We start from the raw sequence: 56,064 nt of genomic DNA on the forward strand, positions 1-56,064 counted from the left end.
CGCATGACGGGACTGTGGCAGCGGGCCCGGGCAGCGGCAACACGCCTCCTCAACCTGCCTTGCCGCCGTCACAGAGCGTGCGTATAAGCGCGCCCAACCAACCCCTCCGGACAAATCATTATGGAAATTCGTAACGTCGCGATCATCGCGCACGTCGACCATGGCAAGACCACACTGGTCGATTGCCTGCTGAAGCAGAGCGGCACCTTCCGCGAAAACCAGCAGGTGGCCGAGCGCGCCATGGATTCGAACGACCTCGAACGCGAACGAGGGATCACCATCCTTGCCAAGGCGACCTCGGTCGAGTGGCACGGCACCCGTATCAACATCGTCGATACGCCCGGCCACGCCGACTTCGGCGGTGAGGTCGAGCGCATCCTGTCGATGGTCGATGGCGTGGTCCTGCTGGTCGACGCCGCCGAAGGGCCGCTGCCGCAGACCAAGTTCGTTCTGGGCAAGGCGCTGCGCCTTGGCCTGAAGCCGATCGTGCTGATCAACAAGGTCGACCGTTCCGACGCCCGCGCCCATGAGGTGCACGACGAGGTGTTCGACCTGTTCTCGGCGCTCGAGGCCAACGACGAGCAGCTCGACTTCCCGACGCTCTTTGCCTCGGCCCGCCAGGGCTGGGCCGCGACTTCGCTCGAGGCCGAGCACACCGACATGACGCCGCTGTTCGAGCTTCTGGTGAAGCACGTGCCGGCGCCGAAGGTCGATCCCGATCCGGCGTTCCGCATGCTGGTGACGACGCTCGAGGCCGACAACTTCCTGGGCCGCATCCTGACGGGGCGCATCCTGTCGGGTTCGATCAAGCCCAACTCGATGGTCAAGGCGCTGGCCCGCGACGGCAAGGAACTCGAGCAGACGCGCATCACGCGCATCCTGGCCTTCCGCGGCCTCGAGCGCGTGGCGCTCGAGTCGGCCGAGGCCGGCGACATCGTGGCCATTGCCGGCATGAAGGTCGCCACCGTGGCCGACACGATCGGTGATCTGACGATCTCCGAGCCGATACACTCGCAGCCGATCGATCCGCCGACTCTCGCCATGACCTTCATGGTGAACGACTCGCCGCTCGCCGGCACCGAAGGCGACAAGGTGACGACCCGCATGATCCGCGCGCGCCTGATGCGCGAGGCCGAGGGCAACGTCGCGATCCGCGTCACCGACACGGAAAACGCCGACTCCTACGAGGTCGCCGGTCGCGGCGAACTGCAGCTCGGCGTGCTGATCGAGACGATGCGCCGCGAGGGCTTCGAACTCGCCGTCGGCCGTCCGCGCGTGCTGTTCCAGACGGATCCGGTCACCGGCCAGCGGCAGGAGCCGATCGAGGAAGTCGTGATCGACGTCGACGACGCCTATACCGGCGCGGTCGTCGAGCAGATCTCGCTGCGCAAGGGCGAACTGCAGGACATGCGGCCGTCGGGCGCCGGCAAGACGCGCCTGGTGTTCTACGCCCCGTCGCGCGGCCTGATCGGCTATCATGGCGAGTTCCTGACCGACACGCGCGGCACCGGCGTGATGAATCGCCTGTTCCACGAGTACGGCGCCTATCGTGGCCCGATCGCCGGCCGCCGCAACGGTGCGCTGATCGCCAACGCCGCAGGCAACGCGGTGATGTACGCGATGTGGAACCTCGAGGATCGCGGCCCGATGTTCATCGAGCCCGGCGTGCCCGTTTACATGGGCATGGTGATCGGCGAGCACAGCCGCGGCAACGACCTCGAAGTGAACGTCCTCAAGGGCAAGCAGCTCACCAACATCCGTGCCGCCGGCAAGGACGAGGCCGTCCGCCTCACGCCGCCGCGCAAGATGTCGCTCGAGCAGGCAATCGCCTATATTGAGGAGGACGAACTGGTCGAGATCACCCCGAAATCGATCCGGCTGCGCAAGCGCTTCCTCAATGCCGAGGACCGCAAGCGCGCCAAGAAGCAGGCCGCTGCGGCGGCGGAGTAAAGACTAGGACATGAGCGGCAGGAACGTGGATTTCGGCGATCGCCTTGCGACCGCCGCGGCGGCCAAGCAGGCCTTGCTCGAGAAGGCCAAGGCCAAGGCCAACGATCCGGAACTGATCAAGAAGCAGGCCGAGCGCGCCGCCATCGCGGCCGCCCGCGACGCTCGCGAGGCCGAGCGCCGGGAAGCCAAGCGGCTGGAAGACGAGCGCATCGCCGCCGAACTGGCGGCGGCGAAGGAAGCGGCGGACGCGGCAGCTGCAATAGTGGCCGCAGAGGCTGCAGCCGCGGCCGCAGAAGCCGCTGCGGCGGCCGAAGCTGCGGAGGCCGAGCGTGCCGCCCGGCGGGCTGCTGCTAAGCCGGTGCTGACGGAGGCCGAGCAGAAGGCCGCCCGCGACGCCCGCTACGCCGCCCGCAAGGCGCGCAAGGGCAAGCGATAAAGTGTCGGCCGGCGGAGTGCCTCAGAGCGCTCCGCCCGTCAACGATGCGCGCTGGCTGATCTCGATGTGGTTGCCGTCGGGATCGCAGACGAACGCATAGCGCACCGTGTCGCCCAGCACGCGCGGCTCGCCGCCCGAGGCGCCGCCGCGCTCCAGGATGCCGGCATATTCGGCCAGGCAATCCCACACCTGCACCGTCATGTAGCGATAGCCCGGCCCGCGCCACTGGCCGACCGCGCTCTCGACCTTGCCCTGCTCCGCCACCACGACCAGCGAGTCGCCGCAACGGTAGCGGCCCTCGCCGGCGCGCTCGAACTGCATGGCGTGCGTCCAGAACCGGTCGTGCGCCGCGGGATCGTTGACCCGGAGCAGGATCGCGACGCCTTCGACGCCGTTGCGGCCCTTCGGCACCAGGGTCACCCGGTTGCCGTCCGGATCGGTGAGCGGTTGCGGTGCCGCGAGCCCTTCGCGCGCGATTTCCAGGCCGACGATGCCGGAGGGCGGCACGTCGGGCAGGGGCCCGCGCGCATGGTTCATCTTCAGAATCGAGCCGTTCATGTGATGGCGGTGCTGCTGCATGCCGCCCCCCAGCTTGCCCATATGGTCGTAGGGCAGGCCGACCGTCTGCTGCCAGAAGGCGAGCTGTTCGTCGCGCGTGGTGGAGAAGAGGCCGACGTCGAGATGCTGCTTGGCGAGGTTCATGGGCGCCAGTGTAGCGCGGGACGGGAAACAAATCTTACAAAGCCCGCCACGACGACGCTGCACAGCGGTCCTAGAACCGATCGGGGGAAGGGACCGGCTGCTGGGGAGCCGCCGGCAAGAACATGGGAAGGGCTTCGGTGGTTCGCGTCATCATCGGCACGGTCGCCGTGCTTGCCGGCTTCGCCGTCGTCGAACGCTCGGTCGATGCCAGTACCGGTCCGGCCGGATCGTGCGTGCCGACCGAAGTTCATGCGCTGCCGCCCCCGGGAGACACCGTGGCGGTCAGGTCAGGGCCGACGATGAATTCGCCCATGATCGGGGTGCTTCGAAGCCGCGCGGCCGTCCACCTGTCCGGCGGCCAGGGCGGGTGGGCGCACATCGCACTCACCGACGCGCCGCACCTCGATGGCTGGGTGCCGGCGGACCAGCTCTGGGTCGACGTCGAGGCGGGCCGCGCGCTCCATAGCCTGCCGGGGCCGCTCGGCCGGAAACTCGGGATGTCCGATGGCGACACGGGCAGCTTCCGCGTGCTCGGTTGCCACGGCCCCTGGCTGCACGTCATCAACGCCCGCGCGGGCGCCGTGTGGATCGACAGCCGCCAGTCGTCCTAAGCCCGTCGTCTCGACCGGAGCACCGAAGGTGCGGAGTGGAGAGACCTGCTCTCCACGCAAAGCCGGCAAATCGTGGAAAGAAGGTCTCTCCACTACGCCGAGCTGCGCTCGGCTCCGGTCGAGACGACGGAGGCTTTCTTCTTTCAGTGACCGTCAGATCTTCAGGTCGCTGAAGAAGTCGTTGCCCTTGTCGTCGGTGATGATGAAGGCCGGGAAGTTCTCGACCTGGATGCGCCAGATCGCTTCCATGCCGAGCTCGGGATACTCCAGCACCTCGACCTTCTTGATGACGTCCTGCGCCAGGATGGCGGCCGGGCCGCCGATCGAGCCGAGATAGAAGCCCTTGTGCTTGCGGCAAGCGTCGACGACCTGCTTGCTGCGGTTGCCCTTGGCCAGCATGACCATCGAGCCGCCATTGGCCTGGAAGAGGTCGACATAGGAATCCATGCGGCCGGCCGTGGTCGGGCCAAACGAGCCCGAGGCCATGCCGGTCGGCGTCTTGGCGGGGCCGGCGTAGTAGACCGGGAACTGCTTGAAATAGTCCGGCAGGCCCTCGCCGCGATCGAGCCGCTCCTTGAGCTTGGCATGCGCGGAGTCGCGCGCCACGATCAGCGTGCCGCTGAGGTTCACGCGGGTCTTCACCGGATGCCTGGTCAGCACCGAGAGCGTGTGCGCCATGCCCTTGTTCAGGTCGACCGAGACCACGTCGCCCGAGAGCTGCGCCGGCTCGACCTCGGGCAGGAACTGCGCCGGGTTGTGCTCGAGCTGCTCGAGGAAGACGCCGTCCTTCGTGATCTTGCCGACGGCCTGGCGGTCGGCCGAGCAGGAGACGCCGATGCCGATCGGCACCGAGGCGCCGTGCCGGGCGATGCGGATCACGCGCACGTCGTGGCAGAAATACTTGCCGCCGAACTGCGCGCCGATTCCCATCTGGCGCGTGAGCTCCAGCACCTTCTGTTCCATCTCGCGATCGCGGATGGCGACGCCCTTGTTGTTGCCCTCGCCGGGCAGGTCGTCGAGGTAGCGCGTCGAGGCGAGCTTCACCGTCTTGAGATTCATCTCCGCCGAGGTGCCGCCGACCACGATGGCCAGGTGATAGGGCGGGCAGGCGGCGGTGCCCAGCGTGCGGATCTGGGTGTCGAGGAACTTGAGCAGCGAGGCCTCGTTCAGCACGGCCGGGGTCTGCTGGTGCAGGTAGGTCTTGTTGGCCGAGCCGCCGCCCTTGGCGACGAACAGGAACTTGTAGGCGTCGCCGTCGGTCGCATAGATGTCGATCTGCGCCGGCAGGTTGGTGCCGGTCTGCACTTCCTTGAACATCGACAGCGGCGAGACCTGCGAATAACGCAGGTTGGTCTCGGTGTAGGTCTTGTAGACGCCCCGTGCGATCGCTTCCTCGTCGCCGCCGCCGGTCCACACCGCCTGGCCCTTCTTGGCCATGACGATGGCCGTGCCGGTGTCCTGGCACATCGGCAGCACGCCGCCGGCCGAGATGTTGGCGTTCTTCAGCAGCTCGAGCGCCACATAGCGGTCGTTGGCCGAGGCCTCGCCGTCGTCGAGGATGTTGCGCAGCTGCTGGAGATGGCCCGGGCGCAGCAGGTGGGAAATGTCGTGGAAGGCCGCGGCCGTCAGGGTGGTCAGCGCCTCAGGTTCGACGGTGAGCACGTCGCGGCCGTTGAATTTGGTGGTGCCGACGAAGTCCGAGGTGAGCTTGCGGTAGGGCGTCGTGTCCTCGTGGCTCGGGAACATTTCCTGAAACTGGAACTCGGGCATGCGTCTTCTCCTGGCGACCCTGTCGGGGCGCCGGTTTCCTGCCGCAGCCGGGCCGCGGCGTCTACCTACTTCTTTCGGAAGCTGTCGAGCTTGACGACCTTGGAGGCCGCGTCCTCGGGCTTGGCCGCTTCGGCGGTCGCCGCCTCGCCCTCGGTCCCGGCGGTCTCGCCTTCCGGCGGGGCGGGACGCTTCTCCGGCACGGGCAGCGGGGTCGGCTCGACCGCGCCTTCCGGCTTCTCGGCGGAGACCTTCTCTCCCGTGGCCTTGTCGCGGCGGTCGAACTGGAGACCGAAGCGGACAGACGGATCGACGAAGGCCGAGAGCGCGGCGAACGGAACCTTTATGCGCTCCTGCTGCTTGTTGAAGCTGACCGTCACCTCGAAATCGTCCTCGCGGATGATCAGGCCCCAGTACTGGTGCTGGAGCACGATGGTCATCTCGTCGGGATACTTGGCGCGCAGATACTCCGGCAGTTCCACGCCGGGATCGTTGCTGCGGAAGCTGATGTAGAAATGGTGCGAGCCCGGCAGTCCCGTTTCCGCGACCTGAGTCAGCACGCGTCGAACGACGCTGCGCAGCGCATCGTCGACGAGAGCGTCGTAGTGAAAGCGATCGTTCATGGCCTGTCGGAAATTTGAGAAAGCATCGACCCGCCCTGCCGGAGAGTCAACGATGGCAATAGCCGTCAATTGGCCGGAAGGAAAGTGGGGGGCTTCTGTTGCCCGGTGCCCCCCGGACCGCGCTTACGTCCGCTGTTTAGGCGGCAGCAGCGAGTGTAACGGTGTTATCGTTAGCACTTGTGAATGGCCCGTCACGGCGGAACCATACCGAGCAAAAACCGCGTCTTTACCACGCCCGTCGATCCTGGTTCGCCCCCATCGGTTCCACCCAAGGGTGGAGAAATAGTGGTGGAGGCGCCGGGTACTGCCCCCGGGTCCGAAACGCTTATGTCACGCGGCGTTTATCGCCATAGTCGGTTTCCCGACACCCTCCATATAGGCCCTTCCATCGGCTTTTTGAAGGCGTTTGGCGCCTTCGATCCTTCCTTGCCCGCCGGAGCCGATTCCCCGCATAACGTCCGGCGAAACCAAGGACAGCGAACCGATGCCCCTCTCCAGCGACCAGCAGGCAGAAATCGACCAGGCCCGGGCCGGGGCCCAGCCGACCTTGCGCCCGGTCGCTCCGGCGCTGGAGGAAATCCTCTACCAGGCGCTGCCGGTGCTCGATCACGGCTTCGTCCGCGTCGTCGACTACATGGGCGACGATGCCGCGGTGGTGCAGGCGGCGCGGGTGAGCTACGGCCGCGGCACCAAGAAGGTCAGCGAGGATCGCGGCCTCATCAACTATTTGATGCGGCACCGCCATACGACGCCGTTCGAGATGTGCGAGATCAAGTACCACGTGAAGCTGCCGATCTTCGTGGCGCGGCAGTGGATCCGCCATCGCACCGCCAACGTGAACGAATATTCCGCGCGCTACTCGATCCTCGACAACGAGTTCTACGTCCCCAAGCCCGAGCACCTCGCCGCCCAGAGCGCGATGAACCGGCAGGGCCGCGACGCGGTGCTGGCGGGCAAGGAAGCCGAGCGCGTCTTCGACCTGCTGAGGAAGGACGCCGAGCTTGTCTACGAGCACTATCTGGAAATGCTGAACGAGGGAGAAGGCGGCGTGCCGCTCGATCCCGAGCGCTCCGGCCTCGCGCGCGAGCTGGCGCGCATGAACCTGTCGCTCGGCTTCTATACCCAGTGGTACTGGAAGACGAATCTCCACAATCTCATGCACTTCCTCTCGCTGCGCGCCGACGCACATGCGCAGTACGAGATCCGCGTCTATGCCGAGACGATGCTCGATACGCTGAAGCGCTGGTGCCCGATCAGCCACGATGCCTTCGTCGAATACCGCCTGGGCGGCACGCATCTTTCCAAGACCGGCCTCGCCATCGTGAAGCGCATGCTGGCCGGCGAAAAGGTCGAGCAGAAGTCGAGCGGGCTCAGCGCCCGCGAATGGCGTGAGCTGATGGCGGCGCTCGGGCAGGCGACGTGATCCGCGATCCCGGACGGCTCAGGCTGCTGCGCGAGCGGCCGCGCGACAATACGGCGGTCGAGGAGATGAACGAGGCGGCGTTCGGGCCGGACCGCCAGCAGAAGACGGTCTACCGGCTGCGCGAGGGCGTGAAGCCGATCCGCGAGCTGTGCTTCGTGGCGATCGACCAGAAGGACCGGATGGTGGCCTCGATCCGCAACTGGCCGATCCTGATCAACGACAAGTGGCCCGCGGTCATGCTCGGCCCGCTCGCGGTCTCGCCCGAGCTGCGGGGGCTCGGCTATGGCAAGGCGCTGATGTGGCACTCGATGGCCCAGTCGCGCATGCTGGGCCACAGCCGCATCATCCTGGTCGGCGACCCCGAGTACTACAGCCAGTTCGGCTTCCGCCGCGATCTTGCGCTGAACATCCAGCTCCCCGGCTGGGTCGAGGACCGCCGCTTCCTCGCCCTCGAACTGGTCGCCGGCTCGATGATCGGCGTCCACGGCCTGATCGGCAATTGGCGCCCCGGCTGGCGGCCGAGCAAGCGCAAGACGGCGAATCGCAAATGAGGCAAAGGTCCCTCACTCCGTTCGGGATGACATCATTTGTTTGGTGAGCGCACTGCGCCAAACCCAGCAAAATTGTCATCCCGAACGGAGTGAGGGACCCTTCCTCTTCTTTCGCCACGTTAACTTTTCTAGCCTACTGCACCACGATGTTCGGTGCCTTGCGGGCGCCGCGCTGGTTGGCGGAGAGCTGCTTCCAGACGCGGCCGGCGATGTTCTTGTAGACCTGCGCGTGGGCGCTGTCGGGCTTCGAGACGACGATGGGATGGCCGCTGTCGGACGTCGTGCGGATGTCGAGATGCAGCGGGACCTCGCCGAGGAACGGCACGCCCAGCTTGTCGGCTTCCTCGCGCGCGCCGCCATGGCCGAAGATTTCCGAACGCTCGCCGCAATGGGGGCAGAGGAAGTAGCTCATGTTCTCGACGATGCCGAGCACCGGCACCGCGACCTTGCGGAACATGTTGAGGCCCTTGCGGGCGTCGACCAGGGCGATGTCCTGCGGCGTCGAGACGATGACGGCGCCGGCGAGCGCCACGCGCTGGGCCAGCGTGAGCTGGGCGTCACCGGTGCCCGGCGGCATGTCGACCACCAGCACGTCGAGGTCGCCCCACTGCACGTCGCGCAGCATCTGCTCCAGCGCGCTCGACACCATGGGACCGCGCCAGATCATCGGCGTGTCCTCGTTCACGATGTAGCCGATCGACATGGTCTTGAGCCCGTACTTCTCGATCGGCTTCAGCATCTTGCCGTCGGCCGACTCGGGCTTCTCGGTCACGCCCAGCATGCGCGGCATCGAGGGGCCATAGATGTCGGCATCGAGCAGCCCGGTCGCGAGCCCGTTGGCGGCGAGGCCGAGCGCCAGGTTGACGGCGGTGGTCGACTTGCCGACGCCGCCCTTGCCCGAGGCCACGGCGATGATGTGCTTCACGCCCGGCACGTCGATTCGGCCGCCGCCGCCGGTCGTCTTGGCCGCGGGCGCGCCGTGGCTGTGGCCGTGGCGACCGCCCTGTGCCGGCGGCGGGGGCGGCGCGGCGCGCTCCGCCGTCATCACCGCGGTTGCCGAGAGAACACCGGGCATGGCCCGGATCGCCTGTTCGCAGGCCTGGCGCAGCGGCTCCAGCGCCGTGCCGCGCGCGGGGTCGACTTCGAGGGTGACGGCGACGTGGCCGGCCCGCGTCGCGACGCCGCTCACCATGCCGAGCGCGGCGACGCTGCGGCCCGCCACCGGATCGATCACGGTATCGAGAACCTTGCGGATGGCCGCTTCGCTGATTTCCGCCATGTTCTGCTGCTTCCGCTGCGGCGCAATTTCGCGTCCGCCGCTTGATTGAAGGTGTGCCTGTGGTCACATATATGCAGCGCGTATGGAAATCAAAAGAGACAACGCGCCTTGGCGCGGTAAGAAGCGGCAGCAGGGGCCCTTGAGGTGAAAATGGCGTGGAATAACAACGGCGGCGGCGGCCCCTGGGGCGGCGGCGGTGGTGGCGGTGGCGGCGGCGGTTCCGGCGGTGGCGGTGGTCCCTGGGGCGGTGGCGGCGGCGGAAACGGCAACCGGGGCGGCGGCGGCGGCGGTGGCGGTCCGTTCGGCTCGCGGCGCCCGCCCGACATGGAAGACGTCATTCGCAAGGGCCAGGAGCGGCTCAAGAACCTCATTCCCGGCGGTTTCGGCTCCTACAAGGGCATCGCCCTGGTGGTGCTCGGCGCGCTCGTGATCTGGCTCGCGACCGGCTTCTTCCGCGTGCAGCCCAACCAGCAGGCCATCCAGCTCGTGTTCGGCAAGCCCTACGGCAAGCCCGTCGAGCCCGGCCTGCACTACAATTTGCCGGTCCCGATCGGCAATGTCGTGGTCGTGAACGTGCAGGACCAGCGCCGCACGGTGATCGGTTCGCGCGGCGCCCAGGCGTCGACGCCTTACACCCGCGGTCCGCGCCCGACATCGACGGAAAACCTGATGCTGACCGGCGACGAGAATATCGTCGACATCGAGTTCGCGGTGCTCTGGCAGATCAAGGACGTCTTCCAGTACGCATTCGACGTGCGCAATCCCGAGGAAAACGTGCGGGCCGGCGCCGAGGCCGCGATGCGCGAGGTGATCGGCAAGTCGAACCTGCAATATGCCCAGACCGAGGGACGCAGCCGTATCGAGCAGGACACCAAGGACCTGCTGCAGGGCATTCTCGACGAGTATGGGCTCGGCGTCCGCATTTCGCAGATTCAGCTCCTACGCGTCGACCCGCCGCAGGAGGTCATCGCGGCGTTCCGCGACGTCCAGGCTGCGCGCGCCGACAAGGAGAAGCTGATCAACGAGGGTAACACCTACCGCAATCAGCAGCTCCCCCGGGCAAAGGGTGAAGCGGAAGCGATCATCCAGCGCTCCGAAGCCTACAAGGCCGAGACCGTGGCGCGGGCGAGCGGTGATGCCCAGCGCTTCGACCAGGTCTACGAGCAGTGGGCCAAGGCCAAGGACATCACGACCGAGCGTCTGTACCTCGACATGATGGAAGAGGTGTTGCGCAACGTGAACAAGGTCCTGGTCGACAAGGGCACGACCAACAATGGCGGCGTGCTGCCCTATCTGCCACTGCCCGAGCTGCGTTCGGGTCAAACTCCGGGTGTCGGGCCGCAGCCGCCGCGCGCACCCCAGCCCCTGCCGGGAGCCACGCGATGAGCAACCGTTCGATCATTGCGCTGATCGCCCTCGCGATCGTGGGCTTCCTCGTGAGCCAGACCTTCTACACGGTCGACCCGACCAAGCAGGTCCTGGTCCGTCAGTTCGGCGCCATCGTGGGCGAGCCGAAGACTCAGCCGGGCCTCTACGCCAAGCTGCCGCTGATCCAGGACATCCAGCGGATCGACCGCCGACTGCTCGACTACGAAGCCGAGGAGTTCGAGATCATCGCCGGCGACCAGAAGCGCCTCGTGGTCGACGCCTATGCCCGATACAAGATCGTCGCGGCAAAGCTTTACGCACAGACCGTGCCGGGAGGCGAGACCACCCTGCGCGGGCTGCTCGACTCGCTGATCAACTCCGAGATCCGCGGCGTCCTCTCGTCGGTGCCTCTGCATGCGGTGCTGACCGACCAGCGCGCCAACCTCATGGAGGAGATCACCAAGCGTGTGAACGGCAAGACCATGGAGCTGGGGGTCGAGACGGTCGATGTGCGCCTCAAGCGCGCCGACCTGCCCCAGGCCAACTCCCAGTCGGTCTACAACCGCATGAAGACCGACCGCGAGCGCGAGGCCGGCCAGCTTCGCGCCGAGGGCGACGAGGAGAATGCCCGGATCAAGGCGACGGCCGACCGCGAGGTCGCCGTCCTCAAGGCCGATGCCGGGCTGAAGGGCCAGGTCCTGCGAGGCGAGGGCGACGCGACGGCGACCGAGATCTACGCCAAGGCGTTCACCAAGGATAAGGAGTTCTACGCCTTCTACCGGCGTATGGAGGCCTACAAGCAGGCGTTCGGCTCGGGTGGCTCGACCATGCTGCTGAGCCCGGACAACGACTTCTTCCGCTTCTTCAACGACCCGTCGGGGCTCCCGGCCCCGAAGCAGTAGGAACCGGCAAGGATCGTACCGAACCGGCGGCTGTGGCACTCCTGCCACGCCGCCGGTTTCTTTTTGGCCACGCGCCAAAAAACGCAGCAAATCCGGGCTCGATAACGACCTCTTTATTTGCGCCACAATCGGCCCGCAGTTAGAGAGAAGCTCTAACGCGCGGCGCCGGCCGTATCGACCGTTTGGCCTTGAGCGCCGTTGGAGGTCGGTCGTGATTCTAGCTGATTTTCAAGGCTATTTCAGAGGGGCCGCTCTCGCGGCCATTGCAGCTGTCGGGCTCGTCGCGACGGAGCCCGCCTGGGCGCGCCAGCCGACGGAGAGCTTCTCCGAACTGGTCGACAAGCTGATGCCGACCGTCGTCAACATCACGACCACGCAGAACGTGCCCCAGCAGGGACCGCGTCTGCGGGACATGCCGCAACTGCCGCCCGGCTCGCCCTTCGAGGAACTCTTCAAGGACTTCTTCGACAAGCGCGGCGGTGAGGAGCAGCAGAAGCGCCGCGGCACCTCGCTGGGCTCCGGCTTCGTGATCGATGGCGAAGGCTACATCGTCACCAACAACCACGTGATCCAGGGCGCCGAGGACATCACGGTCATCTTCCGTGACGACACCCAGCTCAAGGCCAAGCTGATCGGCTCCGACAGCCGCATCGACCTCGCGTTGCTCAAGGTCGAGCCGCCCAACAAGAAGCCGCTGCCCGCGGTCAAGTGGGGCGATTCCGACAAGGCGCGGGTCGGCGATTGGGTGATCGCCATCGGCAATCCGTTCGGCATGGGCCATTCGGTGACCGCCGGCATCATCTCGGCGCGCGGCCGTTCGCTGAACGATTCGCTCGACGACTATCTGCAGACGGACGCCGCCATCAACAAGGGCAACTCGGGCGGGCCGCTGTTCAACACCGAGGGCGAGGTCATCGGCGTCAACACCGCGATCTATTCGCCTTCGGGCACGAATGCGGGTCTTGCCTTCTCGATCCCGTCGAACCTCGTGAAGCAGGTCGCCGACCAGTTGCGCGAGTTCGGCAAGGTCAAGCGCGGCTGGATCGGCGTCAGCTACCAGAGCGTCACCGACGACATCGCCGATTCCTTCGGCCTCGATCGCGCCCGCGGCGTGCTGGTGGCCAATGTCACGGCCGACGGGCCGGCCGCCAAGGCGGGCCTGAAGCGCAACGACATCATCATTTCGTTCGCCGGACAGGACGTGCTCGACCTGCGCCGCTTCCCGAAGATCGTCGCCAATGCCCGCGTCGGCAACACCGTCGACGTCGTCGTCTGGCGCGGGGCCAAGGAAGTGCCCCTGAAACTCCGGGTCGGGGAGCAGGAGGAAGCCGAGAAGCAGAACACCTCGGCGCAGGGGGCGAAGAAGCCGAGCCCGCCCGACCAGCCTGTGACCTCCACGATCGAGCAGCTCGGCCTGACCCTGCAAAAGGTCACCGACCAGCTGCGCGAGCGCTATGGCCTGTCCGATCAGGTGAAGGGCGTGATCGTCACCAAGGTGGCGCCCAACAGCCCGGCGGCCGAGAAGCAGCTGCAGCCGGGCGACGTCATCCTCGAGGTCGACCAGAAGCCGGTGACGACGCCGCAGGAAGTCATCGATCTCGTGACCAAGCTGCAGCAGCAGAAGAAGCGTTCCGTGCTTCTCTTCGTCGAACGCCAGGGCGACCCCCGCTTCGCGGCGCTCCGGCTGCAGAAGTAGCTTCCGACAGCCAAAGAAAAGGCCGCGCACCGCGCGGCCTTTTTTTGTTTCTGGGCGGGGTGAGGGTCAGCCGACCTTCACGACAAGCTTGCCGAAGTTCTCGCCCTTGAGCAGGCCCATGAAGGCCGCCGGTGCCTTCGCAAGGCCGTCGATCACCGTCTCGCGGCTCTTCAGCTTGCCGGAGGCCACGAGCCCGCCGACCTCGTTCACGAAGTCACCCATCAGGGCCACGTGGTCGGAGACGATGAAGCCCTGCAGGGTGAGGCGGCGCTGGACGATGGTGAACATCTTCTCGGGGCCGGCGATCGGCTTGGCGTCCTGGTATTCGGAAATGGCGCCGCAGAAGGCGACGCGGCCGAAATTGTTCAGGCGCGCGAAGACGGCGTGGAAGATCTTGCCGCCGACATTCTCGAAATCGGCATCGATGCCCTGCGGGCAGAGCTTGTCGAGCACCGCCCCGACATCGCGCTCGGTCTTGTGGTTGAAGCAGGCGTCGTAGCCCGCCTCGCGCACCGCCCACTGGCATTTCTGCTCGTCGCCGGCGCAACCCACGACGCGGGCGCCGGCGAGTTTGGCGAGCTGGCCCGCCACCTGCCCCACGGCGCCGGTCGCGGCGGAGACGAACACCGTCTCGCCGGCCTTGGGCTTGCAGATGTGCTTGATGCCGTACCAGGCGGTGAAGCTCGGCATGCCCAGCACGCCGAGATAGGCCGAGAGCGGCAGGCCGGCCGGGTCGATCTTGCGCAGGCCCTTGCCGTCATGGACCGTGTGCGTCGCCCAGTTCAGCATGCCCATCACGATGTCGCCTTTGGCGAAGCGCGGGTTCTTCGACTCGACCACCTCGCCGACCGAGCCGCCGGTCAGCGGCTTGTCGAGCTCGAAGGGCGGCGTGTAGGAGCGCAGCTCGGTCATGCGCGGCCGCATGTAGGGATCGAGCGACAGGAAGCGCTGGGCGATCAGGATCTGTCCGTCGATGAGGGCGGGCAGGGAAGCGGTCTCGGCGCGGAAACAGTCTGCGGTGACGTCGCCTTCGGGGCGTCTGGCGAGGACGATCTGCTGGATGTCGGTCATGGGTCTTTCCTCTCTTCGAAGTCGCTGCGGCGATAGCCCTGCAGGTAGAGCAGCGCGGTGAGATCGCCATGGTCGATGCGGGCCGGCACCTGGGCCGCCACCGCCGGCTTGGCATGGAAGGCGACGCCGAGGCCGGCGGCCTTCAGCATCGGCAGGTCGTTGGCGCCGTCGCCCACGCTTATCGCGTCCGCGTCGCCAAGGCCACGCTCTCCGGCCAGTCGCCGGAGGGTCGTGAGCTTCGCCTCCTTGCCGAGGATGGGGTGCGCCACCGTACCGGCCAGGGAGGCGCCGTCATGCTCCAGCACGTTGGCGGCATCGAAGTCGAAGCCCAGCGCCCGGCGCACCATCGCCGTGAAGTAGGTGAAGCCGCCCGACACCAGCGCGCAGTGGGCGCCGTGCTTCTGCAGGGTCGCGACCAGGGTGGCGCCGCCCGGCATGTAGCGGATGCGCGTGGCGGCCTCGTCGAGCCGGCCGACGGCCAGGCCCTTCAGCAGCCCGACCCGCTCCTCCAGCGCGCCCGCGAAATCGATCTCGCCGTTCATGGCGCGGGCCGTGATGCCCGCGATCTTCTCCCGCAGGCCCAGGAACTCGGCCAGCTCGTCCAGCATCTCGTTGTGGATCATGGTCGATTCCATGTCCGCGACGAGCAGCTTCTTGCGGCGTCCGTCCGTCGGCAGAACGACCGCGTCGATGCCTGGCAGGCTCACGGAGGCGGCAGTTCCCTCGAACGGCAGGTCGCAGGCGATGCCGGGGGCCAACCAGTCGGGAGCACCCACGGCGGCACCGGCTCCCTTCAGGGCTTCGGCGGCGGAGGCCACGGCCGCGTCGGTCACGGCGGGGCGGGCGGGATCGGAGATCAGGACCAGGACGTTTTTCACGCTCCCGGCTCTAGCGGCGGGGTCGCGGATTTGCAAACAGTGCGCCGCTCATGACATCGCAGGCCCAGACTCCCGTCATCGTCGTCACCGGACCGACCGCCAGCGGCAAGTCGGCGCTGGCGCTCGAACTCGCCGAACGTCGCGGCGGCACGGTGATCAATGCCGATGCGATGCAGACCTACGACGCCTTCCCGATCCTGACGGCGCAGCCGACGGAGGAGGAGCGGGGGCGGGCGCCGCACGCACTCTATGGCGTGCTGCCGTTCAGCGAGATCGTATCGGCCGCAAGCTGGCGCACGCTCGCGTCGGCCGAGATCGATCGGGCCCTGGCCGAGGGGCGGATTCCCATCCTGTGCGGCGGCTCGGGGCTCTATCTGCGCACCCTGATGCAGGGGATCGCCCCCATCCCGGACGCACCGCCCGAACTGCGCGAGCAGGCGAATGCCGACTGGGCCGCCCTGGGGGCGGAGGCCTTCCGTGCACGACTGGCGCAGCACGATCCCGCCATCGTCGGGCGGCTGAAGCCGGGGGACCGCCAGCGCCATGTGCGGGCCTGGGAGGTGTTCCGGGCGACCGGTCGGCCGCTGAGCCTGTGGCAGGCGGGGGAGGCCTCGGCGGCGCCCTGGCGGTTCGTCACGGTGCTGCTGTCGCCCGACCGCGGCTGGCTGCGGGAGCGGATCGAACGGCGGTTCGACGTGATGCTGGGGCAGGGCGTCGAAGCCGAGGTCCGGGCCGTCTTCGAGCGACATCCCGATCCGGCGTGGCCGGGTCTCAAGGCTCATGGCGCCCCGGAGTTCTTCCGCCATTTCCGGGGGGAATTGGCGCCCGGCGAGGTCCGACGGATCGCCATCGACCATACGCGGCAATACGCCAAACGCCAGATGACGTGGTTTCGGCACCAGATGACACCAGATCTGGTGCTGGATCCGAGGGCTGACCAGATTTTGGGCCAGATTGAGAAATATTTGGACAATCTGGACGTCTGAAACTTTGCGTTTCGATCTTTTTCCATTGACCGGCTCAAACCTCGCCACTATCTTCCGCCGCGCCGCAAAACCCCCGTTTTGCGGCACATTTGTCAGAAGGAGATCGCTGTGACGAAGTCCGAGGAGTCCGCCACGACTGGCGCCGATCTGTTGGTGAAAGCCCTGATCGACGAGGAAGTCGAGGTCGTCTTCGGCTATCCCGGCGGTGCCGTCCTCCCGATCTATGATTCGCTCTTCAAGCAGAACCGGCTGCGCCACATCCTGGTGCGCCACGAGCAGGCCGCCGTGCACGCTGCCGAGGGCTATGCCCGCTCGACCGGCAAGGTCGGCGTGGTGCTGGTGACCTCCGGTCCCGGCGCGACCAATGCCGTGACCGGCCTGACCGACGCGCTGATGGATTCGATCCCGATCGTCTGCCTGACGGGCCAGGTGCCGACCCACCTGATCGGCAACGACGCCTTCCAGGAAGCCGATACGACCGGCATCACGCGCCCCTGCACCAAGCACAATTATCTTGTGAAGGCGGTGAGCGACCTCGCGCGCACGGTCCACGAGGCCTTCTATGTGGCGCGCTCCGGCCGTCCGGGCCCGGTCGTCATCGACCTGCCCAAGGACGTGCTGATGAACAAGCACGAGTATACGGCGCCGCCCAAGGTCGCGATGACGCACAAGAGCTACCGGCCGCAGACCCAGCCCGATCCGAAGAAGATCGAGCAGGCGATCGAGATGATCGCCAAGGCGAAACGCCCGGTCTTCTACGCCGGCGGCGGCATCATCAATGCCGGGCCGAAGGCATCCAAGCTGCTGACGCAGTTCGTGCATCTCACGGGCTACCCGATCACCAACACGCTGATGGGCCTCGGCGCGTTTCCCGCGTCGGACAAGCAGTTCCTCGGCATGCTGGGCATGCACGGTACCTACGAAGCCAACCTGGCGATGCACGGCTGCGACGTGATGATCAACATCGGCGCACGCTTCGATGATCGCATCACCGGCAACCTGACGAAGTTCTCGCCGGGCTCGAAGAAGATCCACGTCGACATCGACCCGTCGTCGATCAACAAGAACGTCCGTGTCGACCTCGCCATCGTGGGCGATGCCGGCATCGTGCTGGAAGAGCTTCTGAAGGCCTGGAAGGCCAAGCAGCCCAAGGTCGACCAGAAGGCGCTGAAGGCGTGGTGGGCCGAGATCGACGGATGGCGCGGGCGCAACTGTCTCGCCTACACGCCGAGCAAGCAGGTGATCAAGCCGCAATACGCGCTGGAGCGGCTCTATCACCACATCAAGGACAAGGATCACTACATCACCACCGAGGTGGGCCAGCACCAGATGTGGGCGGCGCAGTTCCTGAAGTTCGAGCAGCCCAACCGCTGGATGACCTCGGGCGGCCTCGGCACCATGGGCTACGGCTTCCCGGCGGCGCTGGGCGTGCAGATCGCCCATCCCGAGGCGCTGGTCATCGACGTGGCCGGCGAGGCCTCGATCCTGATGAACATCCAGGAGCTCTCGACCGCCGCGCAGTACCGCCTGCCGGTGAAGATCTTCGTGCTCAACAACCACTACATGGGCATGGTCCGGCAGTGGCAGGAACTACTGCATGGCGGCCGCTACTCGGAGAGTTATTCGGAGTCGCTGCCCGACTTCGTGAAGGTCGCCGATGCGTTCGGCGCCAAGGGCCTGCGCTGCGACGATCCGGCCAAGCTCGACGACACGATCAAGGAGATGATCGAGCTGAAGCACCCGGTCATCGTCGACGTCATCGTCGACGAGAAGGAGAACTGCTTCCCGATGATCCCCTCGGGTGCAGCCCACAACGAGATGCTGCTGGGTCCCGACGACAAGCAGTCCGCTAAGGTGTCGGAAGAAGGCATGGTGCTGGTGTGAGCAAGGATTCCGCTATCGTCGCCCATACCATCTCCGTGCTGGTGGCCAACGAGCCGGGCATTCTCGCGCGCGTGGTCGGCCTGTTTTCCGGCCGCGGCTACAACATCGAGAGCCTGACCGTCGCGGAGACAAACGCGAAGGAAAGCCAGTCGCGCATCACCATCGTGACCAAGGGCACGCCGATGATCATCGAGCAGATCAAGGCGCAGCTCGATCGCCTGGTGCCGGTCTATCGCGTGCGCGATCTCACGGTCGAGGGCCCGCACATCGAGCGCGAGCTGGCGCTGGTGAAGGTGAAGGGCGTCGGCGAAAAGCGCGTCGAGGCGCTGCGCCTGGCCGACGTGTTCCGCGCCAAGGTGATCGACGCCAAGTCCGATTCCTTCGTCTTCGAGGTCACCGGCAACACCGACAAGGTGCAGACCTTCATCGGCCTGATGGAGTCGCTGGGCCTGGTCGACGTCGTCCGCACCGGCATCGTCGCCATGTCGCGCGGCGGCGAGGCGCTCTGATCGAGCTCTTCCCCATTCACATGCAGGAGTGTCCGGGGAAAGATTGAAGAGGTCCGGCAAATCGCCAGCAGCGGCAACGACACGTTACAATCCAGGGAGTGTCCGACTCAGGACCCCGAGTCTGGTCCAGCCGGCCCTTTTTGTACGCACTTTGTCATCCCGAGCGCAGCGAGGGACCTTTGTCGGTGGCTCTAAAGGTCCCTCGCTGCGCTCGGGATGACAATTTTCCCCTATCCGAAGTCGCGCGTCATTTTCCCCGGACAGCCCTGCTCGATGACGGGGATGTCCATGGGTCTGTCCTACTCGGTGGGGGTGGTCTTGAGACCGTGCCGACGCACGATGTCCCGGAGCGACTTCTCCAGGGCCGCGCGCTCGGAGGGTTTCAGGTGGCCGAAGAACTCCGCGTCGTTGCGGTCGGCCAGCGCCGAGAGTTTCGGCACCAGCGCTCGCCCCGCCGTCGTCAGCGACAGGGTCTGCTGGCGCCGGTCTTCGGTGGAAGCGGTGCGCTCGATGAGTTCCTTCGCGGCCAGCCGGTCGGAAAGCTTCGAAATGGCGCCCCGGGTCATGCCCAGCCGATCGGCCAGCGCGCTGGGCTGGATATCGTCGAGGTCAAAGAGTTCGCGCAGCACGACCCATTCGGCAACGGTCACGTCGCGCGCCTGCAGTTTGAGGCTGAAGGCATGCGAGACGTGGTTGGACACGAAGCGCAGCCAGTAGCCGAGATGGGTTTCGAGGTCGGAGGTCATTTGTTGACTAGGCAACTAAAGGTTGTTTGTTTCCTAGTCAACTATATTTCGCCGGGGGCGCCCCTCCAGTGGTCACTCCCGGCAATGATCAGAGTTCGACCTGGCGGATGCCGCCGCGGGGGCGGCCGGCTTCGATCTCCTGCCACAGGATCTCGTGGCCCTGGGGCAGGGGCCGGTTGTTCGGCATGGTGAGCCAGAGGCGCAGCAGCAGCCGGTCGTGGCCGGTCGCGGCGTCGTCCTCGAACGGCGTGCGGCCATGGTAGGTGACGTGGCTGTTGATGAGCTGCAGGTCGCCGGGCTCGAGGGTCATCTCGAAGCAGAGTTCCTCGGCGGTCTTCATCAGCACGTCGATCGCTTCGCGCTGAGCGTCGGTGAGCTTCGGCACGCCGGGCGCCATCTGCGCCGCTTCGATGAAGGTCAGCGAATAGTGCGAGGTGAACTTGCCGTCGCGCAGACCGAAGATCGGCAGCGGATAGGCGGTCTCGCGCGTCGTCGCCTCGCCGTCTTTCCTCGTGCCTTCCTCGCCGAAGCGGCTGCGCCAGTAATCCTGGAACAGCAGCTCGAGCAGATCAGGGCGGCGCTCCAGCATCGCGTTGTGGATGGCGGGTGTCGACGCCAGCTTGCTGACGCCGCCGGCGCGCGCCTGGCGCACGCACAGCAGGGTGACCACGTCGGTGCGGTCGGTGTGGAACCGCAGCGCGCCGTTGGTCAGCGTGCGGGCATAGGAAGAGAGGAAGGTCGAGCCCTTCTCGTCCCTGGTCTCGCCGTAGGTGCGGCCGACATGGGCGCCCTCGTCACGGATGGCACGCATCAGCTCGCCGCTGCGGTTCTGGAAGACCGGCGTGCCGACATGCGTGCCGATCGCGAAGTAGAGGCGCTTGAGGTCCTCCTCGCTGTAACGGTCGACCGGAATGCCGCGCAGCTTCACGATGCCGCTGCCATTCTCCAGCTCGTCGGCGATGTCGTCGAACAGCTCGTCGAGGGTCGGCAGGTGGAAATCTCCGCGGGCGATCTCCGACCATTCCATGCCCCGCAGGCCCTTGAGGGCGGCGTCGAGCTCTTCCACACCATCTTGCGTCAGCGTACGAATCCAGCGCGTGGAATTCCTGATGTCCTGGCCATGCCAGACGGAAGGACCGGTGAGGGGAGTGCGGCTGCTCATGGGCGTCACATTAGCAGACCGCGCCCCTGGTCGCTCAACTGTCAATCGGCCGCGTCGTTGGCGCGCGGGCTGGTAAAATTCCCGATCGCCGATCAGGGCAGCGGCTTGCGCATGTTGATCGAGGTCGGATGGTCGAAGCCCGGATGGGCCTCCCGCGACGTCTCGCGGTAGCCGAGCGCCTGGAACAGGCGCTGGTTGTCCGTGAGGACGACGCGCACGCCCAGTCGGATGCCGGCGAGGCCGCGACGGCGTGCCTCGGCTTCGACTGCGTCGATCAATCTCCGCGCCAGGCCCAGGCCGCGCGCCGGCGGCAGAACCGAGAGGCGTCCGAAATAGAGGTCGCCCTCCTTCTCCTCGACGAGCACGCAGCCCAGCATCTCGCCGTTCCGCTCCGCGACGATCGCCCCGGCGCCCCGGCTCAGTTCTTCGGCAATACCGTCGGCGGTCTCCCGGAAGGCACCGGATTCCGGGATGAGCTTGCCGCGATACTGTTCAAAGGAGGCTGCGATGACGGCGGCGATCGCGGCGGCATCACCGGTCGTGGCCTTGCGCAGGATTGGACTGTCGCTCATCCGCTTTTTCTCGCGTAGGCTCCGCGCAAAATCGAGAGGAATTCGCGGATGGCCCTGATCACCTACCTGACCCGTATCCAGTTCGACTTCGGCGCGCTCAAGTTGCTGGAGGCGGAGCTGCAGCTCATGGGCATGCGCCGTCCGCTGATCGTCACCGACAAGGGCGTCATCGCGGCAGGCCTGTGGGCCAAGGTCAAGGAACAGCTGCCCGGCAACATGCCGATCACGATCTACGACGAGACGCCGGAGAACCCGACGGAAGCGGCGATGCGCGACGCGCTCAAGATCTACAAGGAAGAGGGCTGCGACGGCATCATCGCCATCGGCGGCGGCTCGCCCATGGATCTCGCCAAGGCCGTCGCGCTGATGGCGACGCATCCCGGCCCGTCGCTGCAGGCCTATTCGTTCGTCGAGGGCGGAGCGGGCAAGATCACGGCGGCGGTGGCGCCCATGGTCGCGATCCCGACGACCTCCGGCACCGGCAGCGAAGTGAGCCGCGGCGGCGTCATCATCATGGATTCGGGCCGCAAGCTCGCCATCGGCAGTCCGTATTTGATTCCCCGGCTGGCGCTGATCGATCCAGAGCTGACGATGAGCCTGCCGCCGCATCTCACGGCCGGCACCGGCATGGACGCGCTCACGCACAATATCGAATGCTACCTCGCCAACGTCTTCAACCCGCCGGCCGACGCGATTGCGCTCGACGGGCTCGAGAAGGCGTGGAAGTACGTCGAGCGCGCGACGAAGGACGGGCAGGATCGCGAGGCGCGTTACAACATGGCGGTCGCCGCCATGGAGGGCGCCATGGTGTTCCAGAAGGGGCTGGGCGCCGTTCATGCGCTCTCGCATCCGACCGGCGGCCTCAAGGGCTACCGCCTGCATCACGGCACGCTGAACGCGATCTATCTTCCCGCCGTACTGCGCTTCAACGAGCCGGCGGTCGGCGACAAGTTCAAGCGCGTGGCGCAGGTGATGGGCCTGTCGGAAAGCGAAGCCAATGCCGAAGGCGTGGCCAACGCTGTGGCGGCGCTCAACGAACGGCTGGGCATTCCGAAGGGCCTGGGCGCGGCAGGCCTGGCGCAGGATACGATCGAGAAGATCGCCGAGGGCGCAATGGGCGACCATTGCCACCTCTCGACGCCGCGCCAGCCGACCAAGGCGCAGTACATCGACCTGATCGAACAATCGTGGGGCTGACATGAAGGTGAAGGGCAAGGTCTGCGTCGTCACCGGCGCGGCGGGCGGCATCGGCGAGGCGATCGCGCGGCGCTTTGCGAAGGAAGGCGCCAGGGGGCTCGTCGTGGCCGACAGGGATGCTGAACGGCTTGAGAAGGTCGCGAAGGACATCGGTGCCCTCGCGGTGGCGGGCGACATCGGCCAGGAGGCCGAGGTGAAGCGCCTGGTCGCCGAGACGGAGAAGAAGTACGGCGAGATCGACATCTTCTTCTCCAATGCCGGCATCGGTCGCGGCGGCCATGAGGATGCGACCGACAAGGACTGGGCCGATTCCTGGGCGATCCACGTCATGGCGCATGTCTATGCCGCGCGGGCGCTGGTGCCGCAGATGCTGAAGCGCGGCGAGGGCTATCTGCTCAACACCGCGAGCGCCGCCGGCCTGCTGGCCTCGATGGGCTCGGCGCCCTACGGCGTCACCAAGCACGCGGGCGTGGCGCTGGCCGAGCATCTTTCCATCCAGTACGGCGACCGCGGCATCAGGGTTTCGGTGCTCTGCCCGCAGGCCGTCGACACCAACATGCTGCGCATGGCCGGCGCGACGGCGGCTTCCGTCGACGGCGTGATCAACACCGACGCGGTGGCGCAGACGGTGATCGAAGCGATGGACGAGGAGCGCTTCCTGATCCTGCCGCATCCGGAGGTGAAGGAATACATGGTGCGCAAGCTCGACCGCGACCGCTGGCTGCGCGGCATGCGCCGCCTGCGCGACAAGACCGGCGAGGGACAGGCGAAGCGCTGACGGTCGTCAGGCCGTTTGGCGGTCGGTCCGCCGCATGATTCCTTACGTCCAGTCCCTGTTCGCCGAAACCGGCCTGTGGACCGCGCTTGGCGTCACGCTGGTCGCCGGCCTGATGCGCGGGTTCGCGGGCTTCGGCTCGGCCATGCTGATGGCGCCGATCTTCGCCATCCTGTTCGGCTCGGCCGAGATGGTGGTGACCGTGGTCGCCATCGAGCTGGTCGTTTCCCTGCAGCTCTTCCCGCAGGTCCGCCGGCACGCCGACTGGAAGGTGCTCACGCCGATGAGCATCGCGGCATGCCTCGCCATGCCGGCGGGTGTCTGGCTGCTGGCGAGCGTCGACAAGAACACGATCGTGACGGCGGTGTCGGCCGTGATCGTGGCCTTCGTTCTCCTGATGTGGACGGGCTGGAAATACACCGGCCGGCGCTCGACCGTCGCGACGGTGATCGTGGGCGGCGTCTCGGGCGCGATGATGGCGACGACCAGCGTCGGCGGACCGCCGGTGCTGCTCTATCTCCTGTCGGGCAACGATCCGCCGCAGGTCAACCGCGCCAACATCGTCACCTATTACTTCCTGACGCAGTTCCTGCTGATCGTGATCGTGCTGGCCACCGGGGTCGCCGGAGCCGACGCGCTGGTCCGTGCCGTCGTGCTGTTCCCGGTCATGGTGCTGGGGGCCTGGGCCGGCGGGCGGCTGTTTCACGGCCTGGCCAGCGAGCGGCTCTACCGCAATGTCGCCCTCGCGATCCTCTTCCTGACCGGCCTGTTCGGCCTGCTGAGGAACTGGCTGGTGAGCTGAGAGACGGTGTAGGATGCGCCATCCATGGAGATTTGCATGCGTATCTTGGCCGCTGGATTTGCCGTTCTCGTCCTGACCCTGGGCTTTTCGTCCGCCTCGCGCGCCGACGAACTCATGACTGAATGCATGGTGACGGCCTCCGAGAAGATGTGCCAGTGCATCATCGCACGCATCCCGGCCGACCAGCGCGCAAACGCGGTCCTCGGCCTGCGTAAGTCGAACCAGTCGGTGAGTGTGAGCGGGAACCTCCTCAACCCGTCGAACCTGTCGCCGCAGGAAATGCAGGGCCTGAACGCGGTCGTCGCGGCCCAAGCCTACTGCATGTAGCCTGCAGGTCTTCTGGCGTTCCGCAATCCTCTAGGCTTGCGGCGAACGCCGCGTTATCTTGCCACCCATAGAGGCGATGCCGGTCAACGGCGCGATCCATGGGAGGGCCTGAATGGCACTGTTTTCACGCAGATTTGGTCTGGTGGCGGCGCTCGCCGTCGGTTTCTCGGCTCCAGCCCTTGCACAGGCACCGGTGCGCGGTGGTGCCCTGACGATCGGGGTCGAGAGCGACTTCGAAGGCTTCGATCCCATCCGGGCCGGCGTCTATTCCAATTCGACGGTCACCGCGGCCTCGCTGTTCTACGAGACGCTGATGCGGCTCGACGACAAGGGCAACCTGCTGCCCGCGCTGGCCCTGTCGATGACGCCCAACGAGGATGGCAGTGTCTGGACGGCCAAGATCCGGCCGAACGTGAAATGGCACGACGGCACGCCGTTCACCGCCCAGGCCGTGGCCGACCATTTCAACCGGCTGCTCGATCCGGCGAACCGCTTTGCCGGCCGCGCCTATCTCGCCATCGAGAAGGTCGAGGCGCCCGACGATCTGACCGCGGTCTTCAAGATGCGCGGGCCGAACGCGGCCCTGCCGCGGACGCTGGCGCAGCCCACCGTCACCACGCTGATCATCCCGGTGAAGATCGCCCAGGAGAAGGGCGCCGACTACAACCGCAATCCCGTCGGCACCGGCCCGTTCGTCTTCAAGGAATGGCGTGCCGCCGACCGGCTGGTCGCGGAGCGCAACCCCAACTACTGGGACAAGGACAAGCCCTACCTCGACCGCGTGACCGTGCGGCCGCTTCCCGATTCCGACGCCCGCTACGCCAGCCTGGTGAAGGGCGACGTCCAGGTGATCTGGGAGGATCGCGCCGAGAACATCGTCAAGGCGAAGAAGGACAAGAACCTGCGCGTGCTACAATGGGTGGGCAGCGGCGCGCTCGTCATTCCGCTCAACACCCAGCGCGAGCCGCTGAACGACAAGCGCGTGCGCCAGGCCGTTTCGATGGCGCTCAACCGCAAGGCCAACGCCGCCGTGCTGACCCAGGGCCTTCGCCCCGTCCATGACGATCCGTACGGGCCGAGCTCGGGCATCGAGTGCAAGGATACCGGCGCGCTGAAGTACGATCCCGAGGCCGCCCGCAAGCTGATCGCGGACTACGGCAAGCCCGTGAAGCTCACCATGACGGTCACTGCCACGCCGCGCGGCCGCGAGGGCGCACAGGTCTTCCAGGCCGACATGAAGAAGGCCGGCATCGACGTCGAGATCAAGCCGGTCGACCAGACGCAGCTGGTGAAGGAGGCGCTCACGCGCGACTTCCAGGTCACCGGCTGGCGCATCATCGACCTGGCCGACGTCGATCCGCAGATGTTCGCCAACTTCCACTCCAAGAGCCCGATCAACTTCTCCGGCTACAACAACGCCGAAGTCGATCGCCTGCTGCTGGTCGGCCGCACCAGCCTCGACGAGAACAAGCGCAAGGCCGCCTACTGCGACCTGATCAAGATCCTGAACGACGACGCGGTGTGGCTGTGGTCGGGCAGCAACATCGACTTCGCCATCACCCGCGCCAACGTGCGCGGCATTCCGGCGCTGCGCGGCGGTGCCGTGCAGGTCGAGAGCGCGTGGTTCGCGAAGTAGATAGAGGCGGAGCCTAGGGTAGCTTAGGGGCGTCGCCGATGCCGTGGCTTGCGCGCCAGTTGGTGCGGCTGGTGGTCGTGCTGTTCTGCGTCACCCTGCTCACCTACATGATCGTGAACATCCTGCCGGGCGACGTGGCGATCGTGATCCTGGGGAACCTTGCGACACCCGAGGACATTGCTGGCCTCCGCGCCGACCTCGGCCTCGACCGGCCGATGCTGGTGCGGTACTTCGACTGGCTCGGCTCGGCGCTCTCGGGCGACCTCGGCCGATCCTACCGCAACGGGGAGCCCGTGGTGCAGGCGATCATCGACCGCCTGCCCGTATCGCTGCAGCTCATGGTGATGGCCCAGGTTGTGGCGCTGGGCATCGCCATCCCGGTGGCGCTGCTCTCGGTGCGGCGGCCCGGCGGCCTCTTCGACCGCATCTCGGCCTCGGCCGCCTTCGGCTTTCTCGCGATGCCCAACTTCATGCTGGGCATCGTGCTGATCTACCTGTTCTCGGTATCCTTCGACCTGCTGCCCGCAACCGGCTTCACGCCGATGTCCGAAGGGCTGTGGGACAATCTCGAATCGATGATCCTGCCGTCGCTGACCCTGGGGCTCATCGAGTGGACGGTTCTGATGCGCGTGCTGCGCTCCGACCTGTTGACCACACTGAAGGAGGATTTCATCCTGCTGGCGCGGGCCAAGGGCCTGCCGCCGTGGCGGGTCCTGTTGCAGCATGCGCTGCGTCCCTCGTCGTTCACCCTGATCACCATTCTCGGCCTCAACATCGGCGGCCTGATCGGCGGCGCGGTGATCGTGGAGCAGATCTTCGCCCTGCCCGGAGTCGGCCGGCTGCTGCTGGGCGGCATCTTCAACCGCGACCTGATCCTCGTGCAGGGCACCGTGGCCTTCATCGCGGTGGGTTTCGTGGTCATCAACTTCCTGGTCGACATGCTCTACGCCGTGCTCGACCCGAGGGTTCGTCATGTCCGCTTCCGCAGCTAAGGGCGCGGTCGTCGCCGCGCCGCGCCCGCGGCGCCGCTGGCACTGGGCGCTCGCCCTGCCGCTGGGCTGGTTGCTGCTGGTGGTGTTCCTCGCGATTACCGCCGACTGGATCGGGCTGCCCGATCCGTCGGCGCAGGAACTGATCCTGCGCCGCAAGCCGCCCTCCGCCGAATTCCTGCTGGGCACCGACAATCTCGGGCGCGACATGCTCTCGCGCGTGATCTACGGCGCCCGCACTTCGCTGATCGTCGGCATCTGCGCGCCGATCCTCGGCTTCCTCGTCGGCGGCGCGATCGGCATGAGTGCCGGGTATTTCCGCGGCAAGGTCGACATGCTGGCGGTCGGCTTCATCGACATCCTGCTGGCCTTCCCGTCGCTGGTGCTGGCGCTCACCTTCACCGCCTATCTCGGGCAGAGCCTGTTCAACGTCACCCTGGCACTGGGCATCCTGTCGATCCCGGCGGCCGCGCGCGTGGCGCGGGCCAACACGCTGGCCTGGGCAAACCGCGACTTCGTGCTGGCCGCCCGCACCATCGGCGCCAGCGACTGGCGCATCCTGACGCGCGAAATCCTGCCCAACCTCCTGCCGCCCATGTTCGCCTTCTGGCTGGTGGCGATCAGCGTGATCATAGTGGCCGAAGGCGCGCTCTCCTTCCTGGGGCTCGGCATCCCGGCGCCGCAGCCGAGCTGGGGCGGCATGATCGCCGACGGGCGCGAGGCGCTCGACGTGGCGCCTCACACCGCGCTGATCCCTGCGGCGGTGATGTTCGCCACCGTCCTGTCGCTCAACTTCGTGGGCGACATGGTGCGCAACATGGTCGATCCGCGGAGGTCGGCGCTGTGAGCGGCCAGCCGAACATGCCGCTCCTGTCGGTGCGCAACGCCCAGGTGAGCTTCTCCACGGCGCGCGGTCCCCTGCGGGCCGTCGACGGCGTGTCGTTCGACCTGCACGAGGGGCGCACGCTCGGCATCGTGGGCGAGTCCGGATCCGGCAAGTCGGTGCTGGTGCGCTCCCTGATCGGTCTGGTGGGCGAGAGTTCGGGTGCCGGCGTGGGCGGGCAGGTCCTGTTCGAGGGGCGCGACCTTCGCAGCCTCTCGCCCCGCGAGTTCCGCAGCGTCCTGGGCACTGAGATCGGCATCGTGTTCCAGGATCCGATGACCTCGCTCAACCCGGTGATGAAGATCGGCCGTCAGATCGGGGAGGGGCTGCGCCTGAACCGCGGGCTGGATTCAAAGGCGGCCGCGCGCCGCGCCGTCGAGCTGCTGAACGAAGTCGGCATCCCCGAGCCGGAACGCCGGGCGCAGCAGTATCCGCACGAAATGTCGGGCGGCATGCGCCAGAGGGTGGCCATCGCCATCGCGATCGCCTGCGCGCCCAAGCTCCTGATTGCCGACGAGCCGACCACGGCGCTCGATGTGACGGTTCAGCGCCAGATCCTGGACCTGCTGCAGGGCGAGCAGCGCCAGCGCGGCATGGCGATGATCCTGATCACCCACGATCTCGGCGTGGCTGCCGGCCGGAGCGACGACATCATGGTCATGTATGCCGGCCGCGCGGTGGAAACCGCGGCGACCCGCGAGATCTTCCGCTCGCCGCGCATGCCCTATACCGAGGCGCTCCTGCGCTCGCTGCCGCGGCTCTCCGATGCCACCCACACGCGGCTCAGCGCCATTCCCGGCCGGCCGCCCGACCTGGCGCGGCGCAGCGGCGGCTGCTCATTCGCTCCCCGCTGCACCTATCGTACGGACCACTGCGACGCCGAGCAGCCGCCGCTGACGATGGTCGGCGGACGCGGCTATGCCTGTTTCCATCCGAGGGGCGTGGAGCCGGGAGGGGCCGCATGAGCGATCTCCTCGCCATACGGAACCTCGTGGTCGAATACCCGGTTGGGGGCGGCCGCCACGTTCATGCGGTGAGTGACGTCACGCTGTCGGTGAAGCAGGGCGAGACCCTGGGACTGGTCGGCGAGTCGGGCTCGGGCAAGTCCTCGCTGGCGCGCGCGCTGCTGCAATTGCCGCCGCCCAAGGCCGGCGCCGTCGTGTTCGACGGCCAGGATCTCACGCAGATGCGCGGCCAGGCGCTGCGAGCCATGCGGCCGCGCCTGCAGATGATCTTCCAGGACCCGATCGCCTCGCTCAATCCGCGCCGCAAGGTCGCCGAGATCATCGCCGAGCCGCTGATCGTGTCGGGCGTGTCCGATGCCGCCGAGCGCACCCGTCGCGTCCGCGCCGTGATGGAAGCGGTCGGCCTCGATCCCGACCTCGTCTGGAACAGGAGGCCGCACGAATTCTCCGGCGGCCAGTGCCAGCGCATCGCCATCGCGCGCGCCCTCGTGCTCGAGCCCAGCCTGATCGTGTGCGACGAGCCGGTCTCGGCGCTCGACGTCTCGATCCGCGCCCAGATCGTCAATCTGCTCGAGGACATGAAGGCGCGTTTCGGGCTCACGCTCCTGTTCATCGCGCACGATCTCGCGGTGGTGAAGTCGGTGTCGGACCGGGTCGCCGTCATGTATCTCGGCAGGCTCTGCGAGGTGGCCGATTCGGACTCGCTGTTCGCGACGCCGGCGCATCCCTACACGGCGGCGTTGATGGCCGCGATTCCGGTGCCCGATCCGGACGTGCCGCTGGGAGACACGAAACTGAAGCCCGGTGACCCGCCGTCGCCGCTCGACCCGCCCTCGGGTTGCCGTTTCCGCACGCGCTGCCCGCATGCGCAGCCGCGCTGCACGGACGAGGTGCCGCCGCTCCGCCAGATCGCGCCCGGCCGCGAGGTCGCCTGTCATTTCCCGCTGACGGCGTGAAAACGAAAACGGCGCGCATTGCTGCGCGCCGCTCGTCTCACCGATTGGTCGGAGCGAGAGGATTCGAACCTGCAGCTCCTGCCGGCTGGCTCTCGGCCGTTGCAGTTTCCTGGCTTCAACGGAACTGCTGTGTCGCAATTCCGCCGAATAACGTTTCGCGAAGTGATCCAAACTGGTCAACCGCGTCTATTACTGCAGAGACCGCTGAAAGTCTCAAACAGTGCAAAGCCAAGTATGCTGCGGATTGCCCTAAAGATGCTGTTCGGAGACCCGATGAAGCTTATCGGTCTGGTCTTTGGAATTTCCTTTTCGACCCTGCTGATGTCGCAGCAGGGAGGCTTTTTCATTGGACTGATTTCGCGTGCTGCCAATGTCATATCGGATGCTCGCGAAGCGACGATTTGGGTCATGGATCCCCAAACCGAAACCGTCGAAGGCCCGACCAACATGCGCGCGACGGAACTCCTTCGGGTGCGCGGTGTAGAGGGGGTTCTGTGGGCCGTACCATTGGTGAGGGCCTCGGGCGCGATACGGACCGCAGAGGGACGGTCGACCACTGCGTCGTTTATCGGCGTCGACGATGCGAGCCTGGTCGGCATGACAGGCCGTTTCATCGCCGGTGCACCGGAGGACCTGCGTAGCCCAGACGCGATCGCTATCGACCAGCTTGGCTTTGCGCGCTTGTGGCCAGGAGAACCGCTTGCAACCGGCAAGGTGCTCGAGGTTAACGATCGCCGCGCCGTGATCGCCGCGATCACCGACGCCGCCCCCGGATTCGCGGCGCCGGTCGTCGTATACACCCGCCTGTCCCAAGCCCTGGTCTACGTTCCGGGTGGCCGCAATACATTGTCCTTCGTGTTGGTTCGCAACGTGCCGGAAAGCGATGCCGCAACGGTGGCCCGGCGGATCTCCGAGACCACCGGATTGCGCGCCCTGACTTCGCAGGCGTTTGAGCGAGCTACTATCGACTACGTGCTCGCCAATACCGGAATCGCCTTCTCCTTCGGCGTGGTCATCGCTCTCGGTGCCGTCGTCGGCATCCTGGTGTGCGGGCTTACCTTCACGCTTTTCGTCAACGACAACATTCGGCAGTTTGCCGTGCTGAAGGCGATCGGCGTTTCGAATGGCAGGATTCTGGGTATGGTTGCGAGCCAGGCCATCGTGGTGGCCTTCATCGGCTATTCGATCGGCATCTGGCTGTCTTCGGCTTTTTTCGATGGGGTCAACCAACCGCTGTCCGACCTCAAGGGGTTTTGGCTGCCTTGGCAGGTCGCGGCGCTGTCCGCCGCCGCGGTACTGGCGATCGTCCTCCTCGCCACCGTGGTGAGTCTGCGGCGTGTTTTCGCGCTCGATCCCGCCATCACCTTCCGGGGCTGAGATCTTGAGTGCGGTGGTCGCCCGGGGAATTTGCAAGCGCTTCGGCCGGGGAGCGACGAGCGAAATCGTGCTCAACCGTACGGACTTCGATGCCCGTGCAGGAGAGATGACGTTCCTCGTCGGGCCTTCGGGGTGCGGCAAGACCACGTTGATCTCCATCCTGTCCGCGATGCTGCGTGCCGACGAGGGAGACGCGACCGTTTTCGGCGCGGACCTCAAGACTCTCAGCGGCCGGGCGCTCAGCCGGTTCCGCGGCGAGACCGTGGGTTTCGTCTTCCAGCAGTTCAATTTGCTGCCTGCGCTCGACGCTGCCGAGAACGCGGCGGTCCCCCTGATCGTGCATGGCATGGCCACGGGCCGTGCCCGCCGCCGGGCGAGCGAACTGCTCGATCGGCTGGGGCTCGCCGAGAGCCTGAAGAAGTTTCCCCACGAGCTTTCGGGCGGCCAGCAGCAGCGGGTGGCGATCGCGCGCGCGCTGGTCCACGATCCGAAGCTCATCGTCTGCGACGAGCCGACCGCCTCGCTCGACGGCGCCTCGGGACATGCCGTGATGAACATCCTGCGCACCCTGGCCGTGCGGCCCGATCGTGCGGCGATCATCGTCACCCACGACGACCGGATTTTCCAGTTTGCGGACCGGATTGCCTTCATGGCCGATGGTAGGGTTGTCCGGACCGAGAAGCGCCCCTTCGAAGAGATGCATTGATGGCCGCCCGCTCCCGTCTCCTCATGTACGGCCTGCCGGCGCTTGCCGGTGTCGCCCTCGTCGCCGCGCTGGCATCGATCGTGAACTCCAATACCCCGGCCGCGACAGTCGCGCCCCGCAGCATGCCGCCGACGGCGCGGGCGGAGGGACCTTCCACCGCAGCCTCGCCTTCACTGCCATCGACCGCCACCGCGCCGGCGGTCATTGGCGCGCTCGGCACGGTCGAACCCGCCAACCGTGAAGTCTCGGTGGCGACCCGGTTTCCCGGCGTGGTCACGGAAGTGCAGGTGATCGACGGCAGCAAGGTGAAGGCGGGAGATGTGCTCTTTGTCATCGATTCCGCGCTGCCGGCCGTCACCGTGGTCCAGCGCCAACGCGATCTCAGCGTCGCCGAAGCGCGCCTCGCCCAGACCCGGCAGCGGGCGGCCGTACTCGCCGCGGACGTCGCGGTCGCACGTGGCATCGCGGTCTCGGCGGAGGCCGATTTGGACGAAGCCAACGATCTCGTCCGGATCGCCGATCGGCTGCAGAGCGGGTCGTCGATCACCGAACGCGAGATGGTACGTCGGCGGAACCTGCTGCGTGTTGCCGAGGGGCGCGTCGCCGAGGTCAAGGCCCGGCTGACACGCGCCGAGGCCGAGTTCGCGCTTGTAGATCCCCAGAACAGCGGCCCGACCCTTCTTATCGAGGAGGCGGCCGTCGCTCAGGCGAAAGCGGCACTGGTTTTTGCCGAAGCCGAACTCGATCAACGCACCGTAAGGGCGCCGTCGGACGGAACGGTCCTTGCGGTAAACATCCGCCCGGGCGAATTCGCGGCCATCGGCGGATCGCCACCGCCAATTCTGCTGGGCCGGCTCGATCCTCTCCACGTGCGGGTCGATATCGACGAAGCCGATGTCCCGCGATTTGCGTCGGGCGCCGAAGCCGTCGGTCTGCCCCGCGGCGCGCCGGAGCGACGGATCGCCTTGCGCTATGTGCGCGCCGAGCCTTTGGTGAAGCCCAAACGAACCCTCTCAGGATTGAGTAGTGACCGCGTCGATACGCGGGTGCTGCAGGTCGTCTATTCCGTCAATCCGCCCGTCGATGGCCTGCGCCCGGGTCAGGTGATCGACGTTTTCATCGAGGTCGCGTCCGGGCACGCACCGGTCGCCCCGGTACGACGCTAAGGGCTTGTTGTAGAAACGTGGCGAAGATCGAGGGTCTGGGCGTCGTCGTCACCGATATCGCCATCCTGCCGAAGATGTAGCGGCACGCCGAAACGAAAACGGCGGACCCGAAGGTCCGCCGTTCTCTCGTAACCGATGCCCTTGGCATCGGCCTCGCCGATTGGTCGGAGCGAGAGGATTCGAACCTCCGGCCCCTAGCTCCCGAAGCTAGTGCTCTACCAGGCTGAGCTACGCTCCGTCAGGATTTGCGGACTCCGGCCCGCGGCGAGGCCGGGGTTATAGCCGCCACCCCGGTGGGTCGCAAGGGGCGAGCCTGCCCGCTATAGTCGCCGCCTGATTCGGGTCCAGGGGGATAGATGGCGAAGGAAAAGCGGTTGAAAATCGCACTGATCGGCTACGGCGCCATCAGCCAGATGCTGTTCGACGTGTTTCGCGAAAAGAAGCCGCCGATCGACATCGTGGGTGTTCTGGTGCGCCAGGGCAGGGTCGCAGCCACCCAGAAGAAGCTCGGCAAGAAGGTCGCGGTCGTCGATGACCTGAAAGCGCTGCTGAAGCTCAAGCCCGAAATCGTGGTCGAGGCCGCCAGCCAGCAGGCGGTGCGCGACTGGGGCGAGACCATCCTGAAGAAGGGCATCGACTTCATGGTGATCGCCACCGGCGCCTACGGCGACCCGGCGCTGTGGAAGAAGCACGTGAAGGCGGCGGAGAAGAGCGGGGCACGCCTGCGGCTGCCGGCGGGCGCCATCGCCGGCCTGGACGGGCTGCTCGCCATGCGGCTCGGCAAGCTGGAGCGGGTGAAATACATTTCGATCAAGCCGCCGCATGCCTGGACGGGCACGCCGGCCGAGACCGAGTTCGACCTGCCGTCGATCAAGGAACCGACCGTGATCTTCCGCGGCTCGCCCGCCGATGCGGGCCGGCTCTACCCGAAGAACGCCAATCTGGCGGTGACGGTGGCGCTGTGCGGCGCCGGTCTCGACAAGACGGAGATCGAACTCGTGGCCGATCCGACCCTGCCGCCCGGCACCAATGCGAGCAAGCTGGAGGTCGTCTCCGATTCAGGCGAGCTGAAGCTCGAACGGCTCGGCCGGGCGATGCCGGACAATCCCAAGACCGGCGTGCTCACCGCCCTCACCATGGCGGACGACCTGATGAAGATCGTCCGCCACAGCGACTGGTAGGCGTCAGCGCGGGCCGGGGCCGCCCATACCCATGCCCATGCGCGCGTGCGCGTGGTGGGCGACGCCGTGCCGAGGACGGTCGAGAAGGGCCTTCTGCTCGGGCGTCAGGACGGCGACCAGGGTGGTGAGCGAGGGCTTGACCGCCTCGATCGTGGCGATGCGGGCCTTCATCGCGTCCTCTTCCATCGTGAGGCGCTCGAGGTAAGTCGGGCGCTCCTTCATCTCGGCCGGCAGGGTCTGGCAGCGGGCCATCGACTTGGTGCTGGCCTCGTCGGCTGCCTTCTCGAAGGCGGTCCAGGCGGTCATCTGGTCGGGCTTCAGTTCGAGCCGGGCCTTGAGGTAGGCGCGATCGCCGATGCGGCGGGCGGCCATGTCGAGGCACATCGACTTCGGTGAGAAGCTGCGCTCGACGCGTGCGGCCCCTCGCTCGCCGGGGGTGCGCTCGCCCCGCGCGGCTGGAGAGGGCGGGCTCGGCGGGGTGGCCTGCGCGAGCTCGACCATGTCGTTCTCGAACAGGTCGAAGGCCGAGGCAGGGGCGGTGAACGCAAGGCCCGCCGCCAGGACGAGAGCGGTGGGCAGGAACAGGGAACGGATCGACATCGGAAACCTCGCCATAGAAGGGGTGGTTCCCGAGGTACGGACCGAGGACGCCGAGCGTGCCCGGCCCGGAGGTTAAGTTATGTAAAGTTGAGTCGCTGCTCTGCCAGCCAGCGCGCGAATGCTTCGCGTTCTTCCGCCGTCATGTGCAGCCCTTCCTTGGTCCTGCGCCACAGCACGTCCTCGGCGTCGACGGCCCATTCGTCGCGCACCAGATGGCGCACCTCGACCTCATAGAGGGAGCCGCCGAAATGGCGGCCGAGATCGGCCACGGTCGTCACGTTCTCCAGCAGGTCGTCGAGACCCGAGCCATGGCGCCGGGCGAGGATTCGCACCAACTCCTTCGGCAGGCCGGGCTTGGTGGCGACCGCGCCCTCCACGAACCTGTCGAACGCCTCTTCGAAGGTCGGCGCGTCGGCCATTTCGCCGTCGTAGACCGCGCGGCCGTCGGTCCAGGGACCGCCCATGCGCGGGAAATAGGGCTGCAGGTCGTTGAGCGCATGTTCCGCCAGCCGGCGGTAGGTCGTGATCTTGCCCCCGAAGACAGAAAGGACTGGGGCCTTGCCCTGCGGGGAGCCGTCGACCTCGAGGTGGTAGTCTCGGGTCACCTTCGAGGGATTGTCGTCGCCGTCGTCGAACAGCGGGCGGACACCCGAATAGGTCCAGACCACGTCCTCGGGCCGAACGGGCCTGGCCATGTACCGGCTGGCGAGGTCGCAGAGATAGGCGATTTCTTCCGGCGAGCAGACCGGATGCTCGCCTTCCTCGACCGCGATGTCGGTGGTGCCGATCAGCGAGAATTCGCGTTCGTAGGGGATGACGAACACGATCCGGTTGTCGCTGTTCTGCAGGATGAAGGCGTGGTCGCCGTCGTAGAGCTTCGGCACGACGATGTGGCTGCCCTTTACGAGGCGCACGCGCTTGGGCGTCTTGATCTCGGTCTGATCGTCGAGAAAGTGCTTCACCCAGGGGCCGGCGGCGTTCACGAGGGCGCGTGCCTTGAGGTGCACGGGCACGCCGCCGGGGCCTTCGAGCTCGATGTGCCAAAGCTTTCCGTCGTCGCTGCGGCGGGCCGACACGCAGCGATGCCGGGCATAGATCGCGGCTCCCATCTCGCGGGCCGACTTCAGGTTGGAGATCACCAGGCGCGCGTCGTCGACCCAGGCGTCGGAATAGACGAAGCCCTTCTGGAAGCCGGGCTTCAGGCCGGCCCCGAACTTCGACTTGGGCAGGTCGACCTGGATCGACTTGGGCAGGGTCATGTGCCAGTCGAGATGGTCGTAGAGCCAGAGGCCGAGCCGCAGCATCCAGCGTGGCCGCAGGTGCGGCTCGTAGGGCAACACGAAGCGCAGCGGCCAGGAGAGATGCGGCGCCTTGGCCAGCAGCACCTCGCGCTCCTGCAGCGCCTCGCGGACCAGGCGGAACTCGTAGGTTTCCAGGTAGCGCAGGCCGCCGTGGATGAGCTTGGTCGACTTCGAGGAGGTCGCGCTGGCGAAATCGTTCATTTCGCAGAGACCGACGGTGAGCGCCCGCCCCGCCGCGTCGCAGGCGATGCCCGCCCCATTGATGCCGCCCCCGACCACGAACAGGTCGAGCGGCCGATCCTCCGTCACACTCATCGCCTACCTATAGCCCGCTTGACCGGCTTCTGCAGGAACCGCACAAGGCCGCATGGGATTCCTGCTCAAGATTGCGCTGTTCGGCCTTGCCCTCTACGGCGTTTACAGGAGTTTCCGGTACTGGAAGGGTCTTTTCGACCGTTTCACCGGCAACGACCTGCCGCAGCGTCCGCCGCCGCCTCCGCCGGCCCCCGCGCGACCCGAGCCGCCGCCCGTCGCGCCGCCTCGCAAGCCCGTGGTGATCGAGGATACCGTCCAGTGTGCCGGCTGCGGTGCCTATATTCCGGCCACTGCTGAAAAATGCGGCCAATGCGGTCGTCCCCGGCCATAAGGCCGCAGCGCGCCACCAGCCTTGACCGGCTGGGGGGTGGAACCTATTTTGCCGCACCGCAAAAACGGCCATAAGTTGCGGAAATACAAGGCCTTTAGAGCTTCGGGGAATACCGGTGTCGAACCCCTCAGCAGCGCGCGGGAAACCGACGTGCTTCCAGGAACTCATCCTGACCCTGCAGGATTATTGGGCGGCGCAGGGCTGCCTGATCCTCCAGCCCTTCGACATGGAGATGGGCGCCGGTACTTTCCACACCGCGACGACCCTGCGGGCGCTCGGCCCGAAGCCCTGGTACGCGGCCTATGTGCAGCCGTCCCGCCGCCCGACCGACGGGCGCTATGGCAACAATCCGAACCGCCTGCAGCACTATTACCAGTTCCAGGCCATCCTGAAGCCGTCCCCGCCCGACATCCTCGAACGGTATCTGGGGTCGCTCCAGGCGATCGGCATCGACACGACGTTGCACGACATCCGTTTCGTCGAGGACGACTGGGAGAGCCCGACCCTGGGCGCCTGGGGCCTGGGCTGGGAAGTCTGGTGCGACGGCATGGAAATCACGCAGTTCACCTACTTCCAGCAGGTGGGCGGCATCGAGGTCGACCTGGTGGCGGGCGAGATCACCTACGGCCTCGAGCGGCTGGCCATGTACCTGTTCGACAAGAAGTCGGTCTACGAGCTGCCGTACAACCGCGCCGATTCCGACGTGCCGCTGACCTATGGCGACGTGTTCCTGCAGAACGAGCGGGAGCAGTCGGCCTACAATTTCGAGCATGCCGACACCGAGATGCTGTTCCGCCACTTCGCCGACGCCGAGAAGGAATGCGGCCGGCTGGTCGAGAAGAAGCTGCCGCTGCCGGCTTATGAGCAGTGCATCAAGGCGAGCCACTCGTTCAACCTGCTCGACGCCCGCGGCGTGATCAGCGTCACCGAGCGGCAGAGCTACATCCTGCGCGTCCGCAACCTCGCCAAGGCCTGCTGCGAGACGTGGCTGGCAACGCAGAAGAAAGCTGCTTGAGATGGCCGAGCTTCTTCTCGAGATCCTGAGCGAAGAGATTCCGGCGCGCATGCAGGCGCGCGCGGCCGAGGACCTCAAGCGGCTGGTCTGCGACGGGCTGAAGGGCGCGGGCATCGGCTTCGAGACGGCGCGCGCCTATGTGACGCCGCGGCGGCTGGCGCTGGTGGTCGAAGGCATCCCGGCGGTGCGCGACGATGTCAGCGAGGAAAAGCGCGGCCCGCGTGTCGGCGCCCCCGACCAGGCGGTGCAGGGCTTCCTGAAGGGGGCGGGCCTCGCCTCGCTCGACCAGGCGGAGAAGCGCGACACCGGCAAGGGCGAGTTCTGGTTCGCCGTCATCACCAAGAAGGGCGGTCCGACCGCCGATGCACTGCCGCTGGTGATCGATGCGGCGATGAAGGCGCTGCCCTGGCCCAAGTCGATGAAATGGGGCAGCGGCACCATGCAGTGGGTGCGCCCGCTGCAGGGCGTCGTCGCCCTGTTCGACGGCAAGGTGCTGAAGGGTGAGGTGTCGCCCGGCGGCGCCATGGCGCCGGTCGTGTTCGGCGATACGATGCGCGGCCATCGCTTCCTGAGCAAAGGCGAGTTCGCTGTCACGAACTTCGCTGACTACGAGGCAAAGCTGCGCGCCGCGCACGTGATCCTCGATGCGGCAGAGCGCCGGAAGGTCATCCTCGAGGGGGCGCGCCAGCTTTGCGGCGACGCCCAGGTCACGCTGCGTGACGACGAAGGCCTGGTGGACGAAGTGACGGGCCTGGTCGAATGGCCGGTCCCGCTGATCGGTACCATCGATGCGCAGTTCATGGACGTGCCGGCCGAAGTGCTGATCGTGTCGATGAAGGTTCATCTGCGCCATTTCACGACGACCAAGGCCGACGGCGCCTTGGCCAACCGCTTCGTCGTGGTCGCCAACAACGTGGCGCGGGACGGCGGCAAGGTGATCGTCGAGGGCAACGAGCGCGTGCTGCGGGCGCGGTTGAGCGACGCCAAGTTCTTCTGGGACCAGGACCGCAAGACGACCCTGGAAAGCCGTCTGCCGGCCCTGAAGCAGGTCGTGTTCCACGCCAAGCTCGGCACCCAGGCCGAGCGGGTCGAGCGCATCGTGGCTCTGGCCGGTGAGATCGCGAAAGTCCTCCCCGGGGCCCAGGCCGCCGACGTCGAACAGGCCGCGCGTCTCTGCAAGGCCGATCTGGTCACCGGCATGGTGGGTGAGTTCCCGGAGCTGCAGGGCGTGATGGGCCGCTACTATGCGCTCGGCGAGAAATTGCCGGCGTCGGTAGCCGATGCGATCGGCGACCATTACACGCCGGCCGGTCCCAACGACCGCTGCCCGACGGCGCCGGTGTCGATCGCCGTCGCGCTGGCCGACAAGCTCGATGCGCTGACGTCGTTCTGGTCGATCGGCGAGAAGCCCACCGGTTCGCGCGATCCCTTCGCGCTGCGCCGCGCGGCGCTCGGCGTCATCCGCATCGTGGTCGAAAACAAGCTGCGTCTGCCGCTCAAGCCGTTCCTCAAGGCCGACGACCTGCTCGCCTTCTTCGCCGAGCGCCTCAAGGTTCAGATGCGCGAGAAGGGCGTGCGCCACGACGTGGTCGACGCCGTCGTCTCGCTGGGCGGCGAGGACGATCTCGTCCGGCTGCTCGCCCGGGTCGAGGCGCTCCAGGCCTTCCTCGGCACCGAGGCCGGGCGGAACCTGCTCACCGCCTATGGCCGCGCGGCCAACATCGTTCGCGCCGAGGAGAAGAAGGACAAGGGGCTCGCCGCGAAGATTGCCGGCATTCCCGATGCGGCTCTGCTGGAACAAGTGGAGGAGAAAAGCGTTGCTTCCGCCTTGGACCAGGTGGCGCGCGCGGTGAAGCCGGCGCTCGCCGCCGAGGATTTCGCGGGCGCAATGGCTGCGTTCGCGGGCCTGCGCGGGCCGATCGACGCCCTGTTCGACAAAGTCACGGTCAACGTGACGGACAGGCCGGAGGTTCGCCTGAACAGGCTGAAACTGCTCAACCAGATTCGTGCCACCATGGATTCGGTGGCCGACTTTTCGAAGATCGAGGGCTAAGAATGGCCAAGTGGGTCTACAGTTTCGGGGACGGCAAGGCCGAGGGCCGCGCCGACATGCGCAACCTGCTGGGGGGCAAGGGCGCCAACCTGGCCGAGATGTCGAGCCTCGGCCTGCCGGTGCCGCCGGGTTTCACGATCTCCACCGAGGTCTGCACCTACTTCTACGACAACAAGAAGACCTATCCGCCCGAACTGAAGGACGAGCTCGAGAAGGCGCTCGTCGAGGTAGAGAAGGTCGTCGGCATCAAGTTCGGCGACGCCGCCAATCCGCTGCTGGTCTCGGTCCGCTCGGGCGCCCGCGCCTCGATGCCGGGCATGATGGACACGGTGCTGAACCTCGGCCTCAACGACAAGACGGTGCTGGGCCTCGCCAAGTCGTCGGGCGACGAGCGCTTCGCCTGGGACAGCTACCGCCGTTTCATCCAGATGTACTCCAACGTCGTGCTCGACGTCGGCCATCACTATTTCGAGGAGGCGCTCGAGATCAAGAAAGAGGATCTCGGCGTCTCGATGGACACCGACCTCAAGGCCGACGATTGGCGCGCGATCGTGGCCGACTACAAGAAGCTGGTCGAGAAGCGCACCGGCAAGCCATTTCCCCAGGAGCCGCGTGAGCAGCTCTGGGGCGCCGTCGGCGCGGTGTTCGATTCGTGGATGAACCAGCGCGCGATCACCTACCGTCGCCTGCACGCGATCCCCGAGAGCTGGGGCACGGCTGTCAACGTCCAGGCCATGGTGTTCGGCAACATGGGCGAGGATTGCGCCACCGGCGTCGCCTTCACGCGCGATCCCTCGACGGGCACCAACCTGTTCTATGGCGAGTATCTCGTGAACGCACAGGGCGAGGACGTGGTCGCCGGCATCCGCACGCCGCAGCACCTCACCGTACAGGGAAAGCTCGCCCAGAAGTCCGATGCGCCGGCCATGGAAGAGGTCATGCCGGAAGTGTTCAAGCAGCTCGACAGCGTGCGCCAGCGGCTCGAGCAGCACTATCACGACATGCAGGACATCGAGTTCACGGTCCAGCGCGGCAAGCTCTACATGCTGCAGACGCGCAACGGCAAACGCACCGCCAAGGCCGCGCTCAAGATTGCCGTCGACATGGTGCACGAGGGGCTGATCGACAAGCGTGAGGCCGTCGCACGCATCGTGCCGGCCTCGCTCGACCAGCTCCTGCATCCGACGCTCGATCCCAAGGCCCCCCGCAAGGTGATCGCCAAGGGTCTGCCGGCGTCGCCGGGTGCGGCTTCGGGCAAGGTCGTGTTCACCGCCGACGATGCCGAGAAGCAGGCGCGCGCGGGGGAAAAGGTGATCCTGGTCCGCCGCGAGACCAGCCCCGAGGACATCCATGGCATGCACGCCGCGGAGGGCATTCTGACCTCGACCGGCGGCATGACCAGCCACGCCGCCGTGGTCGCGCGCGGCATGGGCAAGCCCTGCGTCGCGGGCGCCGGCGACGTGCGCATCGACGCGAAGGCCCGCACACTCAGCGTGCGCGGGACGGTCGTGAAGACCGGCGACACGATCACGCTCGACGGCAGCACCGGCGAGATCATTCTCGGCGTCGTGCCGACCGTGCAGCCCGAGCTCAGCGGCGATTTCTCCCAGCTCATGGAATGGGCCGACGAGTTCCGCAAGCTCGGCATTCGCACCAACGCCGAGACACCGACCGATGCGGCGCAGGCGCGCAAGTTCGGCGCCGAGGGCATCGGCCTCTGCCGCACCGAGCACATGTTCTTCGACGGCGACCGGATCGTGGCGGTGCGCGAGATGATCCTGGCCGACGACGAGAAGAGCCGGCGCGCGGCACTGGCCAAGATCCAGCCGATGCAGCGCCAGGATTTCGTCGAGCTGTTCGAGATCATGGCGGGCCTCCCCGTCACCATCCGCCTGCTCGATCCCCCGCTGCACGAATTCCTGCCGAAGACGGCAGCGGAGATGGAGGTCGTGGCCAGGGACCTCGGGGTCGACGCGAAGGAGATCGAGGAGCGCGCCAACAAGCTGCATGAGTTCAACCCCATGCTCGGACATCGCGGCGTGCGTCTCGGCATCTCCTATCCGGAAATCTACGAGATGCAGGCCCGCGCCATCTTCGAGGCCGTGGCGGAAGTCCAGAAGAAGGCCGGCAAGACCGTCATCCCGGAAATCATGATCCCGCTGGTCGCGACCAAGAAGGAACTGGACCTGATGAAGGTCGTGATCGACCAGGTCGCCGAGGAAGTGAGCAGCTCGTCGGGCGAGAAGCTCGAGTATCTGGTCGGCACCATGATCGAGCTGCCGCGCGCGGCGCTGCGCGCCGGCGACATCGCCGAAACCGCGGAGTTCTTCTCCTTCGGCACCAACGACCTGACGCAGACCACGTTCGGCCTCAGCCGCGACGACTCGGCCTCGTTCCTCGAGAAGTACCAGCAGCGCGGGATCTTCGAGCACGACCCGTTCGCCTCGCTCGACATCGAGGGCGTGGGCGAACTGATCGAGATCGCGACGGTGCGCGGCCGCAAGGTCCGCAACAGCCTGAAGCTCGGCATCTGCGGCGAGCATGGCGGCGATCCGGCCTCGGTGTTCTTCTGCCACAAGGCCGGCCTCGATTACGTCTCGTGCTCCCCCTACCGCGTGCCGATCGCGCGATTGGCGGCGGCGCAGGCGGCGCTGGGCGGCCCGCTCAAGACCGAATGACGCTGGCGGCGCTCCGCATCGAAGGCAAGCGGGCGCTGGCCGCCGCCCTTGCCGGCCTGGAGCGTGATCCCGAAAGCGAAGCCTCGCAGGCGCTGTTGGACGCCGCGTGGCGCGAGCCGCGCGCCCATGTCGTGGGCGTCACCGGTCCGCCGGGTGTCGGCAAATCCTCCCTGTGTGCGGCCCTGGTCGCGGCGTGGCGTCGATCGGGCAAGACCGTCGGCGTGATTGCCGTCGATCCCTCTTCGAGGACCAGCGGAGGCGCGCTTCTCGGCGACCGCGTGCGCATCGTCCATGACGGGGCGGATGAGGGCAGTTTCGTGCGCTCGATGGCCGCCCGCGATCGCCTGGGCGGGCTCGCCGACCAGACGGTGGCCGCGATGGTCGTCATGCGGGCGCTGTTCGACCGTGTGCTGATCGAGACGGTGGGCGTGGGCCAGTCCGAGACGGACGTGGCGGGGGTGGCCGACACGGTCGTCTTCTGCGTGCAGCCGGGTTCCGGCGATTCCCTGCAGTTCATGAAGGCAGGCATCGTCGAGATCCCACACCTGGTCGTCGTCACCAAGGCCGACATGGGCGCCGCGGCCGAACGGGCACGGGCCGACGTGGCCGGGGCCTTGTCGCTTGCCACCGCGGGCGATGCCGGCGACTGGCCCGTGAAGGTCCTGGCCGTTTCCTCGCGCAGCGCCACCGGAATCGACGGGCTGGTGGCGGCCCTGGAGGCGCATCGCGAGTATCTGGCAGGGGACGGTCGGCTGGCCGTGGCGCGCCATCGCCAGGGCGAGGGCTGGGTCGTTCAGTCGCTGCGTGACCGGTTCGGCCGCGACGGCATTGCCAGACTGGGCCGGCTGGGCTTGGATCTTGCCCTCGCGCCCGGCGCGCAGCCCTTTCAGCGGCTGCGTGAGCTCGGCACCGTTCTGGAGAGACCGCTATGAGCCATCCGATCGACGGCACCTGCATCTTCTGCAAGATCGTCGCGGGCGAGTTGCCATGCTTCAAGCTGCTCGAGGACGAGGCGACCATCGCCTTCATGGACATCAACCCGGTCAATCCCGGCCATGCGCTGGCGGTCGCCAAGGGCCACTGGCCGACCGTCGACGTCATTCCGCCCGACATACTGGCCGCCGTGGCCAAGACCGCCCAGCGCGTGGCCAAGGCAGCGATGAGCGTGTTGAAGCCCAGCGGCGTGAACCTGCTGCAGTCCAATGGAGTAGGGGCGGGCCAGAGCGTGCCGCATCTCCATGTTCACATCCTGCCGCGGTTTCCGGGCGACAAGGTCCGGCTCAACTGGGCCTATACGCCGGGCGACAAGGCCGAGATCGAGGCGATCTGCAACAGATTGAAGGTCGCCCTCTAGGCGGCCGCCATCGACCTGCTGCGCGGCGTCGTGGAGAACCACTCGCGCTCGTCGTGGCGGAACTGGTCGCGCACATAGTCGATCACGGTGCGGATGCGTGCGCCCTTGTTGGTCTCCTCGTGGCTGACCAGCCAGATGTCGCGGACGATCTTGAGATCGATCGGCGCCGCCACCAGGTTCGACGACTTGGCGATATAATCGGGGAAAACCGAGATTCCGTAGCCGGTCTGCACCGCTTCCATGGCGGCGTAGGAGGAGTTGGTGCGCAGGACCACCGACGTGCTGCGCTCGACCACTTCGCTCCACGGCTTCATGGCCGGCAGGCTGTGAAGTGTCGTGTGGTCGACGATATGGTGGTCGCGCATGTCCTCGAGCTTTTGCGGCAATCCGTATTGCTCGATGTAGGAGGGCGCCGCAAAAATCGACATGTTGACCTGGCCGACACGGGCGGCGACCAGTTGGTTCGACGTCGGACGGAAGAAGCGGATGGCCAGATCGGCCTGGCGGGTGGCGAGGTCGAGGACCTGATCGCCGGCAATCACCTGGACGATGATGTCGGGATGGCTACGGCGCAGGACACCTAGCCGAGGCACCAGCCAGTGTGCGGCGATGCCTTCGGTTGCGGCGATGCGAACGATTCCCGCCATCTCGCGGTCGAGGCCGGCCAAGTGCCTTTCGATTGCCGTGGCGTTCGACATCATCGATTCGGCCTGCACGAGCACGCCGCGGGCGGCTGGAGTCACTTCCATGCCATGACGGTGGCGGTCGAACAGTTTGGCGCCCAGACGGCGCTCCAGCGCCTGGATGCGGCGACCGACGGTCGTCTGCTTGGTGTTCAACTGGGTGGCCGCGGCACTGAAGCTTCCGGTTTTTGCAACCGCGAGGAAGAAACGCACGTCGTCCCAGTCGCCGAGAATGTTCGGCACCTTGTTCTTGCGAGGAGGGATCGTGACCATGGTGACAATCGATACAATAAGAGTTGCGCTCACGCATATCTGACGCGAGCCTCGTACTTTACCGTACACGATTATCGGTGAAATGTCGTTTTCCGTCTTGTTTTTGGGGGATAGGCCGCTCCTCGGACCGCGACGGACCCTTCGGCACCTCCAGTTCACGTATTCGCGGCTCAATTTTTCGGTTGTATGTAACGGGATTGACGCTCGCAACGAGACAGGAGTGCTGCCCGTGGCCGCTATCGGCTCTGACGGAAAATCAACGCCAGCCGGCGTTCGCGGCCGCAAAATCAGCCGCTATTTGCGCAGTCCTTCGACGCGCATGGCCGCCTTTGGCGGACTTTTAACATACGTGAGCTATGCGTACGCGCACAGCAGTTGGGCTAACCCCGTCCTGATCTGCGTGTCAATCTTCGTTGGGGTATTCCTGCCGAGCTACGCCAAGCTCAGTAACAAGGCCGAACTGTGGGCGAACAACCAGTTCGGCTTCGTCACGGCCGGTCGGCTTGGGCGGTTCATCCCACAGTTGGCGTTCAACCTGGTGATGTTCTGGCTGATGTTATGGGGGGGTGCGCTCAACCATCTCGGGATGGCGTCCGTCGGCGGCATAGCCGGCGCAGCGCTCGTCACGACCCTGGCGTCGCAGGGAACGCAGTACCTCGGCGGCTTCCTCGTCGCGCGGGGCGTGGGCGACGCCAACCGCAACACGTTGGTCGGGCTCCTGGTCAACGTCACCCTGGCGGCCTTGGGCACTGCAGGTGTTCCGGGTGCCCGCGAGGGCTTCCTCTTCCTGGGTTTCGGCCTCGGCGGGACGCTCTTCCTGGTCGGCCTGTTGTCGGACCTGCGGTCCGTTGCGGCACCCAAGGGCGGCATCGGTCTCTATTTCGGTACGTTCAATCCATTCCACAACACCCACCTTTCGATCATCCAGGCGGCGATCGAGGAGCGCGGGCTCGACAAGGTCATCATTCATCCGGTGCTGGTTCCCAAGCTGCACGTCGATGCATTCCGAAAGGGCGAGCTTCGGGTCGGCCACCTGAAGGACGGTTTCCAGGTCTACGAGAAGACCGACAAGGCCGATTCCAACGTCGACTACTTCCCGACCGGGAACGTCTTCCTGCCACCGGAAACGCGCGTGGCGCTGATCGAACTGGCGCTGGCCGAAGCCGGTATGGCCGACAAGGTCGAGGTCGCCGTCTACTCCGAGACCTACTACGCCAAGGGTTTCCAGGGCGTGATCGCCGAGATCAGGCGACGCCATCCGGCAGTACGGCTTCACACGCTCCACGGCACGGATTTCGGCGGGATGCTGGTGCGGCAGATCTGCGACGAGTGCGGCTGGATCTACCCCTGGTGCATCCTGCGCCGCGACAAGATCTCGGCCACCGCGATCCGGCGCGGGGCCAAAGGCATGACGCCGCCGATCGTCACCGATGTGCTGGCGCAGATTTCACGAAATCTTCCGATCGTTTCAGCCGGAGGGCGACAGTTTCGGAATGACAATGGCGTTTTGACTGAAGGGGACTGAGATGACTGAACAGGAGACGGTGGGTCCGAGCAACCGGCCCGAGATCACGATCAAGCTCGCATCGACTTCGGACGAGATGATGCAATGCTTCATGCTGCGCGCCGCCGTGTTCATGGGCGAGCAGGAGTGCCCATACTGGGAGGAATACGATGGCAACGACTACACGGCCAGCCACCTGATCCTGTACGTCGACGGCGAGCCGGCCGCCTCGATCCGCGTGCGCTGGTTCTCGGGCTTCGCCAAGCTGGAGCGTGCCATCATCCTGAAGCGCTACCGGTCGTACGGTCTGTTCCTGCCGTTCGTGCGATGGGCCAAGGAATTCTGCCGCAAGAAAGGCTACCCCAAGGCCTACCTCCATGGTCAGAAGCGGCTTTGGCCGATCTTCGAAAAGGACGGCTTCCGCAAGGTCGACGACACGGTCTTCCACTTTTCCGACCATGAGTACGGCGCATTCGCGTGCGATCTCGAGGTCGGCCCGGACGCCCCGACCGTGCTGACCGATCCGATGGTGCTGAACCGTCCGGAGGACAAGCTGGACATGCCGGGCATCCTGGAAGACTCGATGGAGCGGGGTGCGTCCTGTCCGCATGCGGAATGGACCGAGCGGCGCGCGAGCTGAGGGGAGTGGGACACATGAGCACCAACACACGTTCGATCGGCGGCCAGGCCGTCACCATCAAGCTGGCCATGAAGATGGAAGACTCCCTTCAGGCCTTCGCGGTTCGCGCCGCCTGTTTCATCGGCGAGCAGGATGTGCCGTACTCGGAGGAATTCGACGGCCACGACTTTGGCGCCACCCACATCATCGCCTACCTGGGCGACGAGCCGGCGGGCGCGGTGCGCCTGCGCTGGTTCCAGTCCTTCGCCATGCCGGAGCGGCTGGCGGTGATGAAGCGCTTCCGCGGCAACGACATCGGCCAGCTCCTCATCGATCGCTGCGCCAAGATCGCCGAGAGCCGCGGCTGCAGGATGCTCTACACGCAGGCCCTGCCGCAGGACATCAAGTACTGGGAAAGGCACGGTTGGCGCCGCCTCGAAGCCGACGATACCGGCAAGGGACCCAAGCGCGTCGTGGCTATGGTTCGGGCCGTCGATCCGAGCAAGCCGTTGCCCGCGACCGAGACACCCGAGTCGGTGACGCTGCGCAAGGAGCCGCAGGTCGATCCGTCAGGCCTGCCGGTCGGTGCCGATCGCACCTGAACCGGATAGGCCCCCACAAAGGTCGGAAGAACCTCGTGCCGGATTGCCCTCGCTTGGCACCGCTTTTGCGGTAGGCTTGGGTAACCGGCGATCGGCCGGGAGCGGGAGAGACGTTCCACGCGCAAGGCGTCAGGCGGGTACAAATGACGGATGTCTTCGAGATCATCGTCGAACCGAATACTCGGCGGCAGCGCGGTCGTGCGCCGCTTTCGGAGAAGAAGCGAGCGGCAGCGTTGTTCAGGGTATGGCACAGCGTGAGGGAGATGATCGAGGAGGCCGAGCGTCTGGGCGACGGTGAACTCGTGCACTTCCTGGCGGTGTCCCAGCTCCTTGTCGAGGAGCGTGTCACCATGCTGACCAGCAACGTCGCGGCCTTCGCAACCGTGGATACCTCGCTGCCGCACTGAAGTCCCGAGCGGCCTATTTGTGTCGCGGGTCGAGCGCGTCGCGCAGGCCGCGCATCGGATGCGCATCAAGGATCAGCAGATCGCGCCCTCGAACACAATCTGGCCGCCCACGGCCAGGTCGATACCGTCGACGACTCCATCGTCGGAGGGAAAGTCCACCATCGGTCCGAGCAGTTCCAACAGCGCCCCACTCATCGGTAAGCCGGCGCCAGGTTCATTGATGAGCCTTCATCGGCCGGCCGCGTAACCTTGCATGCCGCGCGGATTGGCGGCGGCCTTGCGCCACGGATCGTCGCGCGTCGCGGCGGTGAGACGGCCTTCGGACCACTCGTCGTTCACCTCGACCTCGTGGCCGCGCTTCTTGAGTTCCGCCACCGTGTCCTTGGGAATGCGCCCCTCCAGCACCAGCACGCCCGGTCGCGCGGTGCGTGGCCAGAAGGAGGAGGGGAAGTGCTCGCTGTGCCAGGCAGGCGCGTCGATCGCCTCCTGCAGGTTCATGTCGCAGTGAACGTGGCGCAGGAAGTGCTGCGTGATCCATTGGTCCTGCTGGTCGCCGCCCGGCGAACCCCAGACCATGTACGGCTTGCCGTCGCGGTGGGCGAGGGTTGGGGTGAGCGTGCTGCGAGGGCGCTTGCCCGGCGCCAGCGAGCCCGGCAGGCCTTCCTCCAGCCAGAACATCTGGCCGCGCGTGCCGAGCGGAAAGCCCAGCTCGGGGATGACGGGCGAGCTCTGCAGCCAGCCGCCCGAGGGCGTGGCCGAGATCATGTTGCCGTCCTTGTCGATGATATCGAAATGCACCGTGTCGCCAGTGGTCTGGCCGACGCGGCCGACGGTCGGCTCGCCGGCGCCGCTCGAGGCCACGCCCAGCCGGGCGCCGTCCGCCCGGCGGAGCTTCACGACACCGCCGAAACCGTCGACCTTGCCGGGCCGCTGCTCCATCGAGGCGTAAGCCGGATCGACCAATTCGCGGCGCTCGGCGTTGTAGGCATCCGACAGCAGGGTCTGCATCGGCACGTCTACGAAGGCGGGATCGCCGTAGAAGGCCTCGCGATCGGCATAGGCCAGCTTCAGGCATTCGACCTGCAGGTGGATGAAATCGGGGCTGGTCGGATCCATGCCGTCGAGGTCGAAGCCCTTGAGCAGGGCGAGCTGCTGCAGGACCACCGGGCCCTGCGTCCAGGTGTGTGCCTTGCAAACGGTGTACCGACCATAATCGTAGGTCAGCGGCGCCTCGACCGTGGCCTGCCACTTGGCCATGTCCTGACCGGTCAGGACGCCCTTGTTGGGCTTGCCGGAGACGTCCATGACCTCCTGGGTGCGGCAGAAATCGTCGATCGCTTCGGCGACGAAGCCCTGGTTCCAGGCCTTTCGCGCCCGCTCGATTTCGGCCTCGCGACCGCCGCCGCCGGCCTCGGCTTCCTTGAGGATACGGGCGTAGGTGTTGCCCAGGGTGACGTTACGGAAGAGAGAGGCAGGCTTCGGCACATCGCCGCCCGGCAGGAACACCGCGGCCGACGTCTTCCAATGGGTGCGGAACTGCTCGGCCACGGTGGCGATGGTCGCCGTCGCGCGCTCGACGATGGCATGGCCGTTCAGCCAGTAGCCGATGGCCGGCGACAGCACGTCGGCCAGGCGCATCGTGCCGTAGTCGCGCAGGACCAGCATGTAGGCGTCGAAGGTGCCCGGAATGCAGGCGGGCAGCAGACCCGTGCCGGGGATGAGGTCGAGGCCCAGTCCCCTGTAATGGGCGATGGTCGCGCCGGCCGGCATCGGTCCCTGGCCGCACACGACCTCGGTCTTGCCTCGGCGCACGTCGTGAAGGATCAGCGGAGCGTCGCCTCCGGGACCGCAGAGGTGCGGTTCGACCACCTGCAGGGTGAAGGCGGTGGCGACGGCCGCGTCGAAGGCATTGCCGCCCCGTTCGAGGATGCCCATGCCGACGGCGGTCGCGATCCAGTGCGTGGAGGTAACGACGCCGAACGTGCCGACGATCTCTGGGCGCGTGGTGAAGGGATTGGGATTGATGAGCTTCACGGTCTTCTCCTCGCGCGAGCGGCGTGGAGCGACTTTAAAGCCCGTAGGCTCTACCCGCCAGAGGTCGCCGGATCCGGCAGGCGCATCCAGGGTGGGGTTTCCGGCAGGAGGCGTGCGCCGCCGGCCGTGAGCGGGGCTCCGTTGCCGCGCACTGCATCGAGCCGCAGCATCGCCAACGCGCGATCGCCCGTGCCGGAGCGCAATTCACCCACTTCCTCGCCGTCGCGATGGACCGGCGTGCCAGGTTCGGGCAGCGCGCCCTCGACCTTGACGGGGAAAAGGCGTTTCTTGATCAGGGCGCGGTACTTGGTGCGTGCCGTCAGCTCCTGGCCCATGTAGCAGCCCTTTTTCCAGTCCACGCCGTTCAGCTCGTCGAAGCCGTTCTCGAGCAGCAGCGCCTTCTCGACCTGAAGATCGCGGCTGCCGTCGGGTACGCCGAGCGGCAGGCGAAGCGCGTCGTAGGACGCAAGGGGCGCTTCGGTGAAGCCGCGGGCCGAAAGAAGCGTCGCGGCCTGTCCCGCCGGGGCGATCACGCGGACGCCCAGCGTCCCCAGTCGTGGATCGTCGAAAGACACCGCTCCTTCGATGCCGAAGGCCTTCGACGTATCGTCGCCGAACGCCGCGGCGACTTCGAGTGCGGCTCCCAGATCCTCGACGGTGACCTTGGAGCGCAGCGTGTACATCTTGAGCTTCTTCGCAAGAGCCGGCGCCCTCTCTCGTTCGGTCTCCAGGTAGAACGTGTCGCTCCCGGACTCGGCCACGAACATGTCGTTCAGGAATCGTCCCTGCGGCGTGAGCAGCGCGGCCCAGATCGCACGATCGGGCGCCACCTTCCTGGTGTCGTTGGAGATCAGCCCTTGCAGGAACTCGACGCGGTCGGGACCCGCAACGGAAATCACACTGCGATGGGGCAGGAGGCTGAAAAAGGATGGCATGGCCATAGAGTTGGGGGCCGCTCCGACGCTTGGCAAGCATCTCATGGCCACAGCTGAATTGTGGACAATCGCCAGCGTAGACGAGCTTTTCAGCGCGAGGCGCGCTCTCGCTGTCGAACGTCTCCCGGCAGTGCCTGCCTAACTGTTGTGGCGCGATGGCTTGTCCAGGCGAGGAGGCTGCAATCCACGCCCAACTCGGTCAACCGCGCAATTGCCTCGTCACGAATCGCAGGGTCCGGCAGCCTGTCCCGCTCGGCATCCCCCGACGGGCGCATGTGGCTGTCCTGACCGTTGCGGGTGCCGTCGAGCGAGCTGCCAATCTTGCCCTCGATGGCGCGCATGTGTTCCTTCCGCACCAGTCGCACGGCAGCGGGCAGCATCGGCCACTCTCGGCGAGCAGTGCAGAAATGGTCGAGCAGACACGTCGCCGTTTCGACCGGCCGGTCGATCAGGCTTTCGTAGGGGATCATCTTTACCAGGCGGGGATACCGCTCCGCCTGGAGCTGATACGAAATGAACTGGCGGGCATAGGAGACCAGCGCCGCTTCGAACAGGTATTCCCGGAAGGACATGAGGGCGACCGGGCGACCGCGGAACAAATGGTACGCCGGACCCACGTGTGCCTGGCAGTAGCGGAAATAGGAGAAGGCCTGGTCGACCGGATTGCGGTAGACGAGGGCGATCGGCGCTCCCTGTCCCTTGCGTGCCGCCCGATCCATCGCCGCCACCTTGACGGGAGCATAGTTGTAGCTCGCCAGGTCCACGGGCGTATGCCGATAGCTCTTCTCTTCGTGGAAACAGTCATAGCCGGGCACATGGAAGGAAGTCTGTCGCCACCAGTGTCCTGCCGGGATCATGTCGTGGAAACCGGGGCACACCGCATGACCGATGAACATGTGCTCGGCCGGCAGGGTCCCGGCCACTCGAAACAGCGGACCTCCCCTGAACCGACTGAAGTCGAAGGTCGCCCCATCTGGATTGCCGACGACTTCACCGGTCAGGAGATCGTCGAGTCGGCCGCCCTGTTCGAGATGGCATAGGAAGGAGAAAAGATAGCGCAGAAACCAGGTGCCCGAGCGAGGCACCGTCGACAGGATGGGGAGGCGATAGGGTTCGAACATGAAAAGCGGTACGCAGGAGGCGTCCATTATCTCCCCGTAGCCTGATCGACATATTACCTTGTCAGGCCTGAAGCATTCCGGTTCCTCTTTTTTGCATGTCGTGGGTCTGCTTGCAGGCGCCGCGCCCTTTTGGGGTCCGGGAGCAGCGGGCCGATCGGTGCAATGGTCGATTCGGCGGGCCGGGAGTGATCGCCGGACTGGTGGGAGAACAGCGAAACGGGGCTTGCGCCGGGATTGTTTGTGGCTCGGCGGTCTTGCTACAGAGCAGCTTCAATTCGATTGGGAGCTTCCATGACATTCCGTGCGCTTGTCTTGACTCAGGGTGCCGACCGAAAGGTCAGCGGCGCCATCGAAACCCTGGCCGAGGACAGGCTGCCGGCGGGTGACGTCGTCGTGGCGATCGACTATTCGACGCTGAACTACAAGGACGGCCTCGTGCTCACGACCGGCGGTGGATTGGTCAAGACTTGGCCCCATGTCGGCGGCATCGACTTTGCCGGCACGGTCGAGACATCGGAGAACGCCGCGTTCAAGGCGGGCGACAAGGTGGTGTTGAACGGCTATCGCGTCGGAGAACTGCATTGGGGCGGCTACGCGACGAAGGCGCGCGTGAAAGGTGAGTGGCTCGTCAAGCTGCCGGGTTCCCTGTCGACCCGACGCGCGATGGCGATCGGCACGGCGGGCTATACCTCCATGCTCTGCGTGATGGCCCTCGAGAAGCACGGGGTCGATCCCACGAAAGGCGAGATCCTGGTGACGGGGGCTGCGGGCGGGGTCGGTTCGGTCGCCGTCGCGATCCTGGCCAGGCTTGGCTACGCAGTGGTCGCGGCGACCGGGCGGCCTCAGGAAGGCGAATACCTGAAGTCGCTTGGCGCCACGACCATCATGGACCGCAAGGAACTGACCGAAGCGCCAGACCGGCCGCTGCTCGGCGAGCGCTTTGCCGGCGTCGTCGACACCGTGTCCGGCGTGATGTTTGCCCGCGCGCTGGCGCAGGTGAAGTACGGTGGCGCGGCGGCCGTTTGCGGCCTCGCCGCCGGCCCGTCCTTCCCCGGCTCGATCCTGCCCTTCATCCTGCGCGGTGTGTCGGTTTACGGCATCGATTCGGTGATGCTGCCGAAGGCGCCGCGCGAGGAGGCGTGGCGCCGTCTCGGGAGCGACCTGCCGCTCGACAAGCTCGACAGCACCGTGAGCGAGGCGGGCCTGGGCGATCTGATGGCTCTGGCCCCCAAGATCCTCAAGGGCGAGGTTCGCGGTCGAGTGGTTGTCGACGTGAGCAAGTAACGGGCATTCCGGCCGAAGCAGACACTAATCGCATGGTGTTGGGTGGTGCCCGCCGCTAGAACAGTCCCTCGACCAGCCGCGTTGCAAGGGCCGGGGGAACGGGCGAAGTGACTCTCGATGACGATGTAGCGGCGTTGGTTGGAACCGCGGCCGCGGTGGCCCACGTCGCCATTGCGGTGGCCGTCACGGTCCATGTTCTGTTGTACAAGCGCAGCGTCGGCGCCGCGGTTTCATGGATCGGCATCGCCTGGCTGTCGCCCTTCCTCGGGGGGCTGCTCTACGCAATCATGGGGATCAACCGCGTCAAGCGGCGTGCCCAAAGGCTCAGACGACAACATCTGCCGCTCGCCGGGGCCGGCTCCACGGCAGCCGTGACGCGGGATTCGCTGACGCCGCTGGAATACGCGGTCGGGCGGTTGACGGGCCTGCCGTCGAAGCCGGGCAACCTCGTCGAGATGCTGCACAGCGGGGACGAGGCCTACCCGCGCATGCTCGAGGAGATCGCCGGGGCGAAGACGACCGTGGGACTGTGCAGTTACATCTTCCGCGACGATTCGGCAGGCGAGAAATTCCATGGGGCCCTGATCCAGGCCCAGCAGCGTGGTGTGAAGGTACGCGTCCTGATCGACGGCGTCGGCGGCGGCTACTTCTGGTCGGGGACCTACAACCGGCTGCTCAAGGCCGGCGTCCCAGTCGCGCGTTTCCTGCACTCGTATTTCCCCTGGCGCACGCCGCTCGTGAACCTGCGCAATCACCGCAAGCTGCTGGTCATAGACGGTCGTGTGGCCTTCACCGGCGGGCTCAACATCGGAGCGGAAAACGTCATTGCCGGGAATCCGGCCCATCCCGTCCGCGACACGCATTTCCGCATCGAAGGCCCGGTCGTCGAGCAGCTCACCGATGCCTTTGCCGACGATTGGCAGTTCACGACGGGCGAGCAACTCGGCGACGACTGGTTTCCGCGGCTCGAGCCGGTCGGGACGGTGATGGCGCGCGTCGTGCCCTCCGGCCCCGACGAGGACATGGAGCAGATCGAGTTCGTGACGCTGCATGCCATTTCCTGCGCGCGCGAATCGATCCGCGTCGTGACGCCCTATTTCCTGCCGGGCGAGCCGCTCACCATGGCGCTGGGCCTGGCCGCGATGCGCGGCATCACGGTCGACATCCTGCTGCCGGAGAATTCCAATCACGCGATCCTCGACTGGGCGCGGCGCGTGCCGCTGCGGCCGCTGATCGAGGCGGGGTGCCGCGTCTGGATGATGCCGGCGCCGTTCGATCATTCCAAGCTCATGACGATCGACGATTCCTGGTCATTCATCGGCAGCGCCAACTGGGACACGCGCAGCTTCCGCCTGAACTTCGAGCTGAACGTCGAGCTGCACGACGCAGACTTCGCGCGACAGATCGTCGGATCGAAGAAACCGCAGCGCTGCCTGACCCTTGCCGAGATCGATGGCGACCCCCTGCCGATTAGACTGCGCAACAGCGCGGCACGGCTGCTGCAACCCTACCTGTAGAAGCCTCGTGGCCGGGCCCTGGGCATCGGCAGGGGCCCCTCAGCAGCCTGGGGGGTGTCGGCGACACGCAATTCGAGCCTGATCGGCCGGTGGTCGGAGGGGCCGAAATCAAGCGCATCGGCCATGCTGCAGACGAGCCTGTGGGCGAGGCAGCGGTCGAGGCGGACCGGCATGACGTTGGCGGAGAGGTGAGTGGGCTCGCGCGGGCCGACATCGGCGAAGCCGGGCAGGAAGACCGGGCCGACGGCATTGTAGTCGCCGATGATGGCCGATGGTTTGCCCTGCAATGCCGCCGCGATGCGGGTGAGCTGGCGGCGGTTGAGCAGCTGGCCGTGCGAGAGGTGAACGTTGGCGAAGGTGATCTCGCCCATCTGGATGATCTGCGCGCGCCGCCGCGGCAGCCTTCCCGGAAGCCGCGACGCCGGCAGCGACAGGGCCACCGGGCGGGGAAAATGGGTCGGACTCCAGACCGCCAGCCCGTGGATCCGGCCCAACCACGACAGCCGGTAGAAGTGGCCGCCGACGAGGCCCGGCAGCGCCTCCATGTGCTGCGTCGCCTCCTGCATGAGAAGAACATCGGGCTTCTGGATGTCGATCAGTTTCGCCACGTCTTCGACGGCCGCGCCGGTGAGGCGCAGCAGGTTCCAGCTCACGACCTTCACGGCTTGACCACCTTCTCGCGCCTGGCGCGGCGGATCCGCTCGGTCATCGACGCCGTGCCGCCCGCGGCGGCCTGCAGTTCGGCCCTCACCGACTCGCGCCGCTCGTGGATCGAGGCAATGACCTGGCCCATCGGTACCCCGAGGCCCACCAGGGCCGACTCGGCCAGCTGAAGGCTCGCCTCGATCGTCTCCGGCACGGCATCGGTGACGGCCAGCGTGTAAAGATGGCGGGCGTGCTCGGCATCGTGGGCGCGGGCGACGACCATCACGTCCGGCCGTCGGGCTCGCACGGCGCGTACCACATCGTCGACCGCCGCCGTATCGAGTGTGACGATCACGCCCGTCGCTTCGTCGATGCCGCAACGCTGCAGGAACAGCGCGTTGGAGGCGTCGCCGAAATAGACGGGCCGGCCGAGCTTCCGCCAGCGTTCGACACGGACCGCGTCGCGGTCGGCCGCGATGTATGAAATCCCGTGCTTCTCGAGCTGTTCGCAGACGAGCTGGCCCACCCGCCCGTGGCCGACCACGATCACGCGCTTGACGTGATCTGAGGGCGGCAGCTGCGTCGCCGGAGCATCGCCGGTCACCTGCTGGGCCACGCGCCGGGCGGCGCGGCGCGCGAACAGCGACACGAAGGGGAGGGTCGCCATGGTGAGCGACACCACGGCCAGGACGCCCGCAGCGATCCTGGGGTCGACCA

Annotated in this window: 54 protein-coding genes, 1 tRNA gene and 1 other RNA gene (2 of these 56 cut by a window edge); 36 read left to right on the top strand and 20 right to left on the bottom strand. The window is 66.5% G+C overall.

Going from position 1 to position 56,064, the window contains the following annotated elements:
• Positions 1-5: the 5' portion of a ribbon-helix-helix domain-containing protein gene (locus Q7V45_RS20685; protein WP_304855581.1), read on the bottom strand. Its footprint begins 220 nt before the window's first position; only the first 5 of its 225 coding nucleotides appear in the window; the start codon lies at positions 3-5; the stop codon falls past the left edge of the window.
• Positions 6-120: 115 nt separating this feature from the next.
• Here Q7V45_RS20685 and typA point away from each other — a divergent pair, with 115 nt between their 5' ends.
• Positions 121-1,950, top strand: coding sequence for a translational GTPase TypA (typA, locus tag Q7V45_RS20690; RefSeq protein WP_304855582.1), 1,830 nt, complete (start codon positions 121-123; stop codon positions 1,948-1,950).
• 10 nt (positions 1,951-1,960) lie between these two features.
• Positions 1,961-2,386 carry a DUF6481 family protein gene (locus tag Q7V45_RS20695; protein WP_304855584.1) on the top strand — a complete coding sequence of 142 codons (426 nt, stop codon included), beginning with the start codon at positions 1,961-1,963 and terminating at the stop codon, positions 2,384-2,386.
• Between the two features lie 21 nt (positions 2,387-2,407).
• On the opposite strand, the gene Q7V45_RS20700 is transcribed toward Q7V45_RS20695, so the two are convergent.
• Positions 2,408-3,088, bottom strand: coding sequence for a VOC family protein (locus Q7V45_RS20700; protein WP_304855586.1), 681 nt, complete (start codon positions 3,086-3,088; stop codon positions 2,408-2,410).
• Positions 3,089-3,210: 122 nt separating this feature from the next.
• Between Q7V45_RS20700 and Q7V45_RS20705 the strand changes: the two genes are divergently transcribed.
• The gene (locus Q7V45_RS20705) at positions 3,211-3,699 is read left to right on the top strand and encodes an SH3 domain-containing protein (protein ID WP_304855588.1); all 489 of its coding nucleotides are present in this window, start codon (positions 3,211-3,213) and stop codon (positions 3,697-3,699) included.
• A gap of 153 nt (positions 3,700-3,852) precedes the next feature.
• On the opposite strand, the gene Q7V45_RS20710 is transcribed toward Q7V45_RS20705, so the two are convergent.
• From Q7V45_RS20710 to ssrA, 3 genes are all read right to left on the bottom strand, one after another.
• Positions 3,853-5,469, bottom strand: coding sequence for a fumarate hydratase (locus tag Q7V45_RS20710; protein ID WP_304855590.1), 1,617 nt, complete (start codon positions 5,467-5,469; stop codon positions 3,853-3,855).
• A gap of 65 nt (positions 5,470-5,534) precedes the next feature.
• Positions 5,535-6,089 (bottom strand): SspB family protein, encoded by a 555-nt coding sequence (locus Q7V45_RS20715; RefSeq protein WP_304855592.1) that lies wholly within the window; start codon positions 6,087-6,089, stop codon positions 5,535-5,537.
• An 83-nt stretch (positions 6,090-6,172) separates the two neighbouring features.
• Positions 6,173-6,494, bottom strand: a transfer-messenger RNA (tmRNA) gene (gene ssrA, locus Q7V45_RS20720).
• A gap of 79 nt (positions 6,495-6,573) precedes the next feature.
• Here ssrA and thyX point away from each other — a divergent pair.
• Entirely contained in the window at positions 6,574-7,512 is a 939-nt protein-coding gene (thyX, locus tag Q7V45_RS20725; protein WP_304855594.1) for an FAD-dependent thymidylate synthase, read from the top strand.
• Positions 7,509-8,063 (top strand): GNAT family N-acetyltransferase, encoded by a 555-nt coding sequence (locus tag Q7V45_RS20730; RefSeq protein ID WP_304855596.1) that lies wholly within the window; start codon positions 7,509-7,511, stop codon positions 8,061-8,063. Before thyX ends, Q7V45_RS20730 begins: the two co-directional genes overlap by 4 nt.
• 133 nt (positions 8,064-8,196) lie before the next feature.
• Here the strand turns inward: Q7V45_RS20730 and apbC are convergent, their stop codons facing one another.
• A complete protein-coding gene (apbC, locus tag Q7V45_RS20735) occupies positions 8,197-9,342 on the bottom strand; it encodes an iron-sulfur cluster carrier protein ApbC (RefSeq protein WP_304855598.1) in 1,146 nt (381 codons plus the stop codon).
• A 150-nt stretch (positions 9,343-9,492) separates the two neighbouring features.
• Here apbC and hflK point away from each other — a divergent pair, with 150 nt between their 5' ends.
• From hflK to Q7V45_RS20750, 3 genes are all read left to right on the top strand, one after another.
• Positions 9,493-10,728, top strand: coding sequence for an FtsH protease activity modulator HflK (hflK, locus tag Q7V45_RS20740; protein ID WP_304855600.1), 1,236 nt, complete (start codon positions 9,493-9,495; stop codon positions 10,726-10,728).
• Positions 10,725-11,612, top strand: coding sequence for a protease modulator HflC (gene hflC / locus Q7V45_RS20745; protein ID WP_304855602.1), 888 nt, complete (start codon positions 10,725-10,727; stop codon positions 11,610-11,612). Before hflK ends, hflC begins: the two co-directional genes overlap by 4 nt.
• Positions 11,613-11,823: 211 nt before the next feature.
• Complete coding sequence (locus Q7V45_RS20750; protein ID WP_304855605.1) at positions 11,824-13,308, top strand: DegQ family serine endoprotease; 1,485 nt, start codon at positions 11,824-11,826, stop codon at positions 13,306-13,308.
• Between the two features lie 66 nt (positions 13,309-13,374).
• Here the strand turns inward: Q7V45_RS20750 and Q7V45_RS20755 are convergent, their stop codons facing one another.
• Both Q7V45_RS20755 and serB read right to left on the bottom strand, forming a co-directional pair.
• Positions 13,375-14,379 carry an NADP-dependent oxidoreductase gene (locus tag Q7V45_RS20755; RefSeq protein ID WP_304855607.1) on the bottom strand — a complete coding sequence of 335 codons (1,005 nt, stop codon included), beginning with the start codon at positions 14,377-14,379 and terminating at the stop codon, positions 13,375-13,377.
• Entirely contained in the window at positions 14,376-15,257 is an 882-nt protein-coding gene (serB, locus tag Q7V45_RS20760) for a phosphoserine phosphatase SerB (RefSeq protein ID WP_304855608.1), read from the bottom strand. Before serB ends, Q7V45_RS20755 begins: the two co-directional genes overlap by 4 nt.
• A 50-nt stretch (positions 15,258-15,307) precedes the next feature.
• Here serB and miaA point away from each other — a divergent pair, with 50 nt between their 5' ends.
• The 3 genes from miaA (at position 15,308) to ilvN (ending at position 18,636) form a co-directional block, all read left to right on the top strand.
• Positions 15,308-16,243, top strand: coding sequence for a tRNA (adenosine(37)-N6)-dimethylallyltransferase MiaA (gene miaA / locus Q7V45_RS20765; RefSeq protein WP_304855610.1), 936 nt, complete (start codon positions 15,308-15,310; stop codon positions 16,241-16,243).
• A gap of 108 nt (positions 16,244-16,351) precedes the next feature.
• Complete coding sequence (locus Q7V45_RS20770; RefSeq protein ID WP_304855613.1) at positions 16,352-18,127, top strand: acetolactate synthase 3 large subunit; 1,776 nt, start codon at positions 16,352-16,354, stop codon at positions 18,125-18,127.
• Entirely contained in the window at positions 18,124-18,636 is a 513-nt protein-coding gene (gene ilvN / locus Q7V45_RS20775; RefSeq protein WP_304855615.1) for an acetolactate synthase small subunit, read from the top strand. The genes Q7V45_RS20770 and ilvN overlap by 4 nt, the downstream gene beginning before the upstream one ends.
• A gap of 299 nt (positions 18,637-18,935) precedes the next feature.
• Here the strand turns inward: ilvN and Q7V45_RS20780 are convergent, their stop codons facing one another.
• From Q7V45_RS20780 to Q7V45_RS20790, 3 genes are all read right to left on the bottom strand, one after another.
• Positions 18,936-19,382 carry a MarR family winged helix-turn-helix transcriptional regulator gene (locus tag Q7V45_RS20780; protein WP_304855617.1) on the bottom strand — a complete coding sequence of 149 codons (447 nt, stop codon included), beginning with the start codon at positions 19,380-19,382 and terminating at the stop codon, positions 18,936-18,938.
• 88 nt (positions 19,383-19,470) lie between these two features.
• Positions 19,471-20,544, bottom strand: a complete 1,074-nt coding sequence (locus tag Q7V45_RS20785) for a TauD/TfdA family dioxygenase (protein ID WP_304855618.1) — start codon at positions 20,542-20,544, stop codon at positions 19,471-19,473.
• Between the two features lie 92 nt (positions 20,545-20,636).
• A complete protein-coding gene (locus Q7V45_RS20790; protein ID WP_304855619.1) occupies positions 20,637-21,116 on the bottom strand; it encodes a GNAT family N-acetyltransferase in 480 nt (159 codons plus the stop codon).
• Between the two features lie 48 nt (positions 21,117-21,164).
• Between Q7V45_RS20790 and Q7V45_RS20795 the strand changes: the two genes are divergently transcribed.
• From Q7V45_RS20795 to Q7V45_RS20850, 12 genes are all read left to right on the top strand, one after another.
• On the top strand, positions 21,165-22,313 hold the full coding sequence (locus tag Q7V45_RS20795) for an iron-containing alcohol dehydrogenase (RefSeq protein WP_304855621.1): 1,149 nt from the start codon (positions 21,165-21,167) through the stop codon (positions 22,311-22,313).
• Position 22,314: 1 nt separating this feature from the next.
• A complete protein-coding gene (locus Q7V45_RS20800) occupies positions 22,315-23,091 on the top strand; it encodes an SDR family oxidoreductase (RefSeq protein ID WP_304855624.1) in 777 nt (258 codons plus the stop codon).
• Between the two features lie 34 nt (positions 23,092-23,125).
• Positions 23,126-23,890, top strand: a complete 765-nt coding sequence (locus Q7V45_RS20805) for a sulfite exporter TauE/SafE family protein (RefSeq protein ID WP_304855625.1) — start codon at positions 23,126-23,128, stop codon at positions 23,888-23,890.
• Positions 23,891-23,926: 36 nt separating this feature from the next.
• Positions 23,927-24,217 carry a hypothetical protein gene (locus Q7V45_RS20810; protein ID WP_304855627.1) on the top strand — a complete coding sequence of 97 codons (291 nt, stop codon included), beginning with the start codon at positions 23,927-23,929 and terminating at the stop codon, positions 24,215-24,217.
• 112 nt (positions 24,218-24,329) lie between these two features.
• The gene (locus Q7V45_RS20815) at positions 24,330-25,853 is read left to right on the top strand and encodes an ABC transporter substrate-binding protein (RefSeq protein WP_304855629.1); all 1,524 of its coding nucleotides are present in this window, start codon (positions 24,330-24,332) and stop codon (positions 25,851-25,853) included.
• Positions 25,854-25,891: 38 nt separating this feature from the next.
• Complete coding sequence (locus Q7V45_RS20820; RefSeq protein ID WP_304855630.1) at positions 25,892-26,845, top strand: ABC transporter permease; 954 nt, start codon at positions 25,892-25,894, stop codon at positions 26,843-26,845.
• Positions 26,826-27,689 (top strand): ABC transporter permease, encoded by an 864-nt coding sequence (locus Q7V45_RS20825; RefSeq protein ID WP_304855633.1) that lies wholly within the window; start codon positions 26,826-26,828, stop codon positions 27,687-27,689. Before Q7V45_RS20820 ends, Q7V45_RS20825 begins: the two co-directional genes overlap by 20 nt.
• A 14-nt stretch (positions 27,690-27,703) precedes the next feature.
• Positions 27,704-28,690, top strand: a complete 987-nt coding sequence (locus tag Q7V45_RS20830) for an ABC transporter ATP-binding protein (RefSeq protein ID WP_370692638.1) — start codon at positions 27,704-27,706, stop codon at positions 28,688-28,690.
• Positions 28,687-29,646: an ABC transporter ATP-binding protein gene (locus tag Q7V45_RS20835; RefSeq protein WP_304855637.1), complete on the top strand. Its 960-nt coding sequence runs from the start codon at positions 28,687-28,689 to the stop codon at positions 29,644-29,646. Before Q7V45_RS20830 ends, Q7V45_RS20835 begins: the two co-directional genes overlap by 4 nt.
• 273 nt (positions 29,647-29,919) lie before the next feature.
• Positions 29,920-31,023, top strand: a complete 1,104-nt coding sequence (locus tag Q7V45_RS20840; RefSeq protein ID WP_304855639.1) for an FtsX-like permease family protein — start codon at positions 29,920-29,922, stop codon at positions 31,021-31,023.
• A 67-nt stretch (positions 31,024-31,090) separates the two neighbouring features.
• Positions 31,091-31,729, top strand: a complete 639-nt coding sequence (locus tag Q7V45_RS20845) for an ABC transporter ATP-binding protein (RefSeq protein WP_304855642.1) — start codon at positions 31,091-31,093, stop codon at positions 31,727-31,729.
• Positions 31,729-32,895 carry an HlyD family secretion protein gene (locus Q7V45_RS20850; protein ID WP_304855644.1) on the top strand — a complete coding sequence of 389 codons (1,167 nt, stop codon included), beginning with the start codon at positions 31,729-31,731 and terminating at the stop codon, positions 32,893-32,895. The genes Q7V45_RS20845 and Q7V45_RS20850 overlap by 1 nt, the downstream gene beginning before the upstream one ends.
• Positions 32,896-33,056: 161 nt before the next feature.
• Here Q7V45_RS20850 and Q7V45_RS20855 read toward each other — a convergent pair.
• A tRNA-Pro gene (locus tag Q7V45_RS20855) sits at positions 33,057-33,133 on the bottom strand.
• A gap of 136 nt (positions 33,134-33,269) precedes the next feature.
• Here Q7V45_RS20855 and Q7V45_RS20860 point away from each other — a divergent pair.
• On the top strand, positions 33,270-34,076 hold the full coding sequence (locus tag Q7V45_RS20860; protein WP_304855646.1) for an aspartate dehydrogenase: 807 nt from the start codon (positions 33,270-33,272) through the stop codon (positions 34,074-34,076).
• Positions 34,077-34,079: 3 nt separating this feature from the next.
• Here the strand turns inward: Q7V45_RS20860 and Q7V45_RS20865 are convergent, their stop codons facing one another.
• Complete coding sequence (locus Q7V45_RS20865) at positions 34,080-34,676, bottom strand: Spy/CpxP family protein refolding chaperone (protein WP_304855647.1); 597 nt, start codon at positions 34,674-34,676, stop codon at positions 34,080-34,082.
• Between the two features lie 77 nt (positions 34,677-34,753).
• On the bottom strand, positions 34,754-36,292 hold the full coding sequence (gene glpD, locus Q7V45_RS20870) for a glycerol-3-phosphate dehydrogenase (RefSeq protein ID WP_304855649.1): 1,539 nt from the start codon (positions 36,290-36,292) through the stop codon (positions 34,754-34,756).
• A 52-nt stretch (positions 36,293-36,344) separates the two neighbouring features.
• On the opposite strand from glpD, the gene Q7V45_RS20875 reads away from it, so the two are divergent.
• The 6 genes from Q7V45_RS20875 (at position 36,345) to Q7V45_RS20900 (ending at position 43,723) form a co-directional block, all read left to right on the top strand.
• A complete protein-coding gene (locus tag Q7V45_RS20875; protein ID WP_304855651.1) occupies positions 36,345-36,623 on the top strand; it encodes a hypothetical protein in 279 nt (92 codons plus the stop codon).
• 115 nt (positions 36,624-36,738) lie between these two features.
• Positions 36,739-37,638 carry a glycine--tRNA ligase subunit alpha gene (locus tag Q7V45_RS20880; protein WP_304855653.1) on the top strand — a complete coding sequence of 300 codons (900 nt, stop codon included), beginning with the start codon at positions 36,739-36,741 and terminating at the stop codon, positions 37,636-37,638.
• Between the two features lies 1 nt (position 37,639).
• A complete protein-coding gene (gene glyS / locus Q7V45_RS20885; RefSeq protein WP_304855657.1) occupies positions 37,640-39,691 on the top strand; it encodes a glycine--tRNA ligase subunit beta in 2,052 nt (683 codons plus the stop codon).
• Positions 39,692-39,693: 2 nt separating this feature from the next.
• Positions 39,694-42,369, top strand: a complete 2,676-nt coding sequence (gene ppdK, locus Q7V45_RS20890) for a pyruvate, phosphate dikinase (RefSeq protein WP_304855659.1) — start codon at positions 39,694-39,696, stop codon at positions 42,367-42,369.
• Complete coding sequence (locus Q7V45_RS20895; protein WP_304855662.1) at positions 42,366-43,301, top strand: ArgK/MeaB family GTPase; 936 nt, start codon at positions 42,366-42,368, stop codon at positions 43,299-43,301. The genes ppdK and Q7V45_RS20895 overlap by 4 nt, the downstream gene beginning before the upstream one ends.
• A complete protein-coding gene (locus Q7V45_RS20900) occupies positions 43,298-43,723 on the top strand; it encodes an HIT family protein (protein ID WP_304855665.1) in 426 nt (141 codons plus the stop codon). The genes Q7V45_RS20895 and Q7V45_RS20900 overlap by 4 nt, the downstream gene beginning before the upstream one ends.
• On the opposite strand, the gene Q7V45_RS20905 is transcribed toward Q7V45_RS20900, so the two are convergent.
• A complete protein-coding gene (locus Q7V45_RS20905) occupies positions 43,720-44,679 on the bottom strand; it encodes a LysR family transcriptional regulator (RefSeq protein ID WP_304855666.1) in 960 nt (319 codons plus the stop codon). The two genes, Q7V45_RS20900 and Q7V45_RS20905, sit on opposite strands and share 4 nt — an antisense overlap.
• 229 nt (positions 44,680-44,908) lie before the next feature.
• Here Q7V45_RS20905 and Q7V45_RS20910 point away from each other — a divergent pair, with 229 nt between their 5' ends.
• The 4 genes from Q7V45_RS20910 to Q7V45_RS20925 all read left to right on the top strand — a co-directional run bounded on the left by Q7V45_RS20910 (position 44,909) and on the right by Q7V45_RS20925 (position 47,811).
• Positions 44,909-46,204, top strand: a complete 1,296-nt coding sequence (locus Q7V45_RS20910) for a hypothetical protein (protein WP_304855669.1) — start codon at positions 44,909-44,911, stop codon at positions 46,202-46,204.
• A 1-nt stretch (position 46,205) separates the two neighbouring features.
• Positions 46,206-46,823, top strand: a complete 618-nt coding sequence (locus Q7V45_RS20915) for a GNAT family N-acetyltransferase (RefSeq protein WP_304855672.1) — start codon at positions 46,206-46,208, stop codon at positions 46,821-46,823.
• Between the two features lie 14 nt (positions 46,824-46,837).
• A complete protein-coding gene (locus Q7V45_RS20920; RefSeq protein WP_304855675.1) occupies positions 46,838-47,404 on the top strand; it encodes a GNAT family N-acetyltransferase in 567 nt (188 codons plus the stop codon).
• 143 nt (positions 47,405-47,547) lie between these two features.
• A complete protein-coding gene (locus Q7V45_RS20925) occupies positions 47,548-47,811 on the top strand; it encodes a hypothetical protein (RefSeq protein WP_304855678.1) in 264 nt (87 codons plus the stop codon).
• 228 nt (positions 47,812-48,039) lie between these two features.
• Here Q7V45_RS20925 and Q7V45_RS20930 read toward each other — a convergent pair whose 3' ends face one another.
• The 3 genes from Q7V45_RS20930 to Q7V45_RS20940 all read right to left on the bottom strand — a co-directional run bounded on the left by Q7V45_RS20930 (position 48,040) and on the right by Q7V45_RS20940 (position 51,901).
• Positions 48,040-49,845, bottom strand: a complete 1,806-nt coding sequence (locus tag Q7V45_RS20930; RefSeq protein WP_304855681.1) for a gamma-glutamyltransferase family protein — start codon at positions 49,843-49,845, stop codon at positions 48,040-48,042.
• Positions 49,846-49,895: 50 nt separating this feature from the next.
• Positions 49,896-50,786: a folate-binding protein YgfZ gene (locus Q7V45_RS20935; RefSeq protein ID WP_304855684.1), complete on the bottom strand. Its 891-nt coding sequence runs from the start codon at positions 50,784-50,786 to the stop codon at positions 49,896-49,898.
• A gap of 83 nt (positions 50,787-50,869) precedes the next feature.
• On the bottom strand, positions 50,870-51,901 hold the full coding sequence (locus tag Q7V45_RS20940) for a hypothetical protein (RefSeq protein ID WP_304855686.1): 1,032 nt from the start codon (positions 51,899-51,901) through the stop codon (positions 50,870-50,872).
• A 291-nt stretch (positions 51,902-52,192) separates the two neighbouring features.
• On the opposite strand from Q7V45_RS20940, the gene Q7V45_RS20945 reads away from it, so the two are divergent.
• Positions 52,193-53,185: an MDR family oxidoreductase gene (locus tag Q7V45_RS20945; protein WP_304855688.1), complete on the top strand. Its 993-nt coding sequence runs from the start codon at positions 52,193-52,195 to the stop codon at positions 53,183-53,185.
• 107 nt (positions 53,186-53,292) lie between these two features.
• Complete coding sequence (locus Q7V45_RS20950) at positions 53,293-54,702, top strand: phosphatidylserine/phosphatidylglycerophosphate/cardiolipin synthase family protein (RefSeq protein WP_304855691.1); 1,410 nt, start codon at positions 53,293-53,295, stop codon at positions 54,700-54,702.
• On the opposite strand, the gene Q7V45_RS20955 is transcribed toward Q7V45_RS20950, so the two are convergent.
• Entirely contained in the window at positions 54,693-55,364 is a 672-nt protein-coding gene (locus tag Q7V45_RS20955; RefSeq protein ID WP_304855693.1) for an endonuclease/exonuclease/phosphatase family protein, read from the bottom strand. The two genes, Q7V45_RS20950 and Q7V45_RS20955, sit on opposite strands and share 10 nt — an antisense overlap.
• A protein-coding gene (locus tag Q7V45_RS20960) for a cation:proton antiporter (protein ID WP_304855696.1) crosses the window boundary here: on the bottom strand, positions 55,361-56,064 show its 3' end. It continues 1,099 nt past the right edge of the window; 704 of the gene's 1,803 nt are visible here — the last part of the coding sequence; its start codon lies beyond the right edge, outside the window; the stop codon is at positions 55,361-55,363. The genes Q7V45_RS20955 and Q7V45_RS20960 overlap by 4 nt, the downstream gene beginning before the upstream one ends.

Origin of the sequence: Reyranella sp. (assembly GCF_030651995.1) — a bacterium.
In the GTDB taxonomy this organism is placed as follows: domain Bacteria; phylum Pseudomonadota; class Alphaproteobacteria; order Reyranellales; family Reyranellaceae; genus Reyranella.

What these genes read in the sequence shown, in the direction of transcription:
- Q7V45_RS20865 (WP_304855647.1), bottom strand. Translation starts at nt 34,676, where the DNA reads ATGTCGATCCGTTCCCTGTTCCTGCCCACCGCTCTCGTCCTGGCGGCG.
- Q7V45_RS20830 (WP_370692638.1), top strand. Translation starts at nt 27,704, where the DNA reads ATGCCGCTCCTGTCGGTGCGCAACGCCCAGGTGAGCTTCTCCACGGCG.
- Q7V45_RS20835 (WP_304855637.1), top strand. Translation starts at nt 28,687, where the DNA reads ATGAGCGATCTCCTCGCCATACGGAACCTCGTGGTCGAATACCCGGTT.
- thyX (WP_304855594.1), top strand. Translation starts at nt 6,574, where the DNA reads ATGCCCCTCTCCAGCGACCAGCAGGCAGAAATCGACCAGGCCCGGGCC.
- Q7V45_RS20780 (WP_304855617.1), bottom strand. Translation starts at nt 19,382, where the DNA reads ATGACCTCCGACCTCGAAACCCATCTCGGCTACTGGCTGCGCTTCGTG.
- Q7V45_RS20925 (WP_304855678.1), top strand. Translation starts at nt 47,548, where the DNA reads ATGACGGATGTCTTCGAGATCATCGTCGAACCGAATACTCGGCGGCAG.
- Q7V45_RS20715 (WP_304855592.1), bottom strand. Translation starts at nt 6,089, where the DNA reads ATGAACGATCGCTTTCACTACGACGCTCTCGTCGACGATGCGCTGCGC.
- Q7V45_RS20815 (WP_304855629.1), top strand. Translation starts at nt 24,330, where the DNA reads ATGGCACTGTTTTCACGCAGATTTGGTCTGGTGGCGGCGCTCGCCGTC.
- Q7V45_RS20920 (WP_304855675.1), top strand. Translation starts at nt 46,838, where the DNA reads ATGAGCACCAACACACGTTCGATCGGCGGCCAGGCCGTCACCATCAAG.
- Q7V45_RS20795 (WP_304855621.1), top strand. Translation starts at nt 21,165, where the DNA reads ATGGCCCTGATCACCTACCTGACCCGTATCCAGTTCGACTTCGGCGCG.
- Q7V45_RS20820 (WP_304855630.1), top strand. Translation starts at nt 25,892, where the DNA reads ATGCCGTGGCTTGCGCGCCAGTTGGTGCGGCTGGTGGTCGTGCTGTTC.
- Q7V45_RS20810 (WP_304855627.1), top strand. Translation starts at nt 23,927, where the DNA reads ATGCGTATCTTGGCCGCTGGATTTGCCGTTCTCGTCCTGACCCTGGGC.
- hflC (WP_304855602.1), top strand. Translation starts at nt 10,725, where the DNA reads ATGAGCAACCGTTCGATCATTGCGCTGATCGCCCTCGCGATCGTGGGC.
- typA (WP_304855582.1), top strand. Translation starts at nt 121, where the DNA reads ATGGAAATTCGTAACGTCGCGATCATCGCGCACGTCGACCATGGCAAG.
- Q7V45_RS20900 (WP_304855665.1), top strand. Translation starts at nt 43,298, where the DNA reads ATGAGCCATCCGATCGACGGCACCTGCATCTTCTGCAAGATCGTCGCG.
- Q7V45_RS20940 (WP_304855686.1), bottom strand. Translation starts at nt 51,901, where the DNA reads ATGTTCGAACCCTATCGCCTCCCCATCCTGTCGACGGTGCCTCGCTCG.
- hflK (WP_304855600.1), top strand. Translation starts at nt 9,493, where the DNA reads ATGGCGTGGAATAACAACGGCGGCGGCGGCCCCTGGGGCGGCGGCGGT.
- glpD (WP_304855649.1), bottom strand. Translation starts at nt 36,292, where the DNA reads ATGAGTGTGACGGAGGATCGGCCGCTCGACCTGTTCGTGGTCGGGGGC.
- Q7V45_RS20945 (WP_304855688.1), top strand. Translation starts at nt 52,193, where the DNA reads ATGACATTCCGTGCGCTTGTCTTGACTCAGGGTGCCGACCGAAAGGTC.
- Q7V45_RS20755 (WP_304855607.1), bottom strand. Translation starts at nt 14,379, where the DNA reads ATGACCGACATCCAGCAGATCGTCCTCGCCAGACGCCCCGAAGGCGAC.
- Q7V45_RS20935 (WP_304855684.1), bottom strand. Translation starts at nt 50,786, where the DNA reads ATGGCCATGCCATCCTTTTTCAGCCTCCTGCCCCATCGCAGTGTGATT.
- Q7V45_RS20700 (WP_304855586.1), bottom strand. Translation starts at nt 3,088, where the DNA reads ATGAACCTCGCCAAGCAGCATCTCGACGTCGGCCTCTTCTCCACCACG.
- Q7V45_RS20790 (WP_304855619.1), bottom strand. Translation starts at nt 21,116, where the DNA reads ATGAGCGACAGTCCAATCCTGCGCAAGGCCACGACCGGTGATGCCGCC.
- Q7V45_RS20905 (WP_304855666.1), bottom strand. Translation starts at nt 44,679, where the DNA reads ATGGTCACGATCCCTCCTCGCAAGAACAAGGTGCCGAACATTCTCGGC.
- Q7V45_RS20710 (WP_304855590.1), bottom strand. Translation starts at nt 5,469, where the DNA reads ATGCCCGAGTTCCAGTTTCAGGAAATGTTCCCGAGCCACGAGGACACG.
- Q7V45_RS20705 (WP_304855588.1), top strand. Translation starts at nt 3,211, where the DNA reads ATGGGAAGGGCTTCGGTGGTTCGCGTCATCATCGGCACGGTCGCCGTG.
- Q7V45_RS20850 (WP_304855644.1), top strand. Translation starts at nt 31,729, where the DNA reads ATGGCCGCCCGCTCCCGTCTCCTCATGTACGGCCTGCCGGCGCTTGCC.
- apbC (WP_304855598.1), bottom strand. Translation starts at nt 9,342, where the DNA reads ATGGCGGAAATCAGCGAAGCGGCCATCCGCAAGGTTCTCGATACCGTG.
- glyS (WP_304855657.1), top strand. Translation starts at nt 37,640, where the DNA reads ATGGCCGAGCTTCTTCTCGAGATCCTGAGCGAAGAGATTCCGGCGCGC.
- Q7V45_RS20695 (WP_304855584.1), top strand. Translation starts at nt 1,961, where the DNA reads ATGAGCGGCAGGAACGTGGATTTCGGCGATCGCCTTGCGACCGCCGCG.
- Q7V45_RS20800 (WP_304855624.1), top strand. Translation starts at nt 22,315, where the DNA reads ATGAAGGTGAAGGGCAAGGTCTGCGTCGTCACCGGCGCGGCGGGCGGC.
- Q7V45_RS20895 (WP_304855662.1), top strand. Translation starts at nt 42,366, where the DNA reads ATGACGCTGGCGGCGCTCCGCATCGAAGGCAAGCGGGCGCTGGCCGCC.
- Q7V45_RS20805 (WP_304855625.1), top strand. Translation starts at nt 23,126, where the DNA reads ATGATTCCTTACGTCCAGTCCCTGTTCGCCGAAACCGGCCTGTGGACC.
- Q7V45_RS20825 (WP_304855633.1), top strand. Translation starts at nt 26,826, where the DNA reads ATGTCCGCTTCCGCAGCTAAGGGCGCGGTCGTCGCCGCGCCGCGCCCG.
- Q7V45_RS20840 (WP_304855639.1), top strand. Translation starts at nt 29,920, where the DNA reads ATGAAGCTTATCGGTCTGGTCTTTGGAATTTCCTTTTCGACCCTGCTG.
- Q7V45_RS20915 (WP_304855672.1), top strand. Translation starts at nt 46,206, where the DNA reads ATGACTGAACAGGAGACGGTGGGTCCGAGCAACCGGCCCGAGATCACG.
- Q7V45_RS20785 (WP_304855618.1), bottom strand. Translation starts at nt 20,544, where the DNA reads ATGAGCAGCCGCACTCCCCTCACCGGTCCTTCCGTCTGGCATGGCCAG.
- Q7V45_RS20875 (WP_304855651.1), top strand. Translation starts at nt 36,345, where the DNA reads ATGGGATTCCTGCTCAAGATTGCGCTGTTCGGCCTTGCCCTCTACGGC.
- ppdK (WP_304855659.1), top strand. Translation starts at nt 39,694, where the DNA reads ATGGCCAAGTGGGTCTACAGTTTCGGGGACGGCAAGGCCGAGGGCCGC.
- miaA (WP_304855610.1), top strand. Translation starts at nt 15,308, where the DNA reads ATGACATCGCAGGCCCAGACTCCCGTCATCGTCGTCACCGGACCGACC.